Raw genomic sequence first — 55,855 nt, 5'->3', positions numbered from 1 at the left:
GTCGGCGAAAACGACCATAATTGATTACAACAGTTTCAGTGTCCAACCCTAGGACAGGGCTGTCAAGGTCCTGACGCGACGATGAGGTTGACCGCACCGACTGCGGTGAGGACGACCACGGTCCACTCGAAGGTGCGCAACGACAGACGGGGCAGGACCATGCGTCCGAGCCACCCTCCGGCCAGCACGACGGGCGCCAGTGCGACGAGCACGACCCACGAGCCGGCACCGACCAGGCCGAGGCCGACAGCGAGCGGCAGCTTCACCAGGTTGACGACGAAGAAGAACCAGGCCCCGGTCCCGAGGAACCCGAGCACCCCCACGTCCGCACGCAGCAGGTAGATGCTCATGAACGACCCCCCGGCGTTGGCGACCATGCTCGTGAAGCCGGCCAGCGCACCGAGCAGCGGAGCCTGCAGGCGCGACTGGGGGGGCCCCGACCGCGGCAGCCTCAATCGCGAGACCCCCTGCCACGCCAGGAGGGCGAGGAGCACCCAGCCGATCGTGCGCCCCACCGTGGCGTCGCTCGCGCGGGCGAGGTAGCAGGTGCCGCCGAGGATGCCGGCCGCCACCGGCACGACCAGGCGTCGCAGCACCTTCCAGTCGGCGTGCCGGCGGTAGGTGCGCACCGCGTAGAGGTCGCCGACCAGGATCAGCACCAGCAGGGTGCCGGTGGAGCTGCGCACCGGCAGCACCGACGCGAACAGCACCACGCTCACCAGTGACACGCCGTTCACCGCGGTCTTGGAGAAGCCGATCAGCGCCGCGCCGAGGGCGAGTGCGGCCCAGGCGCCGGCGTCGAGCCCCGGGCCGCTCATGGCGGTCGACCTGTTCAGTCGTCCACGGGCACGGACGTGCCGAGGGTGCTGCTGCGCTGGCAGGCCTCGGCCACCCGGGACACCAGGGCCGCCTCGCGCGCCGTGCAGCCGAGGAACGGCCCGCCGTCCGCCACGGAGCGCACGAAGGAGCGCGTCTCCTCCGCGAAGGCGTCCGCGAACCGCTCGGCGAACGTCAGCGGCGGATCCTGGGCCAGGAGCGAGGGATCCTCGACGGCCACGATCGGCGTACGACGACTCAGGCCCGCCGCGGCGGCGAGCTGCGAGCCGAAGACCTCCCAGCGCACGTCCTGGCCGATGGGGTCATGGCGCAGGCCGTGCATGGTCACGGTGAGGCCGTCCTCGAGGTGCGCCACGATGGTCGCGACGTCGGCGTCTCCGTGTTCGGCGTAGGCCTGGGAGACCCGGCTGCTCCCGACCGCATAGACCGACTGCACCCGTTGGCCGGTGAGCCACATCGCCGTCTCGATGTCGTGCACGAACAGGTCGTGGTGGATGCCTGCGCTCGCCGCGATGAACGCCGCGTGACCCGGCGTGTGGTCCATCGACGCCGAGCGCATCAGGTAGAGGCGTCCCGCCGACCCGGAGTCGATCGCGGACTTCAGCGCGACGAAGCCGTCGTCGAAGCGGCGCTGGAACCCGACGATCACTGGCACCCCCACCGCCTCCGCGGACGCCACGAGGGCCTCGCTCTCCTCGACCGTGGAACCCAAGGGCTTCTCGATGAGCACCGGGACGCCGAGCCGGAGCGCGAGCTCGAGGTCGGCCCGGTGCCGAGCGGTGGCGCTGGTGACGAAGACAGCGTCCGGGGACTCCGAACCGGCGGCATCCAGGGAGATCCCGACTCCTCCGAACTCCTCGCCGAGACCCACGGCGCGCGACTCGTCGCGGGTCGCGAAGACCAGGTCGACCCCGTCCATCTCGCGCAGTGCGGCGGCCCGGATGGCCGCCATCCGCCCGCTGCCCAGGATGAGGGCCCTCATGACCGGTCCGACCCCGCGTCCATCTCGATGTTGCGGAACTCGTAGCCGGCAGTGAGCGCTCCGTCCACGACCAGGTCGACACCGCTGATGCCCCTGGCCTCCTCGCTCAGGAGGAAGGCGACGACCCGTGAGACGTCAGCGGGGTCCGTGATGGCGCCCAGCGGCTGCCTGCCGACACGGGTCGCCAGGAGTGCCTCCGGGTCGGGGCTGCTGTAGAGGTGCTTGTAGAACATCTCAGTGGTCATCGGCCCCGGGCTGACCATCGTGCAGCGGATGCCTGAGCGGCCGAAGTCCAGAGCACTGGCGCGCACGACCTGCCGCAAGGCGCCCTTGGAGGCGCAGTAGGCGACCAGCGCCTCCTCGCCGTAGGTGGCATCGACGCTCCCGACGAACACCATCGGACCGCCCTCGCGACGCGCCATCTCGGGCTGGAGGTGCTTGATTGCCAGGCCCGGCCCAACGACGTTGACGTCGAAAGCGCGGCGCCACTCCGGCACGGAGATCTCGGTCGCGCTTCCCTGCACGAGGGTCGCGGCGACCGATGCCAGGCCGAGAGAACCGTCAGGCAGGTCGGCAAGGGCCGACGTCACGGCCTCCCACGTCGCCTCGGAGTCCACGCTGCCAGACACCGGCACGAAGGTGGGGTGAGCAGTCAGCTCCTCGGGCGCCGGCACCACGTCGACGCCGATGACGGCGCAGCCGTCCTCGAGGAGGGAGCCTGCGAGGTGCCTGCCGAGCCCGGAGGACGCCCCCGTCAGGACCACTGTCTGCGGAAGGTTGATCTTCATGACACTCACTCCCTCAGCTGCGAACGGCTGCCGCGAGCGGCGATGGCATCGACGACCACGGCCAGGAGCAGCACCATGCTGGTGATGATGAACTTCGCCGCGGACGGCAGTGCGAGGAGGTCCATCCCGTTGGAGATGGAGCCGATGATCAGGATCCCGACGAGAGCCGAGTAGACGGACCCGCGACCGCCGAACAGGCTCGTGCCGCCGATGACCGCGGCGGCGATCGCGTTGATGAGCGTGTCTCCTGCTCCCGACTGCGTCGTGGCGGCGATCAGTCGCGAGGCCGCGAGGACCCCTCCGAAAGCTGCCAGTCCGGAGCCGATGGCGAACGCAGCGATGCGGATGCGCTGCACCGGGATGCCGGCGCGTCGTGCGGCCTCGGCGTTGCCGCCGATCGCGAGCAGCCGGACGCCGAACCGCGTCTGGCGTACGACGTAGTCCATCACCACCACGATGCCGACGAAGATGAAGACGGCGAGGGGGACGCCGCGGTCGCGGTTGAAGACCGCCACCGCGCCGCCGAGGCCCACGGCGATCCCGACCAGCTTGAGCACCTGCGTGCGCAGGTCACTGTGCTCGAGGCCGGCCGCCTTCAGCCGGGCGCGCTCCGCGAGGGTGAAGTAGGCGAGGGCAGCGGTGGCGCCGATCGCGATCAACCATCCGGCAAGCGGTGAGAGGAACGTGGCGGTGAGCTTGGCGACGTCACCGTCGTAGTCGAAGTTGATGGCTGTGCGGTCTCCGAAGAGGGCCAGCGTCCATCCCTGCAGGCCGATCAGACCGGCCAGGGTGATCACGAAGGCAGGGACCCGGAAGTAGGTCACGACCGTGCCCTGGAAGGTGCCGATCGCGATGCCCACCGACACTGCGACCACGATCGAGAGCCACGCGTTCCACCCCAGCTGGACGTTCAGCACGCCCAGCACGGCCCCACAGAAGCCGCTGATGGCGGCGACCGAAAGGTCGATCTCGCCGAGCAGCAGGATGACGACGACACCGACGGCGATCACGCCGACCGAGGCGACCTGGAGCGAGAGGTTGGTGAGGTTCCACGGCGTGAGGAAGTTGCTGTTGGCGGTCTGGAAGCCGACGCACACGACGACGAGGCCCAGCAGCACGGGGGCGAGGTTGATCCCGCTCGGACGGCGCGCGAAGAGCGCCCGGATCCAGGCTCCTCCGCTCCGCCCGGCGCGGGGCCCGTCGGTGGTCGGCACCGGGGTCCCGCCCGGTTTCCTGGTGACGGCTGACTGCACGCTCATCGGGACAGCTCCTGCTCGGTAGTGGTGGGCTCTTCTGCGAGGCTCGGCAGACCGGCGCCCCACTCGGCACCGGTGATGGCGGCGACGACCTCCTGCTGGGAGGAGCTGCGTACGTCGAAGCGGCCGGCGACCTGCCCGAGCCTCAGGACGGTCACGACGTCGGACACGGCGAAGACGTCGGCGAGGTTGTGGCTCACGATCACCACGGCCAGTCCCTGGTCGCGCAGCCGGCGCACGAGGTTGAGCACCTCGTGGGTCTGGGCGACCGAGAGGGCCGCCGTGGGCTCGTCGAGGAGCATCACCTCGGGCTTGCCGAGGAGGGCTCGGGCGATGGCCACCGACTGGCGCTGGCCGCCGGAGAGACCCTCCACGGGCGTGCGCACCTTCTGGAGGTTGACCGAGAGCGACCGCAGCAGGTCGAGGGTCTCCTGCTCCATCGCCGTCCGGTCAACGCGGCGCAGCAAGGAGCCGAGGGGACCCGAGTGCCGCGACTCCCGGCCCAGGAAGACGTTGTCGGCGACGCTCAGGTTCCCGCACACGGCCAGGTCCTGGTAGACGACCGAGATCCCGCGCCGGGCCGCGTCGCGCGGGCCGGCGAACGACATCGGCTCGCCGCGCCAGAGGATCTGTCCGCCGTCGTGTGGCTGGACCCCGGTGATGGTCTTGATGAGGGTGGACTTGCCGGCGCCGTTGTCGCCGACGAGGGCATGTACCTCTCCCGGCCGCAGCTGCAGGGACACGCCCCGCAGTGCGTTGACCGGGCCGTACGACTTGCGGATGTCGACCAGCTCCAGCACCGGGTCCGACTGCAGGGCGTTCATGGCAGCTGCTTTCTTGTGGGGGGTCGCGGTGGGGGCTGGTGGAGCCGGGGCGCGGGCACGTGCGTCGTCATGCCCGCGCCCCGGGGCTGGGTGGGACCTACTGGATGCCGGCCTCGGCGCAGGCGTCGGCGTAGGGCCCGGTGCACAGGTCAGCGACCTTGATGAAGCCGCTCTTGATGACCGTGTCGGCGATGTTGTCCTTCGTCACCACGACCGGCGGCAGGAGCGTCGCGGGGATGTCGTCCCCGGACCCGTTGTCGACCGACTGCTCGCCCGCGGGGTCCTCCTTGTTGGCCAGCTGCAACGCGACCTTGGCCGCCTCCTTGGCCAGCGCGAAGGTGTCCTTCCATACGGTCATGTACTGCTCACCGACGAGGATGCGCTGGATCGCGGCGGTGTCGCCGTCCTGGCCGGTCACCGGCACCTGCGACAGGTCGACGCCGGCTCCCTTCAGGGAGGCCACGATGCCGGCGGCCATCGAGTCGTTCATGCTGTAGACGCCCCCGATGTTGTCCTTGCCGATCTTGGTGATCGCCTGGTCCATCTCGCGCTGCGCGTTCTCCGCCGACCACGCCGGGGTGTTCGTCTCGAAGCAGATGTCCAGGCCGGCGTCCTGGATGACCGGCTCGGAGCCGGACCAGAAGACGGACGCGTTGTTGTCCTTCGCGTCTCCCTTGATGACGACCAGGCACTTGTCCGTCGTGCCCAGCGCCTTCATCTGGTCCACCAGCGAGGTGGCGATCTGCTGGCCGACGACCACGTTGTCGAAGGACACGTAGTAGTCCAGCGGGACGTCCTGGATGAGGGCGTCGTAGGAGATCACCGGGATGCCCTTCTGCCGCGCGTTGTTGACCACGCCCGCGAGCGCCTGTCCGTCGACCGGGTCGACGACCATCGCGTCGACGCCCTGGCCGATGGCCGCGTCCATCTGCCGCTGCTCGTTGCCCGCGTCGCCCTCGGCGTTCTGCAGGATCACGCCGCACTCGGGGCAGCTCGCGTTCACCGCCTTCTCGAACTCGGGCGCGTCGATCGTCTTGAACCGCACCGCCTCGGTGTGGGGCAGGAACTGGGCGACCGTGGTCTTCGCGTCCCCCGAGCCGGAGCCGGAGCCGGAGCCGTCGGAGCCGTCCGACGAACAGGCACCGAGCGCCAGCAGGAGGACGCCGAGGCCCACCGCGGGGACTCGCATCGGACGATTCCCTGACAAACCAATCACTGTCGTGCTCCTTCGTGGTGGGCGCTCACGCGCCTGCAGATACAGAATGACGAAACTGGTACCGGTGGCGGCGGGCCACTGGGCATGCTCATTCCCGAGCTCAGGACCGCTGGTGCGAGGTCGTGCTGCGCGGGACCCGGTGTGGGGTCGCGCACGACTCCGGTGCAGTGCACCGGGGACTCGACGTGACCGTCAGGTGAGGACCGGGAACCGGTGGGTTCATGGCCGCCTCCTGCGATCAGGCCACGGCTCCTGCCGCGACCGGTGTGTGGATCACCAGCTCATATCCCCCATAATCATTAGCCGTGACTAAACCAGCGGTCCCGGCCGACTGTCAAGAGAAACGCGCACATTTGTTGGACCGGTCCAACACCTGCGAGCCGCTGCGCCGAGGTCCCCCCGCGGCGGCACTGGTCAAGACCCCCGGGTGCGGCCGGTCTCGCATATGGAATATGCTGGATTGGTGATCACTGCCATCAGGACCTCGTCCCCCAGCCGCGCGCACGAGGCTGCTGACCACCTGGAGGCGCAGTTCCGCGACATGGCGCCCAACGAACGGATCGGCACCAAGTCCGAGCTGCAGAAGATGCTCGGCGTGGCCGCGGGGACGCTGAACGAGGCGTTGCGCCTGCTCCAGGAGCGCGGGCTGGTCGAGGTCAAGCCGGGCCCGCGCGGCGGCGTGTTCACGACTGTCCCGGACCCGGTCGTCCAGCTGGGCCAGACCTTCCTCTCCGTCCGTGGCCAGCCCGAGTCGGTGGGCCACGCCGTCGCGGTCCGCGACGCGCTGGAGTCGCTCGTCGTGATGGAGGCGCTGCGCAACCGGAGTGCGGCGTCCGTGCGCGGCCTGCGCGGGCGCATCGCCCGGGTCGCGGAGTCGATCGACGACGACGAGCAGTTCCTGCGCCAGATCTGGTGCCTGCACGAGGACATCGCCAACATGGGCTCCAACCAGATCCTCACCAGCATGTACCTCGGGATCCTCAAGCTGGTCGAGGACGCGACCCTCGGCGTGGTCCCGCAGTCCAAGAGCGTCGACTACAAGCGCGAGCGCCTCGAGGTGCACGAGCTGATCGTGGACGCCATCGACAAGAAGGACGTCGCGGCCGCCGAGCGCGCCATCGCCCGGCACCGACTCGCCACGTCCTGACCCGGGGCCCCGGCGCGGGCGTCCGGCGACACCCGCGCGCGTCCGGCTAGGCCACCGGTGCAGCGTCTGCCAGCGCGAACTGCGCACGTGCAGCAGCGACCGCGTCACGCACGACCTCCTCCATCGGCCTGGCCCGCTGGGCGCGGGAGATCACCTCGATGCCCCATGGGCCGTCGTAGCCGGTGGCACGGACCGCGCGGACGAAGCCCACGACGTCGAACACGCCGTCACCCGGCATCAGCCGCTCGTTGATCGTGTCCTCCAGCAGCGTGCCCACGACCTCCTCCGCCGCGTCGTCGAGCTCGGTGGACACGATGGACTCGACCGGGACGTCTCTGACCACGTCGACAGGAAGGCCCAGCCGGCCCAGGTGCCACACGTCGAGCACGACGCCGCCGGACGGGTGTCCGGCTGCCTCGACCAGCTGCATCCCGTCCGCGGGAGTCCGGATGTCGGCGAAGGCGATCGGTTCGATCCCGACGCGGATCCCGACGCCCTCGGCCTGCTCGCACAGGGCGCGGAACTCTGCGGCCCGCGTCTCGAACGGCCAGGGGCTCCCCGAGAAGTCGCCACCCGCCTTGAGGTGGCGTACGGGGAGGTGACGCGCTGCCTCGAGGAGGTCGCTGCGGACCCGGTCGGAGGCCTCGCGCGCGGCACCGTCGGCGAACCAGTCGACCAGCATCTCCAGCTCGAGGTACTTGATCGAGGAGTCCGCGAGCAGCTGTGCGAACCCGGCGTAGCCCATGGAGTCACGCACGGTGACCAGGTCCGCGTGCAGCAGTCCGAACCCGGTGAAGCCGGCTTCGCCCGCCACCCGCACCCGGTCCTCGATCCGCTCCGGGCTGCGTTCGTCGGCGCTCAGCGGCATGGCCGCTCCCGCCGTGAGCCAGCAGGTCGCGATCAGCTCGGGTCCTGTCGTCGTGGTCATGGTGTGCTCTCTCTCGTCGAAGGTGCGTGGTGCCCGTGGCCGGGCGGGGACGCCGGGCTCACGTGCCGCGTCGCTGGTCGACCAGCGCGGCATCGGACTCCGCCCTGGCCACGACCACGGCGGGTGACTCGCTGACCTCGGGGATGCCCACCTGCCAGTAGGAGCCACCCGGCGTCCAGTCGGACTCGGCGACGTCGACGACGATCACGCTCGTGCGGTCGTGCGTCCGCGCAGCGGCCAGCGCCTCGCGCAGCTCGTCGAGGCCGCTCACGTGCACCGACCGGGCGCCCATCGCCGCTGCGTGCGCGGCGAAGTCGACCCTCTCGTGCGAGCCGCTCCCGCGGGCGTCGCGCAGCATGTTGTTGTAGGACTCCCCGCCCTTGCCGCGCTGGAGGCGCTCGATCACGGCGAAGCCCGCGTTGTCGCACACCACCAGCACGAACTTCTTGCCGGAGAGCACCGAGGCATAGATGTCGCTGTTCAGCATGAGGTAGGACCCGTCACCGACGAGGGCGAAGACCTCACCCCGGTCGCGCGCGAAGGCCGCCCCCCAGGCACCGGAGATCTCGTAGCCCATGCACGAGAAGCCGTACTCGCAGTCGAAGGTCGCGACGCCCTTGCTGGACCAGTTGATGTTGAGCTCTCCGGGGAGACCACCGGCGGCGGTGAGGACGTAGTCCTCCTCGGTCGCCTCGTCGTGCACCGCGCCCACCACCTGCGCATAGCTCAGGACGGACGACTCCTCCGCGCCGGTGCGGGCCGCCACCAGACGATCCAGGTCGGCGCGAGCCGCGGTCGCCCGCTCGTTCCACTCGACCGAGCAGGTCCACCCCGCGAGCAGCGCGTCCAGCTCCTCGAGGCACTCGCGCGCGTCACCGACGACGGGTGCCGAGAAGTGCTTGCCCGCGTCGAAGCGTGCGGCGTTGACGGTGACGACCTGCGCCTGGGGCGCGAACAGCGTCCACGACCCCGTGGTGAAGTCCTGGAGCCGGGTCCCGACGGCGATGACGAGGTCGGCCTCCTCGACCAGCGCGTTCGTCGCGTCGGCGCCGGTCACCCCCAGCGGCCCGACGTAGTGCGGGTGCGAGCCGAGCAGCGACGACTTGCCGGCCACGGTCTCGACGACCGGGACCCGGTGGGCGCGCACGAAGCGGTCGAGCCCGTCCTCGGCCAGCGAGTAGTGGACCCCGCCCCCCGCGACCAGCACCGGGCGCCGAGCGGCGCGGATCAGCCGCGCAGCGCGCGCCAGCTCCTCGCGGTCCGGACGGGGACGCGGCCAGTGGTGCACCCGCGGCTCGAAGAACGCCGCGGGATAGTCGTACGCCTCCGCGGCCACGTCCTGCGGGAGGCCGATGAAGGCGGGGCCGCACTCCGCGGGATCCATCATCGTGCGTACGGCACCGGGGATCGAGGCGAGGACCTGAGCGGGGTGGGTCAGCCGGTCCCAGAAGCGCACCACCGGGCGGAACGCGTCGTTGACGGTGACCGAGGGCGTGCCGAAGTGCTCGACCTGCTGCAGCACCGGGTCAGGGAGCCTGGAGTTGAAGGTGTCGCCCGCGACGAAGAGCACCGGCAAGCGGTTGGCCATCGCCACTCCGGCTGCGGTCACCATGTTCGTCGCACCGGGGCCGATCGAGGAGGTGCACACCATGATCTGGCGGCGCCTCGTGGCCTTGGCGAAGGCCGCGGCGGCGAGCCCCATGCCTTCCTCGCTCTGCCCGCGCCAGACCGGCATTTGGTCTCGGTGGGCCTCCAGTGACTGTCCCAGGCTCGTGACGTTGCCGTGACCGAAGATCGCCAGCGTGCCGGGAAACAGGGGCACCTCGACCCCGTCGACCACCGTCCGCTGGGCGATGAGGAAGCGCACCAAGGCGTCGGCCGTCGTCGTACGGATCGTGCTCACGGGTTGCTCCTCAGGTCGGACACGCGCTGCCACGAACGCGATGCCCAGGAGTCGATCAGCGCCTGCTGGACCCCCACCACCGCAACGGCCTCGTCGAAGCCGGGAGAGAACTGCTCACCGGTCGCGAGGGACTCCAGGAAGCTGTGGTCCTGGATGGTCACCAGGTCCTCGAACCCGATGCTGTTGGCCTTGCCCGGCACGAACGCGCCGTGGAAGGGGAACCGGTCGCCACCGAAGATCGTGGTGTAGCCGGAGTTGGTCGGGTCCGAGCCGGAGTAGTAGCGCAGCTCGTTGATCCGCTCGTGGTCCCAGCTGAGGGAGCCGCGCGTGCCGTAGACCTCGAAGGCGTTGCGGCTCTCCGGCCCGACGATGGTGCGACTCGCCTCGAAGGTGCCCGTCGCCCCGTTGTCGAAGGAGCACAGCATCGACGCGAAGTCCTCGTTCTCCACCTCGCCGACCGGGTCGGACGGCGACCCGGTGCCGTAGTGACTCGCGTTGCCGCTGGGCAGCGGCCGCTGCGGGATCGTCGTGCGGGCCATCCCCACGACCTCGGAGACCTCACCGATGAGGAACTGCGCCAGCGCGACGGAGTGGCTCAGGATGTCGCTCGAGACGCCGTAGCCGGCCTGGTCCATCATGAAGCGCCACGTCAGCAGCCCGAGAGGGTCGCTGCCGTACATCGACAGGAAGCATCCCTTGTAGTGCACGATCTCGCCGAGGGCACCGCTCTGGATCAGGTGACGGGCGTGGAGCACCAGGGGGGACCACAGGTAGCAGTACCCCACCCCGGTGGGGACCCCGGCCTCCTGAGCCATCCGCCAGGCGCGGAGGGCGTGGTCTGGGGTGCCACCGATCGGCTTCTCGCTGAACACCGCCTTGCCGGCCGCGCACGCGGCCTCGATCATCGGCAGGTGCAGCATGTTGGGCGCCGTAACGAACACCACGTCGACGTCGTCGGCCGTGACGGCGGAACGCCAGTCGTCCGTCACCCGGCTGAAGCCGAAGTCGTCGCTCGCAGCGGCTCGCCGACCCGGGTCGGGATCGGCGCACACGACGAGCCGGGGGTCGTAGGACCGGTCGGGGAAGTGCATGGGGATCCGGCGCGCCGACCTGCTGTGGGCCTGCCCCATCCATCCCAGCCCGAGCACGGCGATGCCGAGGGGCCGCTTCATCGGGCCACCCGTCCGCTGGCCGAGGTCACCGGGCACCGTGGATCCTGGTCCTGCGAGTCCCAGGACTCGCGGATCCAGGCATGGGTCGGGTCGTCGCAGAAGCCCATGGTCCGCTCGTCGTCCGGCCCGGCCAGGACGTTGAGGAAGTAGAGCGGGTACTGCGGCGGGGCGGTGGAGGGCCCGTGGTAGCCCTCGGGCACCAGGTAGACGTCTTGGTCGTGGACGGTGACGGTCTCGTCGACCCCGCCGTCCACGGTGTAGACCCGGAACTGTGCCTGCCCGCGGGCGTCGCCGTGCGGCGAGTCCAGGCACCCGGTGCGGAAGTAGTAGATCTCCTCGTTGCGCACCGGGCAGCCGTCGATCCCGTCGTGGCGGTGCGGCGGCCAGGAGGAGAAGTTGCCGGCCGGGGTGATCACCTCGCAGACGTTGATGCGGTCCGCGCCGGTGAAGGAGTCCGGCGTGGCGATGTCGGTGACCTGGCGGGTCGCGGGGCCCGCGCCGCGCACCTGGACCGGCACGTCGACGGCCTGCGTCACCACCACGTCGTACGTCGTGGTCGCTCGCGCGGTGCACAGGGCGACCTCGCCACGAGGTGCCGAGAACACCACCGTGCTCCCGAGCGGGAGGTAGATCCAGTCGGACACCGCGGCGAAGACGCCGTCACGGCCACGCAGCGTGTGGAGCTCACCGTCCACCCTCACCTCGACCTCGCGGGCGGACAGGGGGACGAGCACCCCCTCGGTCGAGGCCATCGTGCGGGTGACGGACCCGGCGACGCCGAGGTCGAGGACCTCCAGCCCGCAGTACTCCCAGCCGGCGGCCTCGGGCGTCACCCGCGCGACGACGCCGTCGGCGCCCACCTCTCCTGCCCTGCGCAGCCACGTCATGGTCACCACTTCCTTTCGACAGAGCCATGGACGAGCTGCGCCGCACGATCGACGGCGGCGCGCGCGGACATGGTGGACGGATAGAGCAGCGCCCGGCCGGGGACCAGGCCGCGGACGTTGGGCACGGCCAGTGCCTCCGCCCAGCTGCTGAACACCGCCTCCCAGGAGCTCCCGGGATCTCCGCCGAGCAACAGGATCGGGCAGGTCGTCGCGGCGGCGACGAGACCGGGGTTCGCCGTGGCCGGGATCTTCAGCCACGTGTGGGCCGACGACGAGCCCAGGCCGGACGCGATCCCGACCACACGCGCCAGAGCAGCCTCGGACGGGTCCAGGAACGCGCGCCCGTCGGCGTCCTTGAGGTAGGGCAGCGGCTCGACCATCGCCATGAGCGACTGCTCGGCGAGCTGCGTCACGAGCCGGCCGGCCATCTCGATGGTCCGCGCGACCCCGGGGTCCGTCGGCTCGAGGCGGAGCAGCATCTTGCCGCCGTCGAGCCCGCTCGCGGCCACGTGCTCGGCGTCGTAGGCGGTGACCCGGTCGTCGAGCTCCCACGACGCGCCGATGATGCCGCCACGGTTCATGGTGCCGATCGCCAGCCGATGGTCGAGCGCACCCAACAGCGCGAGCTCCTCGAGGATGTCGGCGCTCGCCATCACCCCGTCGACGCGCGGGTCCTCCAGCCCGGTGAGCAGGCGCTCGAGGAGGTCACGACGGTTCGCGACCGCGAGGGGCTCGGAGCCGACCGCCACCATCCCCCGAGCGGTATGGTCCGCCGCCAGGATCATCAGCCGCTGGTCGTCGCCGAGCAGGGGCCGGCGCGGGCGCTTGGCGAGGGCGTCCGGCAGGGCCCGCGGCTCACTGAGGCGAGCGCCCAGGATGCGGTCGTAGTCGTGGTCGCTCAGCACGCCCGTGGTCACCGGACCTCCAGCCGGGGAGCCACCACGTCGCGCAGGTAGTCCATCGACGAGGCGACCGAACGCACGGGACCGTCGCCCGGGGGCGGGACCTCGCCAACGACGGCGGTGTCCTGCTCGATGACGTACCAGCCGTCGTAGCCGGCGGCCTCCAGGGTCCAGATCACCTCGGCGATCGCCACGTCACCCTGGCCGAGCGGGGTGAACAGGCCGGCGTGCACCGACTGCAGGATCGACGAGCGGCGCTCCATCAGCGCCGGCACGTGGCTGAGGTCGACGTCCTTCAGGTGGACGTGGCCGACGCGGTCCGCGGCCTCGCGGGCGAACGCGACGGGATCCTTCCCGCCGATGGCCAGGTGCCCGGTGTCCAGGCACCATGCGACGTCGCAGGCCTCGAGCAGCCGGTCGACGTCGGTGGCCGTCTCGATGATCGTCTGCACGTGCGGGTGCAGCACCTGGGCCAGCCCGAACTCGTCGCACACCTCGTCGACCCGGGCCAGCATCTCCACCAGGTGGCGGTGCTCGGAGCTGTCCAGCACCTCCGGCGGGCTCCACGCCGCGTCCGCCACCGCGGCGGTGATGAACGTCGTCGCGCCGGCGCGGGCGAGGGCAGCTGCGGTGTCGCGCGCCGACTTCAGTGCCTCGTCGCGCGCCGAGCGCTCGTGCAGCACAAGGGGTGTGAACCCGCCGATGAGGGCCAGGCCGTGTCGGGCCAGGTCGTCCCTCACTGCGTCCGGGTCGGCCGGGAGGAAGCCCGGCGCGCCGAGCTCCGTGGCCGGGAGGCCGAGCCCGGCCATCTCGCCCAGGACACGGTCGGTCGGGAGCATCGCGCCCCATCCGGGCACCTCGCAGATGCCCCACGAGATGGGTGCGGATGCGATCCGCGACATGAAGTCCGTCATCTATTTTCTCCGTGACTGTTGGACCGGTCCAACAGATCGTGCCACTCTACGGAGGACGGGTGCAAGCACCTGGTCCAGATCGGTCGGCAAGGGAGTGAGGCGTGGACTACTGGATGAGCCGGCACGACGCCGACCCGCGAGACCTCGCGACGGTGGTCCGCGAGCCGACGCAGGCGACCGACCACCCCCACTGGTCCGACGTGCGCAGCGGCATCGTCGTCTACGACGCCACGTCGCTCCCCGGCGCGGCAGACCCGGTCGCCCGCCGCGCGGTGATGGCGGAGGTGGGCCGGGCCCTGATGGACGGACCGGGCGTCGTGGTGTTCGCCGGCGCCTACCCGGACCACGCGCTGGTCGACGCGGTGAGCGCGGTCTACACCGAGATCATCCGCGAGGAGAAGGGAGCCGGCGGGGCGAGCGGCGACCACTTCGGTGTGCCCGGGGTCAACGACCGGCTCTGGGACTCACTGGAGAAGCTGGCGCTGCGCGACGCGGACCTGTTCGTGCGCTACTTCGGCAACGACGTCATCGCGCTGGCCTCCGAGGCCTGGCTCGGCCCGGGATACCAGGTGACCTCGCAGGTGAACCTGGTCCGCCCCGGGGGCCGGGCACAGGTGCCGCACCGCGACTACCACCTCGGCTTCCTCCCCGTTGCCAGCCTGGAGGCCTATCCGCAGCACGTCCACCGCCTCTCCCCCCTCCTGACCCTCCAGGGTGCGGTCGCCCACTGCGACATGCCGCTGGAGAGCGGCCCGACGGTCTTCGTGCCGCACAGCCAGAAGTACGTCGCCGGCTACTTCGCGCGCGACGACGAGGCCTTCGCGCGGGTCGTCGCCGACCACGCCGTGCAGGTCCCGCTGCGCAAGGGCGACGTCGTCTTCTTCAACCCGGCGGTCATCCACGGGGCCGGCGACAACGACTCGCGGGACATCGAGCGGATGGCCAACCTCATCCAGGTCTCCTCGGCCTTCGGTCGCTCCACCGAGGTCGTGGACCGCACCCGCGTCGTCGAGGCCGTCTACCCGGCCCTCGCCTCTGCCCTGGCCGCGGGTGTGCCCCGTGCACTCGTGGACAACGCCCTCGCCGCCGCGGCGGAGGGCTACGCCTTCCCGACGAACCTCGATCGGGACCCACCCATCGACGGGCTGGCACCGCCGGCCCAGGCCGCGCTCGTCCGAACCGGCCTGGAGGAGGGGCATCCCCTCGACGTCATCAGCACCACGTTGGCCGCGCACGCGGCAAGGAGGAAGACATGAGCACGAACACGCCGTTGCGCATCGGTCTGGTCGGAGTGGGACGGATCGGGCGGATGCACGCCGAGATCATCGCGCGAGACGTGCCCGGGGCAGAGCTCACGATGGTCCACGACGTCGTCCCGGAGCTCGCGCACCAAGTCGCCGCGCGCCTGGGTGTCGAGGCCGCGGGGAGCCCCGCCGAGCTGGTGGCCTCCGAGAGGGTGGACGCGATCGGGATCTGCTCGTCCACCGACACCCACGTCGAGATCATCGAGCTCGCCGCCGCGGCCGGGAAGGCCGTGATGTGCGAGAAGCCCCTGAGCAGGTCGCTCGCGGAGGTCGATCGCGCCGTGGAGCTCGTGGAGTCCTCGGGGATCGCCTTCATGACGGGCTTCAACCGTCGCTTCGACCCGGGGCACCAGGCAGTCCACGACGCGATCCGCGACGGCAGCATCGGCGCGGTGCACCTGACCCGGATCTCCAGCCGCGACCCCGAGCTGCCGTCGCTGGACTACCTGAGGGTCAGTGGTGGGCTCTTCGTGGACATGGCCATCCACGACTTCGACATGGCGCGCTACATCGCCGGGCCCGTGGTGCAGGTCTACGCGCAGGGAGAGGTCCTCATCGACTCCGCGATCGGGGACGCCGGGGACATCGACACGGCCGTGACCGTCCTGACCCATGCCAACAGGTCCGTGACGGTGATCGACAACAGTCGTCTGGCGACCTATGGCTACGATCAGCGGGTGGAGGCATTCGGTTCCCGGGGCATGGCCTCGTCGGACAACCGCCGTCTCCACAACGCCGAGGTGACCGACGCCTCCGGCACCCGCCAGCAGCCGCTGATGCGATTCTTCATCGACCGCTACGCCGAGGCCTACCGACGCGAGTGGTTCGCCTTCGTCGACTACGTCCGGGGCGGAGGGCCCTCTCCCGTCACCGTGCGCGACGGGCGTGCGCCGGTCGTCATCGCCGGGGCAGCGTCGGAGTCCATGCGCCGTGGAGCGCCGGTCGAGGTGGACGTTGCCCTCGGGTGAGCCCACGATCCGCGACGTCGCCGCCAAGGCCGGGGTGTCCAAGTCGCTGGTCTCGCTCGCACTCCAGGGCTCCTCGCGGGTCGCGCCCGAGACCCGTCGCTCGATCCAGCGCGCTGCGGACGAGCTCGGCTACCGCCCGAACGCGATCGCCCGCAGCCTCGGCGCGCACCGCTCGCGCACCATCGGGGTCTACGTGCTCGATCTGCACAACCCCATCTACGTCGACATCCTCGACGGCGTGCAGGCCGAGGCGCACCGTCTCGACTACCGCACCATCGTCGTGATGGGCAGCTCGGACCGCCGCATCGAGCGTGCCGAGCTCGACAAGCTGATGGAGTTCCGCGTCGAGGGGCTGATCACCATGGGTCACCGACTCCCCGTCGGTGCACGCGACGCGATCTCGGACTCCTGCCCTGCCGTCCTGGTCGGTGCCGAACCACGGCTCACGCCGCACCTGCTCTCGGTGTGCACCGACGACACCCGCGGCACCGCGCTGGCGGTCGACCACCTCGTGGGCCTCGGGCACTCGGCCATCGCGCACGTCACCGGAGGCACCAACAGCGTGGCGCGCAAGCGCGAGCGCGGCTACGTCCAGGCCATGGAGCGGCACGGCCTGCACGAGCACATCCGCTGCATCCCGGGCGGGTTCACCGACGAGGACGGCTACCACGGCACGATCGAGGCGCTGGACGCCGCCGTGCGCCCCACCGCGCTCTTCGTCGCCAACGACTTCGCCGCGATCGGCGCGCTGGCAGCGGCCGCCGACCGCGGCCTCGACGTGCCGGGGGACATCTCGATCGTCGGCTACGACGGCACCCGGCTCAGCGGGCTCCGGTCGATCGGCCTGACGACCGTGGCGCAACCCCTCACCGACATGGGCGTCGCGGCGTCCCGCGAGCTGTGCTCCCGGCTCGACGACGGGCCCGGTGCGACGCGACGGGTGCGCATGTCCCCGGACATGATGATCAGGACCAGCACCGCGCCGCCACGGAAGTCCTAGCCGAAGACGGTCACCTCGGAGCCGGGCGGGATGTGGTCGTGGTCGCTCGGGGCACCGGCCTCGCGGAAGATCTCGTACGCGATCTCCTTGGCGATCCTGCCGTCGCGCATCTCGAAGACGTGGGCCAGTCGCAGGCTGACCCTCGTCCCGGCCGGGAAGGGGAAGTTGGTCATGTGGTCCGCGACGTATGTCGCCTCGTAGATGCAGTCGTCGAAGACGAAGTCCTCCGTCGCGAACCGCCGCAGGTGGGTGTGCTTGTGGATGACCAGCGAGCTGAAGATGTCGTGGTAGCCCGCCAGCGCGTCGTCCGCGTTGTCGAGGACGAGGCCGCGGGCCGGGCCCTCCCACAAGATGTCGTCGGCGTAGAGCGCGACGGCGTCCTGGATCGTTTCGGGCGTCTCGTTGTGGAAGTGCGCCTCCACGACTTGCAGGTTGCGCTCGATGACTTCCTCACGCGTCAGCGTCTGCTCGGACACCCGGTCCTCCTCGGCTCGGCGCTCACCGGGGCACTGCCGGGGACACCGCAGCGCCCCCTAAAACGCGCAATGATTATGTGGGGAAGACAGTAACCGCGGCCCGGTCCCTCGGTCAACGGCTCAGCGGCGTACGGCGACCACGCCCAGGTCGAGTCCCAGGTCAGCCGGCACAGGAAAGCCCTCGGAGCAGCCCGGCTGCATCACGGTGTGCGCGGCGGCCCGCATCGCCAGGTCGAGGGCGTCCTCCCACGCCATGCCCGCCAGGCGTGCCGCCACGAGCGCGCCGGTGGTCGAGTCCCCGCCGCCGACCGTGCACACCGGCTCCAGGGCGACTGCCGCGACGTCGACCACCTCCTCACCGCCCTCGAACAAGAGGGCTCCGCGCGGTCCACGCTTGAGGATGGTGGACGGCGCAGGGAAGGTGCGCGCCAGGTCACGCACCTGGGCCGGCGATGCATCAGGGCCCGCACCCAGCAGCGCCGCGAACTCCTCCTCCGTCCCGATGACCAGGTCGGCGCCGTCCAGCGCCGGGACGGTGGTGCGCCCGTAGTCAGCCGGGTCCCGCCACGTGCTGGGACGCAGGTCGAGGTCCCACCACACCGGGATCGCACGGTCCCGGGCGTACGCCGCCACGCGGGCCACGGCCTGGGGCGTCGTGCCCGCGGCGAGCGAGTCCGCGGACAGCACGACCACCTCGATCGCCTCCCACGGCAGGTCGTCGACGGCTGCGGGGTCGACCAGCGTGTCGGCGGCCTCGCGCCGGTAGAACACCCGCTCGCCGTGGTCGGCGGAGAGGGTGGCGAGGAAGGCGGTCGAGGTGAGCGCGCCTTCGACCCGCTGCACCGCCGCGACACTGACCCCGGTGGACGCCAGCCGGGAGATCGCCAGGTCCCCGACCGGGTCGGCCGCGACGGCGGTCAGCACGATCGAGGGGACCCCGAGGCGACGAGCTGCGATGGCGGTGTTCGTCGGGCTACCCCCCACCGACGGACGGAAGCACGTCGCACCGACCAACCCGGTGCCGTGGGAGTCGGCGAACAGGTCGAGGTTGATCCGTCCCACCGTCAACAACCGGGGCGCGTCGGACAGGGGCGTGGGGTCAGCGGTCACGTCGGTCTCTTCTCTCGGCGATCAGCACGCGACCAGCTGGTCGACATGCCACTCGCGGCGACGCATCCGCGGAGACGAGGGTGGCACCTCCCGGGGCGCGAAGGCAAGGACCGCACGTGCGCCGCGACGACCGCGTCAGGACCGGTTCCGGCTCCATGCCGCGGCGTCGGCGGCGTAGCGGACGAGGTGACGCGCGAAGTCCTCCCGCTCCGACGGGCGCCAGCCGGCCGTGATGTCCTCGAAGGCCTCGCGCTGCAGGCGCGCCAGGCGGCGCGCCTCCGCCCGGCCCTCGTCCGTCAGCTCGAGCACCGTCTTGCGTCCGTCGTCGGCCGCGGCCTGCCGCCGCACGAGCCCGGTCGCGACGCAGTCGGCCACCACACGACTGGCCGCCGGTTGGGCGACCCCCATCTCGACCGACAGCCCGCCCACCGTCAGACGCGGCTGGTCCGCCAGCACGAACAGCACGACGTTGCGCAGCACGTCACCGCTGGTGGCGGCCTGCGTGCGTCTCCTCATCCGCGCCAACGCGGGCCCGACCTGGTCGAGCAGCGACTCCTGGTCGTCGTCCATCACGCCTCCACCCCTCATGTTCCGTGCGGACTGTACGCGGACACTTCTATAACGTATGTTATGCATATATCAATAGAGATGCACCAACGAGGAGCGGCCATGTCCACGGTCATCACAGGCGCACAGGTCTTCGACGGCGAACGCTCGCTCGGGAGCCTCGACGTCATCGTCAGCGGCGGCGTCATCGCGTCGATCGGCGGTGACCCCCCGTCCGGGGTGGACGTCGTGGACGGGCGCGGCTGCACGCTGGTGCCCGGCTTGATCGACGCCCACGTGCACACCTCACCGGAGGCGCTGCGTCTCGCGCTCCGCTTCGGGGTGACGACCGAGCTCGAGATGCAGGGGATGCACACGCGCGAGCACCGGCGCGACATCGAGGACGACGACACGTCCGCGGACGTCCGGTCGTCCGGACTGGCCATCACTCCGCCGGGGGGTCACCCGAGCGAGCTGTTCCCCGACGACTTCGACCCCAGCGGTGGGCGAGCGCGGTCCGACGACGAGCACGCAGGGTCCGGACGGCCGGCGGAACGACCCTTCCAGCCGTTCACCAGCACGCCCGCCGAGGCGGTGGCCCACGTCGGGATCCTCGTTGAGTCCGGGTCGGACTACATCAAGTTCATCGTCGACGACGGATCCGTGGAGGGGACGCCGGTGCCGATGCTGGACCAGGCCACCCTCGACGCCGGCGTCGCCGAGGCACAGCGCCTCGGGATGCTGACCGTGGCCCACGCACTGACGCGAGACGCGACCCGCATGTGCCTCGAGGCAGGCGTCGACGGCCTCGTCCACCTCTTCATGGACGGGCCCCACGACGACGACCTCCTCGCCCGGATCGCCGGGAGCGGCACGTTCGTCGTGCCGTGCGTCGTCCTCAACGCCTCGATGATGGGCCTCAACGGCGCCGCCCTGGCGGACGACCACCGCGTCGCCTCACGGCTCGACGCGGCGTGGGACCGGACGCTCAGGTCGAGCTTCGACCGCTACCCGCAGGGCAGCATCGACCATGTCCTGGATTCCGTGCGCGCCCTCCACGAGGCCGGCGTACGACTGCTCGCCGGGACCGACTCCTCCGCACCGTTCCCGTTCCTCGGCGGGCTGGCCCACGGCGCCAGCGTGCACCACGAGATGCAGTACCTCGTCCGGGCCGGGCTCTCCCCGTCCGCCGCACTCCGCGCAGCCACCTCCGAGGCAGCCGAGGCCTTCGGGTTGTCCGACCGCGGCCGCATCGCGCCCGGCCTCCGAGCCGACCTCCTGCTCGTCGAGGGGGACCCGACCACGGACATCGCGGCGACGCTCGACATCCGTGCGGTCTGGCGCCACGGGACGCGTCTCGACAGCGACGGCCCGCCGGCGCGATGACATCTCCCCCGGGAGAGAACGACGAAGGCCCCGGACACTGTCCGGGGCCTTCGTGGTGTGGTGCGCGAGGGGGGATTTGAACCCCCACGCCCTTTCGGACACTGCGACCTGAACGCAGCGCGTCTGCCGTTCCGCCACTCGCGCTTGAAGCGGGCTCAGGCTACCCCACGCGTGACGAGCGGTCCCAATCGGTGCCCCTCGGCGCTGGGGCTCGTGTCGCGATCCCCGGGTACCCGGGGAAACGTGAGGTTCCAGTGCGAAGTTTCGGGGGTGAGGCTCCAGTTTCCCCGGATATCCGGGGAAACTGCGCGAGGCAGGACCGCACGACGGGGCGGCACCCGCGCGCCCGGGTGGACGGCCGGTACGCTCGGCCGCACCGATCGGGCGGTGTGTGAAGCCTGCCCAGCACGAACCCATCACGACGATGCGACGCGAGCGCGAGGAGAGGAGGCACGGGGTGAACGCCCTCCAACGCTTCGAGCAGCGGCTCGAGCAGGTGATCTCCGGTGTCTTCGCCCGCGCCTTCCGCAGCGCCGTGCAGCCGGTCGAGATCGCGGCGGCGCTGCAGCGCGAGTGCGACAACAACGCCCAGGTGCTGAGCCGTCAGCGCCGGCTCGTGCCCAACGACTTCCACGTCGAGCTCTCCGGCGTCGACCTCGACCGGATGCTCGGCCTGGGTCGTGCGCTCGAGCAGGACCTCGTCGACCAGCTCCAGGACCACGCCGACGCGCAGGGCTACGTCTTCACCGGTCCGGTCTCGGTGGCCTTCGAGTCCGCCGACGACCTGACGACCGGCCGCTTCCGGATCCGGAGCAAGGCGCAGGCGAGCGTCACCGACAACGACCAGCGCACCCGTACGCGCTCCTCCCACGCCACCCTCGAGGTCAACGGCACCCGGCACCCGCTGCGACCCCCGGGCCTGGTCATCGGCCGCGGCACCGAGGCCGACCTGCGCATCAACGACCCCGGCGTCAGCCGCCGCCACCTCGAGCTCGAGGTCAGCATCGACGGTGTCGAGGCGGTCGACCTGGGCTCGACCAACGGCATCCTCGTCGACGGCAGCAAGGTCACGCGGGCCCGGCTGCGCGACGGCTCGACGATCAAGATCGGGCACACCGAGATGACGGTCCGCATCGACGGCGGGCGCGACGAGGCCGGGGGCTGGAATGTCTGAGCTGACCCTCTTCCTGATCCGCATGGCCTTCCTGGCCATCCTCTGGATCTTCGTCCTGTCCGCCATCTCCGTGATCCGCTCGGACATGTTCGGTGCCCGGGTCCCCGAGACCGCGCGCGGCGGCGCGCCGGCGCCGGCGGGCCGCAAGGCCAGCGGCAAGCCCCGCAAGCCGCGACGTGGTGCGCCCACCCACCTGCTGGTGGTCGAGGGGGCCGAGGCCGGCGCCCGCGCCGAGCTGGCCGACGCGCCCCTGCTCATCGGTCGTGGCAGCGACGCCGCGATCAAGCTCGACGACGACTACGTCTCGACCCGCCACGCCCGGGTGGCGGCCAGCGGCGACGAGTGGTTCGTCGAGGACCTCGGCTCCACCAACGGCACCTACGTCGGCCCGGTGCGCATCACGCAGCCCACGACGATCGGCCTCGGCGTGCAGGTGCGCGTCGGCAAGACGATCCTGGAGCTGCGGAAGTGATGTACCTCCACTACTCCGCGATCTCCGACGTCGGGCGCGTACGCCGGGAGAACCAGGACAGCGGCTATGCCGGGCCCTGGCTCCTGACGGTGTGCGACGGCGTCGGCGGCGCCGTGCGCGGTGACCTGGCCTCCAGCACCGCCGTGCAGGCGCTGCGCAAGCTCGACCAGGAGCCCGACGCCGACATCCTCGGCCAGCTCGCCGGCGCCGTGCACCGCGCCGACGACCGGATCGCCGAGCTCGTCGAGGAGGACCCCGACCTCAACGGCACCTCCACCACCGCGACCGTCGCGCTGTTCGACGGCACCCGCTTCGGCATCGGCCACATCGGCGACAGCCGCGCCTACCTCTACCGCCGTGGCCAGCTGCGCCAGCTCACCCACGACCACACCTTCGTGCAGTCGCTCATCGACGAGGGGCGCATCACCGAGGAGCAGTCGCGGACCCACCCGCACCGCAACCTCATCCTCAAGGCCCTCGACGGCATCCGCCACGAGGAGCCCGACCTCTTCGAGTTCCCCGCCGAGCCGGGCGACCGCATCTTCGTGTGCAGCGACGGCGCCTGCGGCACGCTGACCGACGACCGGATGGCCGACATCCTGTCGACCGGCACGCCCGACTTCGCCGCCGTCGAGCTCGTACGCGCCAGCCTCGAGGCCGGCAGCACCGACAACGTCACCTGCATCGTCGCCGACGTCGCCGAGGAGCCGCCGCCTGCCGACCTGGCGCCGCTGCTCGTCGGTGCCGCGGCAGACCTGCCCCGCCGGATGCCGCTGGGCGGCGCGGTCAGCGGTGCCGTCGGCGGGCTCTTCCGGGGGCACCGCTCCGGTGACACCGGGGAGATCGCCCCCGTGCCGGCCGACGTCCCCGAGGGCGCCTACGTCGCGGACCCCATCGACCGCGAGGCCGCTCGCTACGCCCCGCGCGACCCTGGCCGCCACCGCTGGCTGCGCCGCCTGATGCTCGCCCTGGTGCTGCTCGGCCTGGCGTGGGTGGTCGTGGCCGCCGGCTGGTCGTGGAGCCAGCAGCAGTTCTACGTCGCCGAGCAGGACGGCAAGGTCGCGATCTTCCGCGGCATCGACGCCGACCTCCCCGGTGTCTCGCTGTCCCACGCCTACGAGCTCACCGACGTCGACCTCGACCGCCTCAGCGACATCGACGCCGAGCAGGTGCGCGAGGGCATCGAGGCCGACGGCCTCGACGGGGCCCGGCTCACCGTGGACAACTACGCCGCGCGCCAGGACGTCAACGCAGGGTGACGGCGATGAGTCAGAACGGGACCCTCATGGGCTTCGTGCACCGGCGGCGCCGGGGTGCGGAGCTGTTCCTGCTGGTCCTCGCCCTCGCGGTCGGCATCGGCGCCTACGCCGCGGTCGGCCTCGGCGTCGAGGGCTCCGTGCCGGCGGACCTGGTGGCCTACGGCGGCTGGTTGACGGCACTGATCGTCGCCTCGCACGTCACGGTCCGCCTCGTCGCGCCGTACGCCGACCCGGTGCTGCTGCCGCTCGTCGCCGCGCTCAACGGGCTGGGCCTGGCGGTCCTGCACCGCCTCGACCTGACCTACGAGGCGATCGGCAACGACCAGCACACCTTCGCGCGCCAGCAGCTGATCTGGATGACGCTCGGCGTGGTGCTCTTCGTCGCCACGATGTTCCTGCTGCGCGACCACCGCTCGCTGCAGCGCCTGACCTACACGTCCGGCCTGGCCGGCATCGTGCTCCTGGTCCTTCCCTTCCTCCCGGTCATCGGCAGCGCCAAGAACGGCGCCAAGATCTGGATCTACATCGCCGGCTTCAGCTTCCAGCCCGGCGAGGTCGCCAAGGTCCTGCTGGTGATCGCGTTCTCCGGCTACCTCGTGCTGCACCGTGACGCGCTGGCGCTCGCCGGGCGCCGCGTGGTCTTCGTCGACCTGCCGCGCGGGCGCGACCTGGGCCCGATCCTGGCGATGTTCGGGATCTCGATGATGATCCTCGTCCTGCAGAACGACCTCGGGTCGTCGCTGCTGTTCTTCGGGCTGTTCCTGGTGATGCTCTACGTCGCCACCGAGCGGCCCGGGTGGCTCGTCGTGGGCGGCCTGCTGTTCGCGGCCGGCGCGCTGGCGGCGTACACCTTCGTGGGCAACGTGCAGAACCGCTTCAACTTCTGGCTGCACCCGCTCGACTACTACGACCAGACCCCCGGCAGCGGCCAGCTCGTCGAGGCGATGTTCGGCATGGGGTGGGGTGGGCTGATCGGGCGCGGCCTCGGCAACGGCTTCCCCGAACGCGTGCCGTTCGCCTACTCCGACTTCATCCTCTCCACCATCGGCGAGGAGCTCGGCCTGACCGCGGTCATGGCCATCGTGCTCTGCTACGGCCTGATCGTGGAGCGCGCGCTGCGCATCGCGCTGATCTCGCGCGACGGCTTCGGCAAGCTGATGGCCGTCGGCCTCGCCGCGATCTTCGCGCTGCAGGTGTTCGTGGTCATCGGCGGCGTCACCGGCCTGATCCCGCTGACCGGGCTCACCACCCCGTTCCTGTCCTACGGCGGCTCCTCGCTCGTGGCCAACTGGGTGGTCATCGCGCTGCTGCTGCGCATCTCCGACCAGGCCCGCCGGCCGGCGCCGCGCCTCGACCCGGTGGACGACGGTGCCGCCGACAGTGAGCACACCCAGGTGGTGAAGCTGAGGTGAACAAGCCGATCCGCGTCGTGTCCGTGTTCTGCCTGCTGCTCTTCCTGGCGCTGCTGCTCAACGCGACCTACCTGATGTACGTCCGCGCCGACGACCTCTCGAAGGACCCGCGCAACCGCCGCATCATCACCGCGACGTACTCCCGTGAGCGCGGGGCGATCCTGGTGGGCAAGGACGCGATCGCGCGCAGCGTGCCCTCGGACGACAAGTACAAGTTCCAGCGCACCTACTCCGAGCCCTTCAAGTACGCCCCCGTCACGGGCTACTTCGCCTTCTTCAGCCAGACCGGCGTGGAGCGCTCGCAGAACTCGGTGCTCTCCGGCGACGACTCGCGGCTCTTCGTCACCCGCCTCGTCGACATGCTGAGCAACGGCGACCCCAAGGGCGGCAACGTCCAGCTCACGCTCGACGCCGCCGCGCAGACCGCCGCCTGGGACGGCCTGCAGGCCCTGCCGGGCGACGCCGAGGGCGCGGTCGTGGCGCTCGAGCCGACCACGGGGCGGGTGCTGGCGATGGCCTCCACGCCGACCTTCGACCCCAACAAGCTCGCCTCCCACGACTTCACCGCGGTCGCGGGCCTGAGCAAGGACCTCAACGACGACCCGCGCGACCCGCTGATCAACCGCACCATCGGCACGACGCTGCCGCCCGGCTCGACGTTCAAGCTCGTCACCGCCGCGGCCGCGATCGAGTCCGGCGACTACGACGCCGACTCCCAGGTGCCCGGCGGCTACCGCTTCAAGCTGCCGCAGTCGTCGGACACCATCGGCAACTACGACGGTGGCAACTGCGGCGGTGCGCGGATCACCCTGACCCAGGCCCTGCAGGTGTCGTGCAACGTCACCTTCCTCACCCTCGCCAACGAGCTCGGCAACGACGCGATGGCCGAGCAGGCGGAGAAGTTCGGCTTCAACGACACCTCGCTCGAGGACCTCGGCGGCCAGGCGACCTCGCTCTACCCGCGAGACATGGACGCACCCCAGACCGCGATGTCGGGCATCGGCCAGTCCAGCGTGACCGCCACCCCCCTGCAGATGGCGATGGTCGCCGCCGCGATCGCCAACGACGGCGACGTGATGCGTCCCTACGTCGTCGACGAGGTCCGCGCGCCCAACCTGTCGGTGCTCGACCAGACCGACACCCAGAGCATCAGCAAGGCGATCTCCAGCACCACGGCGGACGAGCTGACCAAGATGATGGTCGCGACGGTCGCCGACGGCACCGCGAGCCCCGCACAGATCCCCGGGGTCGACGTCGCCGGCAAGACCGGCACCGCGCAGTCCTCCGGCGACCGCCCGCCCTACGCCTGGTTCGTCTCCTTCGCGCCGGCCGACGACCCCCAGGTCGCGGTCGCCGTCCTGGTGGAGTCCAGCGACACCTCGCCCGACGAGATCGGCGGCGGCGTCCTCGGCGGCCCGATCGCGAAGTCGGTCATGGAGGCGGTGATCAACCAGTGACCACCCTCGCTCCGGGCGGTCACGTCGACGACGCCCGTCGCTACGTCCTCGAGTCCCGCATCGCCACCGGCGGCATGGGCGAGGTGTGGTCGGCGCGCGACACCGTGCTCGACCGCCCCGTCGCGGTGAAGGTGCTCAAGACGGAGTACGCCGACGACCCGCTGTTCCGCGCTCGCTTCGAGACCGAGGCCCGCCACGCGGCTGCGCTGCACCACCCGGGCATCGCCTCGGTCTTCGACTACGGCGCGAGCTCCCTCGACGACGGCTCGGCGACGCCGCGGCCCTACCTCGTCATGGAGCTCGTGGAGGGCCAGCCCCTCTCCGCCCTCCTGCGCCCGGACGCGCCGCTCGACGCGGCGGTCGCCCAGCAGCTGCTCGCGCAGGCCGCCGAGGCGCTGGGCGTCGCGCACGCCGCTGGCATCGTGCACCGCGACGTCAAGCCCGCCAACCTCCTCGTCACCCCCGACCGGCGGGTGAAGGTCACCGACTTCGGCATCGCGCGCGCCGCCGAGGGCATGGCGCTCACCAAGACCGGCGAGGTGATGGGCACCCCCGCCTACATCTCCCCCGAGCAGGCCGAGGGCGGCACCGCCACCGCGGCCTCCGACGTCTACTCCCTCGGCGTGGTGGCCTTCGAGTGCCTGGCCGGGCGCAAGCCGTTCACCGCCGACAGCGCGGTGGCCACCGCCCTGGCCCACCTGCGCAACCCCGTGCCCGAGCTGCCCGACCACGTGCCGGGCGCGCTCGCAGCTGTCGTACGCCGCGCGCTGGCCAAGTCGCCCGCCGAGCGCTACCCCGACGGCGCGGCGTTCGCCCGGGCGCTGCGCGCGCCGACCGCCGAGGAAGCGGCGACAGTGGTCGCGCCCGTCGTGCCCCCCGCCTCGTCGAGCACCCAGGTGCTGCCGACTGCTGTCGCTGACCCCGCCGCCCCTGCCGCCGCCGCTGCCGCGCGGCCCGCACCCACGCCGACGTCCGCGCGACGCCGTACGTCGGTGCCGTGGCCGCTCGTGATCGGGATCGCCGCGGTGCTGGCCGCGGTGCTGCTCGCGGTCTGGCTCGGCACCCGCGACGACACCGACCCCACTGATCAGCCGTCGCAGACGCCCCGCCAGTCGCAGAGCCCCAGCCCGAGCCCGAGCCAGTCGCCGTCGCAGACGCCGACGGAGTCGCCGAGCCAGACCCCCACCGAGACGCCGGAGCCGACGACGGTCGAGGTCGACCCCGCCTCCTACGTCGGTCGCAAGGCCAAGGACGTCGAGAAGGAGCTGCGCGACCTCGGCCTGGTGCCGCAGCTGGTGGAGGTGGAGAACACCGCTGACGCCGCGCCCGACACGGTCTCGGACGTGTCCCCCAGTGGCACCCTCGAGGAGGGCACGCCGGTGACCGTCAGCTACTACGGCAAGGCCCCCAAGCCCACCCCGCCCGGGAAGGACAAGAAGCGATGACCCAGCCGGAGCCGACGCTGATCGGCGGCCGCTACGAGCTCGGCGAGCTGCTGGGCCGCGGAGGCATGGCCGAGGTCCGCAAGGGCAAGGACCGTCGCCTGGGGCGCACCGTCGCGGTGAAGCGGCTGCGCACCGACCTGGCCAGCGACGCGACCTTCCAGGCGCGCTTCCGGCGCGAGGCCCAGTCGTCGGCCTCCCTCAACCACCCGGCGATCGTGTCGACCTACGACACCGGCGAGGAGATGGCCACCGACGGCTCGGGGGTCGCCCAGCCCTACATCGTCATGGAGTGCGTCGACGGACGCACGCTGCGCGACATCCTGCGCGAGGGTCGCAAGATCCTCCCCGAGCGGGCGCTCGAGATCACCGCGGGCGTCCTGTCGGCGCTCGACTACAGCCACCGCGCGGGCATCATCCACCGCGACATCAAGCCCGGCAACGTGATGCTCACGCCGTCGGGCGACGTGAAGGTGATGGACTTCGGCATCGCCCGCGCGATCTCCGACGCCTCCTCGACGATGACCCAGACCGCGGCCGTGGTCGGCACCGCCCAGTACCTCTCCCCCGAGCAGGCGCGCGGGGAGACCGTCGACTCGAGGTCCGACGTCTACTCCACCGGGTGCATGCTCTACGAGCTGCTCACCGGCCGTCCGCCGTTCATCGGCGACAGCCCGGTGGCGGTCGCCTACCAGCACGTCCGCGAGCCCGCGGCGCCGCCGTCGGACCTCGACGACCAGCTCGACCCCGAGATCGACGCGATCGTGATGAAGTCGCTCGCCAAGCGCGTCGAGGACCGCTACCAGAGCGCCGCGGCGATGAAGGCCGACATCGAGCGCTACCTCTCCGGGCACCCCATCCAGGCGCCGGCCGTGCTGCCGCTCGCCGCGGAGACCCAGCAGGTCGCCGCCGTCCCGCCCGCGCACGCCACCACCACGATGGCTCCGCCCCCGCCGCCCCAGCAGGAGGGCCCGTCCCGCAGCCGTACGGCGTGGTGGGTGCTCGCGGGCTTCCTCGCCGTCCTCCTGCTCGGTCTGGGCGCCTGGGCGCTCAACAACATGCTCTTCGACGACGCCCCCCAGCGGGAGGCCGTCCCCAACGTCGTCGGACTCACCGAGCAGCAGGCGCGCCTCGCGATCGCCGACGCCGGGCTCCGGGTCGGGCAGGTCGGCCGTGACACCTCCGACACCGTCGAGGCCGACAAGGTCATCTCCCAGGACCCCAACCGCGACGTCTTCGTCGACCCCGGCACCTCGGTCGACTTCGTGCTGTCGGTCGGCAAGCCCGAGGTCGAGGTGCCCTACGTCGTGGGCACGCTGCGCAAGGACGCCCGCGAGGCGATGCTCGCGCAGGACCTCAAGGTGCGCTTCCAGGAGGAGGACTCCGACGAGCCGCGCTTCCAGGTCCTCAGCACCACGCCGCCGGCCGGCACGCCGGTCGGTGAGGGCACCACGATCACGATCGTGTTCTCCGACGGCCCCGAGAAGGTCCCGGACGTGCGCGGGCTGAAGCAGGGTGCGGCGGAGCGGGCCATCCGCGAGGCCGGCTTCGTCCCCGACGTGCGCACCGACGCCACCTCGACCGAGCCCAAGGGCACGGTCGTCGACCAGATCCCCGTGGGGGGCACGGCCGACCAGGGCAGCACCGTCACGATCTTCGTCTCCGCCTACGAGGAGCCGGTGCCCACCGAGACGCCGACCGAGACCCCGACCACGCCGGCCCCGACCGAGACCCCGACCACGCCGGTGCCGACGGAGACCCCGACCACGACCCCACGGCGGTCCTGACGCCCCACCCGGGGCGACCGGTCCTGCTCAGCCGTCGGCCATCGGGGTGGCGTAGGTGAGGTCGAGCAGGCCCGTGTAGGCCGGCGCCGTCGCCGCGTCGAGCTCGGTCATGTCCCACGCGACCCCACCGCCGGGGATGAGCGTGTAGTCGCGGTAGGTCGCGAGGATCGGGTCGGTGGTGAGCTCGGAGAACAGCCGGGCCGTGTCGCCGATCCCCACGATCACGTAGGGCGGCGAGTAGGGGATGCCGTGCAGGGTCACCTGGTTGCCCTCGCACTTGATGCCGGTCGTCGAGATCAGCCGCTGGCCCTGGATGGTGACCGCGACGGCCCCGGCGTTCCACATCGCGTTGGCCACGGCCTGGATGTCCTGCTGGTGCACGACCAGGTCGTTGGGATCGCCCTCATAGGCCAGCCGCGCCTCCGGGGAGGCGTCGTCGAGGGTGACCTGCACGGCCGGTCCGGTCTTCTCGGTGAGCCCGGCCGGGTCGACGAGGGTGGCGACCTCGTCCTGCACGCGCGCCACGGAGCGGTCGCCGAGCCGGGCGCTGAGCGCCTCGACCTCGGCGTTGAGCTCGGAGGCCTGCGCGGTCAGGTCGCCCGCCTCGTCGCGCTCGGCGCGCACCACCGAGGCGAGGTCGGTGAGCCGTCCGCCGCGCAGGTCGAGGCCGTCGCTCTGCCTCGCGCTCACCGCGAAGAGCGCCCCGCTCAGCAGCAGCACCACCACCGGGGTCGCCACACGCCAGGCGCGGTGACGCGCGGGGCGTGCGTGTGGGTGGGGCGGCATGGCGACTACGCTAACCCCCCACCGGGTGGTTCGCCGCCCCGCAGCGGCGTCGTCGTACGCCCTGAGCCGCATCAGCTACCCACAGGAGCAGCAGTGTCGAAGTCCACGACGGTCATTGAGTCGGAGAAGAGCAAGCTCTTCACCGTCAGGTTCGTGATCAGTCTGCTCCTGGTCGTGGCCGGCATCGCCTGGCTGGTCTTCTACTACACCCAGGCACGTGGCAACCCGCTGGCGTTCCCGCCCACCAAGGGCTCGCCGAAGGCCGTCGCCGACCTGGGCGACTGGAACTACGCCATCGGCTTCGGCCTGCTGATGCTCGGCCTGGTCGTCTCGGCGCACCCCTCCACCCCGCTCGGGCGCGGTCGCGGCGTCGTGGTCGGCATGCTGGCGTGCTTCCTCGTCGGCCTGCTGTGGATCTGCACCTTCTACGTCTTCTCCAACGATCTCTCCAGCATCTGGATCTTCAACGACCTCGGCCAGTGGAACCTGGTCGTCGGCATCGCCTTCATGGCGGTCGGCTTCAGCTTCGCGACCAAGTGGGAGTAGGTTCTCCCTCGGCCTGACATCCTGCGTGGTGATCAGGCCCCGCGCCTCGAGCGGTGAGTGAGGCGCCTTCCTGGGGAAGGGAAGGCGTCTCTCTCACCGCTCGAGTCGATTTCGGGGACGGACGGAGCGAGCAGCCGTTCGATTTCCACACTGTGGAGAACATCTGTGGATGAATTACACCGGTGTAGTTGTCCACAGCTGTGTGCACACCTGTGGGTAACGCAGCGGCCCCCGCCCCGGTCGTACGACGGGAAGCGGGGGCCGGCGGCCGGGGGCGGGGCTCAGCCGAGCGCGGAGGCCCGCACCACGGCCAGGACCAGCAGCACGGCCGCGAGGGCGCCGAGCCCCACCCACTGCACCACGGTGCGCCTCGACCGCGGCGCGTAGGCGATGATCGCCGCCGCCAGTGCCCCGCCGACGAAGCCGCCGAGGTGGCCCTGCCAGGAGATCGACTGCCAGCCCACGACGGTGATGACGGCGCCGAGGACGAGGTTCTGCACGAGCCACTGCGAGTTGAGCCGCGCCTTGCGGGCGGTGACGAGCAGCGCACCGAGCAGGCCGAAGAGCGCACCGGAGGCGCCCACCGTGCTCGAGTCGGGAGCGGCGAGGTAGAGCACCAGCACCGACGAGGCGAGCGCGCCGGCGACGTAGACGGCGAGGAAGCGGGCCCGGCCCACGATGCCCTCGAGGGCGGGCCCGAAGATGAACAGGGCGAACATGTTCATCGCGACGTGCCAGATCTCGACGTGGGTGAACGCACTGGTGAGCAGCTGCCACCAGGCCCCGTCGGCCACGCCCGGGTGCCACACGCCGTCACCCTGGGTCAGGCTCTGGCAGACGCCCGACTGGTTGATGCCGGGGTAGTACTGGTTGGGCGAGGACGCCGAGTGGCAGCTGCCCGTGGGCGCCAGGGCGAACAGGTCGGCCACCTTGGACAGCCGCCCGCCGGTGGCGGTGATCGCGAGCCAGACGAGGGCGTTGATGCCGATCAGGACGTACGTCGTCAGCCGCGGGTCGGCGCTGCGCTCACCGCCGTACATCGCCTTGTTCTGGCGCGATCCCTTGCTGGCCTCCTTGACGCAGTCGGGGCACTGGAAGCCCACGGCGGCGTCGCGCATGCAGTCGGGACAGATCGGGCGCTCGCAGCGCTGGCAGCGGATCCAGGTCTCGCGACCGGGGTGCCGGTAGCAGGTGGGCACCCCGGTCGCGGCCGGGTCCTCGGACGGTTGCGTCATCGTCGGGAGGCTCGTGTGGAGGTGGTGCGGGTCTCAGCGCTCGACGGTGACCGTCTCGATGACGACGGGCTCGGCCGGGCGGTCCATCGCGCCGGTGGGCGTGGTGGCGATGGCGTCGACGACGTCGCGGCTGGCCTGGTCGGCCACCTCGCCGAAGATGGTGTGCTTGCGGTTGAGCCACGGGGTGGCGCCGACGGTGATGAAGAACTGCGAGCCGTTGGTGCCGGGGCCGGCGTTGGCCATCGCGAGCAGGTAGGGCTTGTCGAAGACGAGCTCGGGGTGGATCTCGTCCTTGAACGTGTAGCCCGGGCCGCCGGTGCCGGTGCCGAGCGGGCAGCCGCCCTGGATCATGAAGCCCTCGATCACGCGGTGGAAGCCGAGGCCGTCGTAGTACTTCTCCCCCGAGCGGCCCGCGTCGTCGCGGTAGTCCTTGGTGCCCTCGGCGAGGCCGACGAAGTTCTCGACGGTCTCGGGGGCGTGGTTCGGGAACAGGTTGATGACGATGTCGCCCCGGTTGGTCTTCAGGGTCGCCTTCAGGTCGGCCATGGGATGTGCCTCTCAGCTGTCTGTGGGGTGGGCCCGTCGGGCCCGCGTGCGCCTCGATCCTGCCACGCACCGCCCACGCCCGGCCCACGCAGGGCGGCGCCGGGGCCCCCACCCGGACGGGGCTGGTCGCCTCAGGGTGGGCATGGTGAGATGGAGCCACAACTGACAGAGGAGGTCACGCATGCCTTTCCGCCGCAAGAAGTCCCTCATGGACCGGGCACACGACTACGTCGAGCAGGTCTCGGAGACCGTTCTGCCCCACCTGGAGTCCGCGTGGGAGCAGGCCGTGGACAAGGCCGGGCCGGTCATCACCGACGCCCGTGACAAGACCCAGCCCCTGCTGGCCGAGGCGCGCGCCACCGCCGCCGAGAAGGCCGCCGTCGGTGCGGCCCTGGCGAGCGAGAAGGCCGCCGAGGCGCGGGAGAAGGCCGCACCGCTGCTGGCCGAGGCTCGTGCCACCGCGAGCGAGAAGGCGTCCGTCGCCGCCGCGCTCGCTGCCGAGAAGGCCGCGTCGAGCCGCGACGTGGCCGCCGCGAGAGTCAACGAGCTCCGCGGGGTGGAGCCCGAGCCCCAGGGCGGTCGGCTCAAGAAGCTGCTCGTGCTGACCGGGCTGCTCGCCCTCGGTGGCGTGGTCTTCAGCAAGCTGCGCTCCAAGCAGGACGCGGAGGCCAACTGGCAGTCCAGCTACGTCCCGCCGGCTCCCCCGGCCGCGCCCGCGTCGACGCCGTCGTCGCCGGCCGCCCCACCTGCAGCTGCGCCCGTCACGCCGGCCACCACCTCCGGTGACCCGCTGACCGACCCGCTGCCGGAGGAGATCACCGCGGACGACGTCGTCACCGCCGAGCCCCCGGCCGCGCAGGACATCGGTGGCGGCGACCCGGGCGAGGCGATCAGCGACTCGGTCGAGGAGGCCCACCCGGCCACCACGCCCGACGCGCCCGCCGAGGTCATCGACATCGACGACGTACCGCCGAAGAAGTAGCACCTGCTCCATCGCCACGGGCGGTGTGTGAGGAGGGTTCTCCAGCTCGCGAACCCGCCTCACGCACCGCCCGTTCGCGTGCCCGGACGTGGGCGGTGCGTGAAGCGGGATCCTGGTCGCGAAAACCCGCCTCACACACCGCTCAGGCCTCGGCCGGTCGGTTCTCCTCGATCCAGTCGTCCACGCGCTCCCACCAGCCGTAGAGCCACTCGATGCGCGCCTCGCGGTCCTCGGGGATCTCGGCGCGCGAGACCTGCCACCACCGCATGGTGATCTGCTTGTCCATCGGCAGCTCGCGCCACAGGTCGCTGACCGTGACGAGGTGGTCGAGCCCGGTGTGCGCCACCATCAGCACGTCGGCGTCGGGCGCGGCCTCGAGCGCGGCCAGTACGCCGCCGGGGCGCGGCGCCAGCACGTGGGTCATCTCCTCGGCGCGCACCGCCATCCGCTCCAGGCCCAGCCTGCGCAGCCGGGTGATCGCGCGGGCGCGGCGCTCGGGGGTGAAGTTGCCGCCCTCGGGGAAGATCACGAACGCGTCGTTGTCGTCGAGCCCGGTCGCCAGCGCCGCGATCTGCGACTCGAGGTCCTCCCCGGCCGCGGGGTTCGGGGAGATGAAGCGCGCCGGGATGCGACGCAGCACCACGTCGATCGCCGGGTCCCACGCGAGGGTGTTCTTCAGCACCACGCGCGGCTCGCGGTGGTACCAGTGCAGCAGGGCGTACATCAGGATGAACGAGTCGCCCGGGCCGGCGTGGCGGCACATCACGAGCACGGGGCCGTCCGGGTGCCGCGAGGGGTGCGGGCCGTCGGTGACGATGCGCAGCGCCAGCACCCGGCGGGCCTCGCGGAAGAAGACGATGAGCGTGCCCTGCACGAGGTCGTAGTGGATGCCCGCGAAGTACGGCGAGCGGATCCGCCACCCGAAGCCGCTGGCGAGCCACAGGCCCAGCATCACCGCGAGCAGCAGGGTCTCGAAGCTCAGGTAGACCACGACCAGCCACAGCAGCCGCAGGGCGCGCCACCGGCCGGGCAGCACGGGCGACAGGGCGGCTGCCACGAGGAGCCACGCCGGCAGCGTCACCCACAGCACCACGGCCAGGGCGACCACGGCAGGGGCGACGACCAGCCGGCGCAGCGCCCAGACCGCGGGGTGCGTCACGACCGCGGTCCGTCCCACGGTCCGAGGACCTCGTCGAGGTGCGCCCGCGAGGCGGCGTACGTCGCCTCGATGCGGGCCTCGACCCCACCGAAGTCCCGGTGGGCGAGCAGGGAGTCGTCGCGTGCCGACGTGCCTCCTGCCGGCAGGACGTGGGCCTCCACGCCCTCGGGGATCGTGGCCATGTCGCGCATGAAGCGGTGCCGACGGGCGACCTCGAAGCTCACCCGGGCGACCTCCCACGGACGGCTCGGCACCGAGAGCGGCCGGTCGATCCGGCCCACCTGGAGCACGAAGACGCGCGTGGCGCCGAGCTCGACGGCCCGGCTGACCGGGATGGAGTTGACCAGGCCGCCGTCGAGGAAGTGCTCGCCGTCGACCTCCGCGGGCGGGAGCAGGCCCGGCACCGCGGCGCTGGCCAGGATCGCAGGCACCAGCGGGCCGCTGGTGAACCAGTGCTCCGCCGCGCGCTCGATGCTGGCCGCGCACACCTCGAGGCGCACCGGGAGGTCCTCGAAGCGGGCGTCGCCGAGCTCGTCCTCGAGCCTGCGCCGCAGCGGCGCCGAGGAGTAGATGTGGGTGCCGGTGGACACCGCCCGCCGCACAGTGCGCAGCGGCTTGTCACCGTAGACCTCACGCCCCCGGGCGGTGGCCACCCAGAGCTCGGTGAGGCGCTGCACGACCGTGAGGTCGGGCTGCCGGGCGACGAGCGCCCCGTTGAGCGCACCCACGCTCGTGCCGACGACCAGGTCGGGCACGATGTCGCGCTCCAGGAGCGCACGCAGCATGCCCACCTCGACGGCGCCGAGCACGCCGCCCCCGCCGAGCACGAACGCTGTCGTCACGGCACTAGTCGACCACGACGCAGGAGTGGGCGACGTGTGCCGGGAGGTTGAGCAAGCCCGCGACCGAGCCTGCGAGGTCGCGACGGCGCGTCGAAACCCGCGTCATACCAGCTCGGGGTGCTCGGCCCGCACGCGCTTCGTCGCGCGGTGCTCGGCCCAGAACGACAGCAGCGGAACGGTGCCGCAGACGAGCGTGACCAGCGTGAACGGCAGGTCCCAGCGGGCGCGACGCGAGAGCAGGAACGCGCTGAGCAGGAAGATCATGTAGAGCCAGCCGTGGGCCACACCGAGGTAGGTCGTGATGACCTCACCGAGGTTGTTGAGGTCGGAGCCGGCCGTCACCCAGGCGGGGGTGCTGTCGAAGACCCCCCACATCGGCGAGCCGTCGAAGTTGGCCAGCGGGACGCCGATGAGGCAGAGCACCACGAGCAGGACACCGACGATCGTGGCCATGACGCGGTAGGCGGTGAGGTTGCGGGACACGGCGACCAAGGTAGCGGGCAGGCCCTACCCGGCTGCCGGGCGGTCGAGGTCGCCGACCTCGGGAGCGGTCGCGTCCCTGCGCCAGCGCCACCAGATGAAGGCCGCGAAGCCGCCGAAGATCCACCACTCGAAGGCGTAGAGCAGGTTGCGGACGCCGGTGAACCGGCTCGGGCTGGGCAGCGCCTCGAGCTCGGCGGCCTGCAGGCCGGGCGCCGGCTCCTGGGCGACGAGGTAGGCGGAGTAGAGGTCGACGTCCACGCGCTGGATCGCGTCCGCGACGCGGATCTCGGGGAAGACGTCGTCGTCGGGGTCGTCGTCGGTGGCCAGGCTGCCGTCCGGGGCCTGCAGCCACCCGGTCAGCGCGGTCTCGCCGCGCGCCGCCAGCAGCGCCGCCTCCGGCTCGGGCGCCCACCCGCGTACGACGAGCACGGCGGCGTCGCCGACCTGCAGCGGGTCCACGGCCCAGTAGCCGTCGCGTCCGTCGAGCTCGCGGTCGGCGACCCAGAAGCCGCCCTCCAGCCACTCGCCGCGCACCTCGACCGGACGCCCGAGGTCGGGGGCGGGGAAGGGGTCGTCGGCACCCATCACGTCGTCGAGCGGCACCGGCGTGACGCCGGAGAGGTCCCGGGCCTCGGCCTCGCGGTGCGCCTGCCACGCGTCGTACTGCCACCTGCCCAGCGCGCCCGCGATGCCCACCAGCACCAGCGTGAGGACCACGGCGCCGAGGTCGGTCAGCAGGCCGGGTCGGCGGGGTGAGCTCACGGGCTCGATTGTCCCAGTCGCCCGGTGAGGGTCGTCAGGCGGTCGGAGCGCTCAGGCTCGGTCGTGCGCTGCCCGGACGGAGGTGAGGAGCTCGTCGAGGCCGCGTCCCGGGCCCCCCACCACGACGGGGATGCCGGACTCGCGGAGCGACGCGGTGGCACGACGTACGGCGGCCTCGACCTGGCTGTTGGTGACCGACAGGACGGCGACGTCGATGTCGTGGCTGAGGCAGAACCCGACGATGTCGTCGGGGGGCATGTTGGCGCCGAGGTGCTCGACGCGCCAGTTGTCGTCGCGGAGTGCGGCGGCGGCCATCGCGGTGGGCAAGGCGTGCAGGTCGCCGGTGACGGCCGCGACCATCACCGTGCCGCGCCTGCGCCCGCGCGGCGAGGGAGTGAGCTCTCCCAGGACCCGCTCGACGACCGCCGAGGCGCGGTGCTCCACCCAGATCGGGACCTCGCCGTCGTGCCAGGACTGACCGATCCGCCGCAGCGGAGGGCTGAGGACGTGCGTGATGAGCTCCTGGACCGACGTCCCCTCCTCCACGAGGCGGCGTGCGACCTTCCGGGCGGCGGCGTCGTCTCCGGAGACCAGCGCGTCGTGCATGCGGTCGGCCTGGCCCTCCAGGCGTCGCGGGCCGGGGGCGGGGACCGGCCGGGGGCGTGTCCGGCGTTCCGCCAGCTCCTCGACGTCGGCGCGGCTGACGGCGTACTTCCCAGCGACCATGGTGGCGGGGAGCTGTCCACTGCGGACCCACCGGTAGGCGGTCTGGTAGTGCACGCCGAGCTCGGCTGCCGCGTCGCGCAGCTCGATCAGGGGCGGCTCCGTCATCCCTCCATCGTAGAGCGGACGACATATTTGCGCTGATCATTGTTAATTCGGGCTAAGCGATGCTAATTTCGCAGCACCTAATCACGAGCGCCACTCGGGAGCCTCTCCTACAAGGAGCAAGCCATGGGCCTCACCCTGAGTGCGGGTCAGTACGACCTGGTCTACAACTCGTTCTCCTTCGTCATCGCAGCCATGGGCGCGTCCCTGCTGTTCTTCGTGCTCGTCCGGGGCTCGGTGGCGCCCCGTCACCGCCTGGCGATCACGCTGTCGACGGTCGTGGTGGGCATCGCGCTCTACCACTACGTGCGCATCTTCAACTCCTGGGTCGACGCCTTCACCTACACCGGCGGCGCCTACGTCCAGGACGGCATCCCGTTCAACGAGGCCTACCGCTACGTCGACTGGTTGTTGACGGTGCCGCTGCTGCTGGCCGAGCTCGTCGTGGTGCTGAAGCTGGACCGTGGCAAGACCCGCAGCCTCCTCGTACGACTGACGATCGCCGCGCTCGCGATGATCATCTCCGGCTACCCCGGTGAGCTCGCCGCCGCCGACAGCACCGCGAAGATCGTCTGGGGGGTCGTGGGCACCCTGCCGTTCCTCTACATCGTGTACGTCCTGTTCGTCGAGCTCGGCAACTCCCTGGGCCGGCAGGCTCCGGGCGTCATCCGGCTCCTCAGCGGCCTGCGCTGGATCCTCGTCGTGACCTGGACCGTCTACCCTGTCGCCTACTTCCTGCCCGTCCTGGTCGACGACCCGGTCACCGCCGAGATCGCCCGTCAGGTGGGCTACTCGGTGGCGGACGTGCTCGCCAAGCCGCTCTTCGGCCTCCTGGTCCTTGCGATCGCGCTCGCCAAGTCGCGCGACGAGGGCTACGTCGAGTCGGGCGACAGCGGACTCGCCGGATCCGAGCCCGCGGCTCCGTCTCCGCTGCGCACCCGCTCCTGACCACCCGAGCCCCGGTCCCGGCGTCGTCGCGCAGGGACCGGGGCGACCCGACCCAGAGGCAGAAGACCATGGACCGTCCCACCACTCCCACCACCGCGTTCGCCGGCGCTGTGCCCCGCGGCTTCGAGGACCAGCCGTTCTACACCGAGACCGTCACGCTGCTGGACTCCGTGCGCGACCACGACCTCGCCACGCTCTCGGACCTGTGCGACGACGACTTCGGCATCGTCGACATCGACGTCTCCGGCCATGCCCGCCCGATCAGGACCCGCACGGAGTGGCTGACCTGGTTCCGGGACCTGTTCGCCACCCTGGACGCCATGGGAGCGTGGACCGAGTCGACCGTCCTGGGCTACCAGGCCGTCCGGCACGAGACGATGGGCTTCTCGGCGCTCGACTTCCGCCAGACGCTGGCGGTCGGCCCGCACGTGGCGACCTTCGACTGCGTCGCGACCATCGTGTGGAAGCTGACCGCAGAGGGCTGGCGCGAGGCCCGGTGGCACGCGTCGGTCATCTCCTCCGACGTGCCGGCCGAGCTCGTCCCCGCCGCCTGACCAGTCAGGCGGAGGCGAGCGCCAGCTTGACCGCGAAGCCGACGAAGACCGCGCCCACCGCGGACGTCGCCCCCGCCGAGAGCGCCTTGCGGCGCCGGAAGGCGTCGGCGAGGCGGGTGCCGGCGAAGATCAGCACCGTCAGGTACGCCGCGCTGGCCAGCGTCGCGAGCGTGCCGAGCGCGAGGAACGAGATCGCCGGGTGGGCGTAGGCCGGGTCGACGAACTGCACGAAGAAGGCGACGAAGAACAGGATCGCCTTGGGGTTGAGCAGGCTGATCACCAGGGCGCGACGGTAGGGACGCTCGCCGCGGGTGGGTGCCTCGAGCCCGGCCTCCACGGTGGCGTCGGCGAGCTGCTCGGCCATCGATCGGCGCGAGCGCCACATGCCCCAGGCAGCGCGGATCATGCCGACGGCCAGCCACAGCAGGTAGGACGCCCCCACCCACTTCACGACCGCGAACGCCGTCTCGTTGGCCTGGAGCAGCGACGCGATCCCGGCGGCCGACAGCGTCATCAGCACCGCGTCGCCGGTCCACACGCCGGCCGCACCGGCGTACCCGCTGCGCACCCCGCGCCGCGCCGCGACCGAGAGCACGTAGAGCGAGTTCGGCCCGGGCAGCAGGATGATCAGGATCAGCCCGACGAGGTAGGTCGGGAGGTCGGTGATGCCCAGCATGCCTCCAGTGTGGGGCTGGGTCTTGGTCAGCACCCCTGCATTTCGAGGGGTGGGCCGGACACGGGACCTTCGCCTCTCCGTCGCGCCCGGTGGCTCCGTCACACTGGTGGTGTCGTCGCGACCGCTTCGGACTGTGGGAGGCAAGATGTCGTTCAACGTCGCGCTGGTGGGCGTCCTCGCCGCAGCCCTCGTCGGAGTGCCGGTCGCACCGCGCGCCGGCGTTCAGCCCGGTGCCGATCGCGCGCCGCGGTCATACACCGTGCGCGCCAGCGTGGCGAGCCATCGTGTCGTCGAGGACTCGGGGTTCGTCGAGGTGTCGGGTCGGGTCCTGCCCCGGTTCGCCCACGAGCCGGTGATCCTGCAGCAGCGAGTGGCCGGCAGCTCGCGGTGGAAGAGGACCGACCGTGGCGCGACCACCAGAGGCGGCAAGTTCTACCTGCTCGACATGCCCAGCACGCCGGGCCTGCGGCACTACCGGGTGGTCAAGCCCGGCTCGCACGGGCTCCGCGCGGGGACCAGCAAGCCGATGCGGGTCGTCGTCCTCGACTACGAGTGGGCCTCGCTCCTTGGACGACACGTCGCCCTGCAGAACGTCAGCACGCAACCGGTCGACGTGGCGGGCACTCCTCGCGACGGGGGCATCACCCTCGTCGACCCCAGCCAGCTGGGGTACGCCGAGTTCGACCTGGCCGGTCGCTGCGAGCTCGTCGAGGTCGGCACCGGCATGGCGAAGACATCCGCTCCGGGATCCGTGGGCTGGGCGTACGTGCACCGGGACGACGTCGAGGACGTCACTGAGGTCTACCGCAGCGACTACAGCGGTGACGGGCCGTCGCTGTACGGCGGGCTGCCCGTCGCGGGCGCCGGGCGCGTCAGGATCGAGCTCGGTGCCAACCCAACGCCGCCCGGCTACCCGTCCGTGTTCAAGCTGCGGGCATTCTGCGCGCCCTGATCAGCTGCGGTCGTGATCGTGGTGGAGCCTAGGGGACTCGAACCCCTAACCCCCTGCTTGCAAAGCAGGTGCGCTACCAATTGCGCCAAGGCCCCGTGAGGTGGGCGGGTCAGGCCTTCTCGACGGAGTCGGTGGCCTCGGCCCAGAGAGCCTGCTCGTGCTTGCCCTCGTCCATCTTCTTCTTCGCGAGGACCGCACCAGCGGCGGCGAGGACGACCAGCAGGATCTTCTTCACGCCGTGCTCCTCGGTGTCGAGATGGAGTGGGCCTAGGAGGACTTGAACCTCCGACCTCTTCCTTATCAGGGAAGCGCTCTAACCGTCTGAGCTATAGGCCCGCACTCGCCGCCATGCGGCGACGCCGAAGATTACCTGACCCTGGTCGGGCGGTGCCAATCGAGGTCAGGAACCGACGGGATCAGCTCACTTCTCGTCCTCGGCGAGGGTGACCTCGATGCCGCCGAGCAGGGCGGCCGCGAGGTTGTAGAGGAACGCGGTGAGCGTGGAGATCGCGGTCAGGAGCACGACGTCGAGCACTGAGACGAGCAGCGTGAAGCCCAGCACGCGCGACATCCCGACGTAGTCGGTGACGTCGAAGGTCGAGTTGCCGCTGTCGCCCTCGACGATGCTCGCGACGGCCGAGTTGATGGAGTCCCACACGCCGGCCGCGCCGAGCACGGACCACACCATGAAGATGGCGACGAACGTGACCACGCCGAAGGCGACGGACAGCAGGAACGACGTCTTCATCACCGACCACGGGTCGATGCGGGTCAGCCGCAGGCGGGCGCGGCGCGGCTGACGCCCGGGCGTACGCCGTACGCGGCTGCCGCGCGGAGCCGACGAGCCGGCATTGGCCCGGTGCTCCTCGGCGGCGTTGGAGAGCGTGTCCTGGAGACGGCTGGTCAGCGACCTGCGGGCAGGCTCGTCACCAGGCGTTCGACGGGCTGCCTCACGACTGGGGGGCGCGGTGCGGTCCGACATGGATCACTCCTCGGTGTCAGCGTCGGGGGAGGTCGACTCGGCCTCGGTGGCCGGCGATCCGGCGGGCGCCTCGGAAGCGTCCTGGTCCTCGATTGTTGCACCGTCGACCGCGGCGGGCGATTCGTCGCCCGCCTCGTCGGCGGTCGCGGGGGCCGCCTCCTCGACGATCTTGGCCTCCACCGAGCGGGCCACCACCGCGACCGTGTCGCCCGACTTGGGCGTCACGAACTTCACGCCCATGGTCGAGCGACCGGTGGGCCGGAAGTTCTCGTCGATGGGGCTGCGCACGACCTGGCCGCCGCTGGTGATCGAGAGCACCTCGTCGTCCTCCTCGACGATGAAGGCGCCCACGAGACCGCCGCGGTCCTCGTTGGCCAGCGACATCGCCTTGATGCCGATGCCGCCGCGGGACTGGAGGCGGTAGTCGGTGATCCGGCTGCGCTTGGCGAAGCCGCCGTCGGTGATGGTGAAGACGTACTGCTCCTTGACCTCGTCGGACTCCGCCGCGTCGCCCTCGACGGCCTCCTCGGCCGCGACCTGCGCGGCGCGGATGACCGACATCGACAGCAACGAGTCGCCGTCGCGGAACTTCATCCCGCGCACGCCCCCGGTGGCGCGACCCATCGGGCGCAGCTGCTCGTCGTCGGCCTTGAAGCGGATCGACTGGCCCTTGCGGGAGACGAGCAGGATGTCGTCGTCGCCGTTGACCAGCTCGGCGCCGATGAGCTCGTCGTCGTCCTCGCGGAAGTTGATCGCGATGACGCCGGCCTGGCGTGGGCTGTTGTAGTCACCCAGCTTGGTCTTCTTCACCAGGCCGGTGCGCGTGGCGAGCACGAGGTAGGGGGCCTGCTCGTAGTCGCGGATCGCGAGCACCTGCGCGATGTCCTCGTCGGGCTGGAACGACAGCAGGCCGGCGACGTGGCCGCCCTTGGCGTCGCGTGCGGCCTCGGGGAGGTTGTAGGCCTTGGTGCGGTAGACCCGGCCCGCGGTGGTGAAGAACAGCAGCCAGTGGTGGTTGGTGGTCGCGATGAAGTGCTGGACCACGTCGTCACCACGCAGCGTGGCGCCACGCACGCCCTTGCCGCCACGCTTCTGCAGGCGGTACTGATCGGCGCGGGTGCGCTTGGCGTAGCCGCCGCGGGTGATGGAGACGACGAGGTCCTCGTCGGGGATCAGGTCCTCCATCGACAGGTCGCCGTCGGCGGCGATGATCTGCGTGCGCCGGTCGTTGCCGTACTTGTCGGTGATCTCGCGCAGCTCGTCGGCCACGATCTGCCGCTGGCGGGGCTCGTTGGCCAGGATGTCCTCGAGGTCGGCGATCACGCGCTCGAGCTCGGCGAGGCGGTCCATGATCTTCTGCCGCTCGAGGGCCGCGAGGCGGCGCAGCTGCATCTCGAGGATGGCGTTGGCCTGGACCTCGTCGATGTCGAGCAGCGCGATGAGGCCGCTGCGGGCCTCCTCGACGTCGGGGCTGCGCCGGATGAGGGCGATGACCTCGTCGAGCGCGTCGAGCGCCTTGGCGAGACCGCGGTAGATGTGGGCCTGGCGCTCGGCCTCAGCGAGGCGGAAGCGCGTACGCCGCTGGATGACCTCGATCTGGTGGGTGACCCAGTTGGAGATGAACTGGTCGATGGGCAGCGTGCGCGGCACGCCGTCGACCAGGGCCAGCATGTTGGCCGAGAAGTTGGTCTGCAGCTCGGTGTGCTTGAACAGGTTGTTGAGCACCACGCGCGCGACGGCGTCGCGCTTGAGGATGATCACCAGGCGCTGGCCGGTGCGCGAGCTGGTGTCGTCGCGCACGTCGGCGATGCCCTGGATGCGGCCGGTGTCGGCGAGCTCGGCGATCTTGAGCGCGAGGTTGTCGGGGTTGACCATGTAGGGCAGCTCGCTGATGACCAGCATCGTGCGGCCCTTGGCGTCCTCGTCGATCTCGACGACGGCGCGCTGCGAGATCGAGCCGCGACCGGTGCGGTAGGCCTGCTCGATGCCCTGGCGGCCCACGATGAGCGCGCCGTTGGGGAAGTCGGGGCCCTTGACCCGCTCGATGATCGCGTCCTGCAGCTCCTCCTTGGTGGCGTCGGGGTGCTCGAGCGCCCACGTCGCGGCCTCGGAGACCTCGCGGAGGTTGTGCGGGGGGATGTTGGTCGCCATGCCGACCGCGATGCCCGCCGAGCCGTTGACCAGCAGGTTGGGGAAGCGGGAGGGCAGGATGGTCGGCTCCTGCGAGCGACCGTCGTAGTTGGGGCGGAAGTCGACGGTGTCCTCGTCGATGTCGCGCACCATCTCCATCGCCAGCGGCGCCATGCGGCACTCGGTGTACCGCATGGCGGCGGCGGAGTCGTTGCCCGGCGAGCCGAAGTTGCCCTGCCCGTTGATCAGCGGCGCGCGCAGCACCCACGGCTGCGCGAGGCGGACCATGGTGTCGTAGATCGCGGTGTCACCGTGCGGGTGGTACTGACCCATCACGTCACCGACGACGCGCGAGCATTTGGAGAACCCGCGGTCGGGGCGGTAGCCGCCGTCGTACATCGCGTAGAGGATGCGGCGGTGCACCGGCTTCAGCCCGTCGCGTACGTCGGGCAGCGCGCGGCCGACGATGACGGTCATCGCGTAGTCGATGTAGGACTGCTGCATCAGCGTCTGCAGCTCGATCGGCTGGATGCGCTCGTCGCCGAATCCGAAGCCGTCGCCGCCGCCGGCGTTGTCGGTGGGGATCTCAGTCATTCTGGTGCCCTCTTGTCGTGTCTAAGACTGTGTCTAGATTCCGGGATACATCTGCATCGGGTCTCGTGACGGGCGCGGACGCCCTCCTCGACCACCGAGGGCTAGATGTCCAGGAACCGGACGTCCTTGGCGTTGCGCTGGATGAAGGAGCGGCGCTGCTCGACGTCCTCACCCATGAGGATCGAGAAGATCTCGTCGGCCTGGGCGGCGTCCTCGAGCGTCACCTGCTTCATCAGGCGGGCGTCGGGGTCCATCGTGGTCTCCCACAGCTCGTCGGCGTTCATCTCACCGAGACCCTTGTAGCGCTGGACCGGGTTCTCCTTGGGCAGCTTCTTGCCCTGGGCCTGGCCGTCGGCGAGCAGCGCGTCGCGCTCGGCGTCGGAGTAGACGAACTCGTGCTCGGCCGGCTTGTTCCACCGCAGGCGGTAGAGCGGCGGCTGGGCCATGTAGACGTAGCCGTGCTCGATCAGCGGCTTCATGAACCGGAAGAGCAGGGTCAGCAGCAGGGTGTTGATGTGGTGGCCGTCGACATCGGCGTCGGCCATCATCACGACCTTGTGGTAGCGCAGCTTCTCGAGGTTGAACTCCTCGTGGATGCCGGTGCCGAGCGCGGAGATGATGGCCTGCACCTCGGAGTTGGCGAGCACCTTGTCGATGCGGGCCTTCTCGACGTTGAGGATCTTGCCGCGGATCGGGAGGATCGCCTGGATGCGGGGGTCGCGGCCCTGGCGCGCGGAGCCGCCGGCCGAGTCGCCCTCGACGATGAAGACCTCGCACTCCTCCGGGTTCGTCGACTGGCAGTCGCTCAGCTTGCCCGGGAGACCACCACCGCCGAGCAGCCCCTTGCGCCCGCGCGCGAGCTCGCGCGCCTTGCGGGCGGCGATGCGCGCGTTGGCCGCGGCCTGCGACTTGCGCACGATCTCCTTGCCCTCGGCCGGGTTCTGCTCGAGCCAGGCGCCGAGCTGGTCGTTCATGATGCGCTGGGTGAAGCCCTTGGCCTCGGTGTTGCCGAGCTTGGTCTTGGTCTGGCCCTCGAACTGCGGCTCGCCGAGCTTGATCGAGATGATGGCGGTCAGGCCCTCGCGGATGTCGTCACCCGAGACCCGGTCCTCCTTCTTCTTGATCAGGCCCCACTCCTCGCCCCAGCTGTTGACCAGCGAGGTGAGCGAGGCGCGGAAGCCCTCCTCGTGGGTGCCGCCCTCGTGGGTGTTGATGTTGTTGGCGAAGGTGTGGACCGACTCGGTGTAGGTGGTGTTCCACTGCATCGCGACCTCGAGGCTCATGTGCTGCCCCGACGCCCCCTCGGCGGTCTCGGCCTCGAAGGAGATCACGGTCGGGTTGGCCACGGTCTTGCGGCGGTTGAGGTGCTCGACGTAGTCGACCAGGCCGCGGTCGTACTTGAAGACCTGCTCGAGGCCGCCGGACTCGGCGCGCTTGATCGCGTCGTGGCCGGCGTTGTCGACGTCGTTGTCGATCGTGTCGTCCTGGACGGCGTCGACGCGCGACTCCGCGTCGGCCCGCTCGTCGCGCACGACGAACTCGACGCCCTTGTTGAGGAAGGCCATCTCGCGCAGGCGCGAGGTGATCGTCTCGAGGCTGTAGGTGGTGTGCTCGAAGATGTCGTCGGAGGCATACCAGGTCACGGTGGTGCCGGTGCCCTCGCCGGGCTCGAGCGCGCGCACCTGAGCGAGGTCGGCGTCCGGGACACCGAGCTGGAAGGACTGGCGCCACAGGTGGCCGCGGTTCTTCACCTCGGCGACGAGGCGCGAGGAGAGCGCGTTGACCACCGAGACGCCGACGCCGTGCAGGCCGCCGGAGACCTTGTAGCCCCCACCGCCGAACTTGCCGCCCGCGTGGAGCATCGTCAGCGCCATCGTGAGCGCCGGCATGTCCTGGCCGGGGGCGGTGTCGGTGGGGATGCCACGACCGTTGTCCTCGACCCGCACGCCGCCGTCGGCCTGCAACGTCAGCACGATGCGGGTCGCGTAGCCGGCGAGCGCCTCGTCGACGCCGTTGTCCACGATCTCCCAGATCAGGTGGTGCAGGCCGCGCTCACCGGTGGAGCCGATGTACATGCCGGGGCGCTTGCGCACGGCCTCGAGGCCCTCGAGGACCTGGATCGCGGAGGCGTCGTACTCCACCGAGGTGTCGACCGCGGAGATGGAGCGCTTCTCCTCGGCGGGAGCGGCGGGCGGTGCGGGGGGCGAGGCGGTGGTCGGATCGGTGGTGGTCTCGACGTGGTCTTCGCTCAAGGCACAGCCTTCTTCTCGTCGCCCGCGAGGGCGTTCGACATGAGTCGAGTCGCTGCAGATGCCACGGCAGGCACGCGTGCGACTCGTACGTCGATACTACCTCTCTGACGGCCTCCACCGAAGCACCGACGGCCCAGAGGGGGGTGATCGGTGGAAAAATAGGCCCTCAGGGGCCTCATGGGGCCCGTTCACAGCGCCTTGCAGGGGGGTCGGTGGGTCCCCCTACCGCCGGGAGGCCCGCAGATCGCCAGTTCGGTCGTCAGCTCGCCCGGGCGGCTCAGCCGTAGGTGTCGCGGGGGCCGCGACCGTCGCGGCTGGAGAGCCGGCCCTTCTTCCACGTCGGCAGGTGGGGGCCGAGCACCTCGATCACCGTGACGGTGCCGTGGCCGAGCTCGGTGTTGAGGCGGCGTACGACCGAGGGGGCGAGCAGCTTGAGCTGCGTGGCCCACGCGGTGGAGTCGGTGCGCACCACCAGCCGGCCGTCGCCGAACGACTCGGGCGTGCAGTGGTCGGCCACCTCGGAGCCGACCAGCTCGGCCCAGCGCCCGAACACGCCCTGCACCTTGAGGTCGAGCTCCCAGCCGTGGTTGGCGACGAGCCGGCCGAGCGCCTGGTCGAGCAGCTGGGGGTCGCGGTCGTCGGGCCGGGCACCGGAGGACTGGGTGGTCGTACGCCGCCGGAAGGGCGCCGACTTCCGTCGGGCCTGCGGCGTTCCGGGGCTCGCGGCCGCGGCCCGGGCGGCGGCACGGGCGAGGTCGAGGCCGTCGGGCCGGTGCTCGGGAACCTCGGGTGCGTCCTCGGGCGTCATGGGATCGGCGGGTGCGGACCCGCGATCCTCATGACGTCCGTCGTCGCCGTCAGTCGTCACGGGTCACCTGCCCGTCGGCCACGACGAAGCGCACCCCCTGCAGCGAGGCCGGGACGTCGGCCGCGACGGCTGCGGTCACGAGCACCTGCTCGGCACCCGCCACCAGCTGGGCGAGCTGGCCGCGGCGCTCGGCGTCGAGCTCGGCGAAGACGTCGTCGAGCACCAGGATCGGGTCGTCGCCGTCGGCGCGCAGCAGGTCGTACGACGCGAGCCGCAGCGCCAGGGCGTAGGACCACGACTCCCCGTGGGAGGCGTAGCCCTTGACCGGCAGCCGCAGGTCGTCGGGGCCCGACCCCGTGCCGAGCGTGAGGAGCAGGTCGTCGCGGTGCGGGCCCACCAGCGAGACACCGCGGTCGAGCTCCTCCTTGCGCCGCGACGCGACGGCGTCGAGGAGCGCCTGCTGCAGCGACTCCTGCGTCGCGGCGGGCGGCACCTCGATGCTGGCGCGGTAGTCGAGGTCGGCGTCGTCACGGCTGGCCCCGCGGGCCACCGCCTCGTAGGCCTTGCCGAGGTAGGGGCGCAGGTCCTCGACCAGGCGCAGCCGGGCGGCGAGCAGCTCCGCGCCGACCCGCGCCAGGTTGTCGTCCCAGATCTCGAGGGTCGCCATGGCGGCGTCGCGCGAGGAGCCGCGGGCGATGCCGGCGGTCTTGAGCAGGCTGTTGCGCTGCTTGAGGATCCGGTCGTAGTCGGTGCGCACCCCGGCGAGCCGCGGCGCGCGCAGCACCAGCAGGTCGTCGAGCATCTTGCGGCGCTCCGACGGGTCGCCCTTGACCAGGGTCAGGTCGTCAGGGGCGAAGACCACCGTGCGGACCAGGCCGATGATCTCGCGCGGGCGCGGCAGGGGCGAGCGGTTGATGCGCGCGCGGTTGGCGCGCCCGGGGTTGAGCTCGACCTCTAGCAGGGCCGTACGCCCCTCCTTGACCACCGACGCCCGCACGATCGCCTGGTCGGCACCCGCGCGCACGAGCGGGGCGTCGGTCGCGACGCGGTGCGAGGAGAGCCGGGACAGGTAGTCGATGGCCTCGACGAGGTTGGTCTTGCCCTGGCCGTTGCGCCCGATGAAGGCGGTCGCCCCGGGCTCCAGCGCGACGTCGACGTCGGCGTAGGAGCGGAAGTCGTGCAGGGTCAGGTGGGCGACGTGCACAGGGACCTAGCTCTCGCCCGGCTCCTGGCCGCTGCCGGCACCGGCCCGCTCCGACGTCTGCGACTGCTCGGCGCCGGTCGCGCCCTCGGCGTCGCCGCCCTTGGGGGCCGTGGCCCGCACGGCGTGGCCGCCGAACTGGTTGCGCATCGCGGCGACGGCCTTCATGGTCGGGGAGTCGTCCTGGCGCGAGACGAAGCGCGCGTAGAGGGCCGCGGTGATCGCGGGGGTGGCGACGGCGTTCTCGATGCCGGCCTCCACGGTCCACCGGCCCTCGCCGGAGTCCTCGGCATAGCCCGCGACCTGGCTGAGGCCGGGGTCGGCGTCGAGCGCGTTGACCATGAGGTCGAGCAGCCACGAGCGGATGACCGTGCCCTCGCGCCAGGAGCGGAAGACCTCGGTGACGTTGTCGGTGAGCTCGGCCTTCTCGAGCAGCTCCCAGCCCTCGGCGTAGGCCTGCATGATGGCGTACTCGATGCCGTTGTGGACCATCTTGGAGAAGTGCCCGGCACCGACCTTGCCCGCGTGGACCGAGCCGAAGTCGCCCTCGGGCTTGAGGGCGTCGAAGGCGTCCTGGACCTTGGCGATGTCGTCGGCCTCGCCGCCGTACATCAGGGCGTAGCCGTTCTCCAGGCCCCAGACACCGCCGGAGACGCCACAGTCGACGTAACCGATCTTCTTCTCGGCGAGCAGCTCGGCGTTGGCGATGTCGTCGGTCCAGCGGGAGTTGCCGCCGTCGACCACCACGTCGCCCTCGCCCAGCAGCTCACCGAGCTCCTTGACCGTGGCGCGGGTGGCGTCACCTGCCGGCACCATCACCCACACGACCTTCGGGCTGGGGAGTGCCTCCACGAGCGCCTCGAGCGAGTCGACGTCGCTCACGTCGGGGTTGCGGTCGTAGCCGACGACCGTGAGTCCCGCGCGGCGCATGCGCTCGCGCATGTTGCCGCCCATCTTGCCCAGGCCGATGAGTCCGATGTCCATGGCGGTGAGCCTAGTCCCCGGTCCCTGCGGAGCCGACGGGATCAGCTCAGCAGGCGGCGCGGCATCAGCAGGTAGCGGAAGGACCCGGTGTCGTCGGCGTCGGTGCCGGAGATGACGACCGGCTTGGTCGCCTGCGTGAACGCGAGGTCGACGAACTCCCCGTCGATGGCGGTGAGGCCGTCGAGCAGGAACTGCGGGTTGAAGCCGGTGGTCAGCTCGTCGCCGGTGATGTCGGCGTCGACCGCCTCGGTCGCCATGGCCTCGTCACCGGAGCCGGCGTCGAGCACGATCTGGTGCTCGCCGAACTTCATCTGCACCGCGGTGTTGCGCTCGGCGACCAGCGCGACGCGCTTGACGGTCTCGATCAGCTCGGCCTTGTTGACCTTGGCGACGGTGAGGTGCTCGGCCGGGAAGAGCGAGCGGACCTTGGGGAACTCGCCGTCGAGCAGGCGGGTGGTGGTGCGGCGTACGCCGCCCAGGCCGGTGCCCTCGAAGCCGATCAGGCCCTCGCCGGCACCTCCGGAGCTCAGCGCGATCGTCACCTCGGCGCCCGAGGTGAGCGACTTCGCGGTGTCGCCGAGCACCTTGGCCGGCACGAGCGCCGCGACCGACTCGTCGGGCGACTGCGGGTTCCAGGTGAGCTCGCGGTGCGAGAGGCGGAAGCGGTCGGTGGCCAGGAGCGCCATCGTGGAGCCGTCGATCTCGATCCGTACGCCGGTGAGCACCGGGAGCATGTCGTCGCGACCGGCCGCGGTCACGGCCTGCGCCACCGCATGCGCGAAGTCGGCGCTGGAGACCGTGCCGGTGGCCGACGGCATCTCGGGCAGCGTGGGGTAGTCGGAGACGGGCATCGTCTGGAGGCTGAAGCGTGCCGATCCGCACGTCAGCGAGACACGCGGGCCCTCGAGGGTGAGCTCGACCGGCTTCGCCGGCAGGCTGCGGCAGATGTCGGCGAGGAGCCGACCGCTCACGAGGGCGCGACCCTCGTCGTTGACCTCGGCCGAGAGGGTCGCGCGGGCGGAGGTCTCGTAGTCGAAGGTGGACAGCACCAGCCCGGCGTCGCTGGCCTCGATCAGCAGGCCCGCCAGGACGGGCGAGCTGGGGCGGACCGGGAGGCTGCGGGCAGCCCAGGCAACGGCGTCGGCGAAGACGTCGCGTTCGACGCGGAACTTCACAAGGGTCTCCTGGATGAGAGATCGAGCGGGGTGATGACAGGTTCGAGTGCCACGAGCGCGGCGCGTGGGAAGAGCATCCTGTCACGCGCAGTGGCGCCTGCGTCAGGGGTTCTCCCCAGAGGAGCGCGTGTTCGTCGTTGGTGGGAGAGGGGAGATGTCTAGGGGTTCATAGGAGTCATAGGGTCCGTGGAAACTGTGGACAACTCGCGTTCGTGCTGGTCAGGTGCCCCTGAGCATGTGGACGAGGGGTGGGGACAGGCCCCGGTGAACTCGCGTCCACGTGTGGACGCGGCGCGGGATTCGTGTGGTTCGTCCCGTACGTCCACAGGGCTGGGGACGAAGCGCCGGAGCCGAACCACAACTTCTCCACACATGGAGGTCTCCGACCGCGGCGTGCCGCCTCAGGCCTGGCGGGCCTGCATCTTGACCCGGTTGGTGAGCTCGCTGACCTGGTTGAAGACCGCACGGCGCTCGGCGAGCAGCTGGCGGATCTTGCGGTCGGCGTACATCACGGTCGTGTGGTCGCGTCCGCCGAACTCGCGGCCGATCTGGGGCAGCGACATGCTGGTCAGCTCGCGGCACAGGTACATCCCGATCTGGCGGGCCATCACGAGGTGGCGCCCGCGCGACGGTCCGGTGAGGTCCTCGAGCGAGACCCCGAAGTAGGCGGCCGTCTGGGCGATGATCAACGCGTGGGTGATCTCGGGCTCGCCGCCCTCGGGGATCAGGTCCTTGAGGACGATCTCGGCCAGGGTCATGTCGACCTCCTGGCGGTTGAGGTTGGCGAAGGCCGTGACCCGGATCAGCGCGCCCTCGAGCTCGCGGATGTTGGTCTGGATCTTCGAGGCGATGAACTCCAGCACGTCCGGCGGCGCGGTGAGCCGGTCCATCGCGGCCTTCTTGCGCAGGATCGCGATGCGGGTCTCGAGGTCGGGCGGCTGCACGTCGGTGATCAGGCCCCACTCGAACCGGTTGCGCAGGCGGTCCTCGAGCGCCTCGAGCCGCTTGGGAGCGCGGTCGGAGGTCAGCACGATCTGCTTGTTGGCGTTGTGGAGGGTGTTGAACGTGTGGAAGAACTCCTCCTGCGTCTGCGTCTTGCCCTCGAGGAACTGGATGTCGTCGATCAGCAGCACGTCGACGTCGCGGTAGCGCCGCTTGAAGCGGTCCTGGCGGTCGTCGCGGATCGCGTTGATGAACTCGTTGGTGAACTCCTCCGACGAGACGTAGCGCACCTTGGCGTTGCTGTAGAGGCTGCGCACGTAGTGGCCGATCGCGTGGAGCAGGTGCGTCTTGCCCAGGCCGGACTCGCCGTAGACCAGCAGCGGGTTGTACGCCTTGCCCGGCGCCTCGGCCACCGCCACCGCGGCGGCGTGGGGGAAGCGGTTGGACGAGCCGATGACGAAGGTCTCGAAGGTGTACTTCGGGTTGAGCCGCGTCTCGAGCGCGGACGGCCGGCGCTCCGCGGATCCGGTCGTGGGCTCGAGGTGCTCGGCCGGCGCAACCGGTGCCGGGTCGTACGGCGCGTCGTACTGCGCGTCATTTGTCGACAAAGAGACAGATCGATCTATCGATTCGTCGACGTGGTTGGTGGGCGCGTCCTCGAGGGCGGGGTTCACCGTGACCAGCATCCGGATCTCGCGGCCGAAGCCCTCGGTGAGGGCGTCCTCGATGTGGTTGCGCAGCCGGCCCTCGAGCTGGTTGCGGGTGAAGTCGTTGGGCACCGCGATGATCGCGGTGTTCTCGTGCAGCGTCACCGGCACGCTCGGGCGCAGCCAGGCGCGCTGGTTGGGCTGGAGGTCCTCGACGATCTGCTGCCACGCCGTCCCGAGATCTACCTGCTGGTCGTCCACCGGACCGCCTTTGCTTCTCACCGTTGTCTGAAGGCTCGTGTGCGAGCACCCGGCGAACCTTGGTCCACAGAGTTGTCCACAAGCTGTGAACTGCTTGGACCGAGCTGCGGGTCCAGGCTCCCCGACGTCGTCGCCATCGTGATCCTGTCAGCGTTTCCGCAGGTCAGGCCCTGTTTGACAACCTGTGTGACCCGGGTCACACGCGGTGTGCGACCCTGTGGGGACCGGGGTGGCGAGCACCCTCGGAGACAGGGAACGTAACAACCCGGTGACCCCGCGAGCAAGACGTCATCCACAGGCCGGCCCGCGGGGCGACGTCGTGGGTTTGACCCCCTCTTTCCCCACCGCGTACCGTTGGCCGGTCGCTCCGTGTCGACGGGCGCCGCATGTCCACGTTCCGCCTCATGGCGGCCACGTGGGTGGGCGGTGCCGGCCGAATGTCATCCGGGCCAGCACCGATCATCGCTGTGGAGTGGACATCCCTCGAAACCTTCGGAGAAATAGCCGTGAGCAAGCGTACCTACCAGCCGAACAACCGTCGCCGTCACAAGGTGCACGGCTTCCGTCTGCGCATGCGGACCCGCGCCGGTCGCTCGATCCTGTCCAGCCGTCGCCGCAAGGGCCGCAAGAGCCTGGCAGTCTGACGGCCTGCGGCTCACGGCCACCCGCCGTGCTCCCCGCTGCCCACCGTCTCAGCGACAGTGACGCCTTCCGTCACACCGTACGTCGCGGACGGCGCGCCGGCTGCTCGACCATGGTGGTCCACCTCTGGGTGGACCGCGACGCAGCGCCCGGCCCCGTGCAGGTGGGGTTCACGGTCAGCAAGGCCGTGGGCAACGCCGCCACACGCAACCGCGTGAAGAGACGACTGCGCCACCTGACCCGGGAGCTCCTTCCTTCACTGGAAGGGCTTCCGGGTCGTGCTGCTCTCGTGGTCCGCGCTCTGCCGCCGGCTGCCGAGGCGTCCTACGACGCGCTCGGTGCCGACCTGGGCCGTAGCCTCAGCAGGGTGAGCAGCGCATGAAGCACCTCCTCGTCGGCTTCATCCGCGCGTGGCGCTTCGCGATCAGCCCGCTCTACGGCCAGGTCTGCCGCTACCACCCCAGCTGCTCGGCGTACGCCCTCGAGGCGGTCACCGTCCACGGGGCCGGTCGCGGCACCTGGCTCTCCGTACGCCGCATCGGCCGCTGCCACCCGTGGGCCGCCGGAGGCTACGACCCCGTCCCGCCCCGCGCCACCCCGGCTGCGGAGTCACCCTCAACACGAGGAGCTTGAGTGCTCTCCTTCATCGGCGACATCGGCCACGCGATCATGGTGCCGCTCTACTACGCGGTGTCCTTCGTGCTGGTCGGCTTCCACAAGGGGCTGTCCAGCCTCGGGATGGACCCCGCGGGCGGTCTCACGTGGGTGCTGTCGATCATCGGTCTGACGCTGACGATCCGCGCGGCGCTGATCCCGCTGTTCGTCAAGCAGATCAAGTCCAGCCGCAACATGCAGCTCATCCAGCCCAAGGTGCGCGAGCTGCAGAAGAAGTACGGCCACGACCGGGAGCGTCTCGCGCAGGAGACGATGAAGCTCTACAAGGACACCGGGACCAACCCGTTCGCGTCCTGCCTGCCGATCCTGCTGCAGATGCCGATCTTCCTCGCCCTGTTCCGGATGCTCGACCAGGCGTCGAAGAAGGACAAGGCGCACGGCTTCCTCGACGAGACGCTGGCCAAGCAGTTCGGCGACTCGAAGATCCTCGACGTGATCCCCGTGTCCGGCACGTTCCTGAAGAACGGCGGGGTCACCGAGGTCATGGTGCTGGCCGCAGTGCTGGTGGTGGGCATGACCGCCACCACGTTCCTCACCCAGCGCCAGCTGATGAGCAAGAACATGCCGACCGACGCGCTCAGCGGCCCCTACGCCCAGCAGCAGAAGCTGCTCCTCTACGTGCTCCCCGTCGTGTTCGCCGTCGGTGGCATCGCGTTCCCGATCGGTGTGCTCGTCTACTGGACCGTGTCGAACCTCTGGACGATGTGCCAGCAGTTCTATGTCATCCGCAACAACCCCGCGCCGGGCACGCCCGCCTTCAAGGCGAAGGAGGAGCGGGACCGGGCCAACGGCAAGGTGCCGGCGACCCAGGCAGCGGCCGAGCAGGTGACCCTCGTCGAGGAGCCGAAGGCTCCGCGTCAGCAGCCGCAGCGCCAGACCAAGGCCCAGCGCACGAACAACCAGCGCACCAACAAGAAGAAGAAGCGCTGACCCCACGATTTTCTGCGGGGCCCAGGGGGCTCTCGCACCCCGAAAGAAGCAGGAGACACACGTGAGTGAGCAGATGACGAACGACGAGGCCGCACAGGCCGACGCCGCGACCGAGGCCGCGGCCGGGGCCGACGACGCCGGCGAGACCGGCGCCGCTCGCCCCTCGAAGGTCGAGCGGCTCGAGCACGAGGGCGACATCGCGGCGGACTACCTCGAGGAGCTGCTCGACATCGCTGACCTCGACGGCGACCTCGACATGGACGTCGAGGGCGATCGGGCGAGCGTCCAGATCGGCGGCGCCGACCTGAGCCTGCTCGTGGGCCGCAACGGCGAGGTGTTGGAGGCGCTGCAGGAGCTGACCCGGCTCGCGGTCTTCCGCGAGACCGGCGAGCGTTCGCGGCTGATGCTCGACGTGGGCGGCCACCGTGCCGAGCAGCGGACCCGCTTGGTGGCGCTCGCTGAGAAGTCGATCGCCCAGGTCAAGGAGTCGGGCGAGTCGCTGTCCCTCGAGCCGATGAGTGCCTTCGAGCGCAAGGTCGTGCACGACGCTGTCGCCGCCGCGGGCCTCACCTCGGAGTCCGACGGCGCGGAGCCCAAGCGCCACGTGGTGATCCTTCCCGCGTGAGCGACGACGTTTCACGTGAAACAGCACCCTCTGTGCCGCCGCTGGCACGGAGGGTGTTCACGTCCGAGCGCCTGCCGCTTGCGGTGCGCTACACCGAGCTGCTCGCGACCGAGGGTGTGGTGCGCGGCCTCATCGGCCCGCGCGAGGCTCCGCGGCTGT

The 55,855-nt window shown here is 70.9% G+C and carries 56 protein-coding genes and 3 tRNA genes (1 of these 59 only partly in view); 23 read left to right on the top strand and 36 right to left on the bottom strand.

All coding sequences use genetic code 11. The annotated features are described in order from the left end of the window. Positions 1-62: 62 nt before the first annotated feature. The 6 genes from ASG76_RS13160 to ASG76_RS13135 all read right to left on the bottom strand — a co-directional run bounded on the left by ASG76_RS13160 (position 63) and on the right by ASG76_RS13135 (position 5,876). On the bottom strand, positions 63-818 hold the full coding sequence (locus tag ASG76_RS13160) for a sulfite exporter TauE/SafE family protein (protein ID WP_056603902.1): 756 nt from the start codon (positions 816-818) through the stop codon (positions 63-65). A 14-nt stretch (positions 819-832) separates the two neighbouring features. Beyond that, the gene (locus tag ASG76_RS13155) at positions 833-1,819 is read right to left on the bottom strand and encodes a Gfo/Idh/MocA family oxidoreductase (protein ID WP_082587503.1); all 987 of its coding nucleotides are present in this window, start codon (positions 1,817-1,819) and stop codon (positions 833-835) included. After that, on the bottom strand, positions 1,816-2,607 hold the full coding sequence (locus ASG76_RS13150; protein ID WP_056603897.1) for an SDR family NAD(P)-dependent oxidoreductase: 792 nt from the start codon (positions 2,605-2,607) through the stop codon (positions 1,816-1,818). The genes ASG76_RS13155 and ASG76_RS13150 overlap by 4 nt, the downstream gene beginning before the upstream one ends. Before the next feature lie 5 nt (positions 2,608-2,612). After that, positions 2,613-3,866 (bottom strand): sugar ABC transporter permease, encoded by a 1,254-nt coding sequence (locus ASG76_RS13145; RefSeq protein WP_082587502.1) that lies wholly within the window; start codon positions 3,864-3,866, stop codon positions 2,613-2,615. Then, positions 3,863-4,687 carry an ATP-binding cassette domain-containing protein gene (locus ASG76_RS13140; protein WP_082587501.1) on the bottom strand — a complete coding sequence of 275 codons (825 nt, stop codon included), beginning with the start codon at positions 4,685-4,687 and terminating at the stop codon, positions 3,863-3,865. The genes ASG76_RS13145 and ASG76_RS13140 overlap by 4 nt, the downstream gene beginning before the upstream one ends. Before the next feature lie 97 nt (positions 4,688-4,784). Beyond that, positions 4,785-5,876, bottom strand: a complete 1,092-nt coding sequence (locus ASG76_RS13135; RefSeq protein ID WP_056603894.1) for a sugar ABC transporter substrate-binding protein — start codon at positions 5,874-5,876, stop codon at positions 4,785-4,787. A gap of 490 nt (positions 5,877-6,366) precedes the next feature. On the opposite strand from ASG76_RS13135, the gene ASG76_RS13130 reads away from it, so the two are divergent. Next, the gene (locus ASG76_RS13130) at positions 6,367-7,050 is read left to right on the top strand and encodes a FadR/GntR family transcriptional regulator (protein WP_056603891.1); all 684 of its coding nucleotides are present in this window, start codon (positions 6,367-6,369) and stop codon (positions 7,048-7,050) included. Between the two features lie 46 nt (positions 7,051-7,096). On the opposite strand, the gene ASG76_RS13125 is transcribed toward ASG76_RS13130, so the two are convergent. The 6 genes from ASG76_RS13125 to ASG76_RS13100 are packed head-to-tail and all read right to left on the bottom strand — an operon-like array spanning position 7,097 to position 13,744. After that, complete coding sequence (locus ASG76_RS13125; RefSeq protein ID WP_162254112.1) at positions 7,097-7,978, bottom strand: sugar phosphate isomerase/epimerase family protein; 882 nt, start codon at positions 7,976-7,978, stop codon at positions 7,097-7,099. A gap of 58 nt (positions 7,979-8,036) precedes the next feature. Further along, complete coding sequence (gene iolD, locus ASG76_RS13120; RefSeq protein WP_056603886.1) at positions 8,037-9,881, bottom strand: 3D-(3,5/4)-trihydroxycyclohexane-1,2-dione acylhydrolase (decyclizing); 1,845 nt, start codon at positions 9,879-9,881, stop codon at positions 8,037-8,039. Beyond that, the gene (locus tag ASG76_RS13115) at positions 9,878-11,053 is read right to left on the bottom strand and encodes a Gfo/Idh/MocA family protein (RefSeq protein ID WP_157559105.1); all 1,176 of its coding nucleotides are present in this window, start codon (positions 11,051-11,053) and stop codon (positions 9,878-9,880) included. Before ASG76_RS13115 ends, iolD begins: the two co-directional genes overlap by 4 nt. Further along, positions 11,050-11,940, bottom strand: coding sequence for a 5-deoxy-glucuronate isomerase (iolB, locus tag ASG76_RS13110; RefSeq protein ID WP_056603880.1), 891 nt, complete (start codon positions 11,938-11,940; stop codon positions 11,050-11,052). The genes ASG76_RS13115 and iolB overlap by 4 nt, the downstream gene beginning before the upstream one ends. A 2-nt stretch (positions 11,941-11,942) precedes the next feature. Next, positions 11,943-12,857, bottom strand: coding sequence for a deoxyribose-phosphate aldolase (locus ASG76_RS13105; protein ID WP_235529591.1), 915 nt, complete (start codon positions 12,855-12,857; stop codon positions 11,943-11,945). Then, a complete protein-coding gene (locus tag ASG76_RS13100) occupies positions 12,854-13,744 on the bottom strand; it encodes a TIM barrel protein (protein WP_235529590.1) in 891 nt (296 codons plus the stop codon). The genes ASG76_RS13105 and ASG76_RS13100 overlap by 4 nt, the downstream gene beginning before the upstream one ends. 113 nt (positions 13,745-13,857) lie before the next feature. Here ASG76_RS13100 and ASG76_RS13095 point away from each other — a divergent pair, with 113 nt between their 5' ends. Genes ASG76_RS13095 through ASG76_RS13085 form a run of 3 tightly spaced genes read left to right on the top strand, consistent with a single transcriptional unit; the run spans position 13,858 to position 17,028 of the window. Further along, the gene (locus tag ASG76_RS13095) at positions 13,858-15,012 is read left to right on the top strand and encodes a phytanoyl-CoA dioxygenase family protein (RefSeq protein ID WP_200948169.1); all 1,155 of its coding nucleotides are present in this window, start codon (positions 13,858-13,860) and stop codon (positions 15,010-15,012) included. After that, entirely contained in the window at positions 15,009-16,028 is a 1,020-nt protein-coding gene (iolG, locus tag ASG76_RS13090) for an inositol 2-dehydrogenase (protein WP_056603874.1), read from the top strand. The genes ASG76_RS13095 and iolG overlap by 4 nt, the downstream gene beginning before the upstream one ends. Continuing rightward, a complete protein-coding gene (locus ASG76_RS13085) occupies positions 16,015-17,028 on the top strand; it encodes a LacI family DNA-binding transcriptional regulator (RefSeq protein ID WP_056603871.1) in 1,014 nt (337 codons plus the stop codon). Before iolG ends, ASG76_RS13085 begins: the two co-directional genes overlap by 14 nt. Here ASG76_RS13085 and ASG76_RS13080 read toward each other — a convergent pair. From ASG76_RS13080 to ASG76_RS13070, 3 genes are all read right to left on the bottom strand, one after another. Beyond that, entirely contained in the window at positions 17,025-17,504 is a 480-nt protein-coding gene (locus ASG76_RS13080; protein ID WP_056603868.1) for a nuclear transport factor 2 family protein, read from the bottom strand. The genes ASG76_RS13085 and ASG76_RS13080 overlap by 4 nt on opposite strands. 120 nt (positions 17,505-17,624) lie before the next feature. Beyond that, entirely contained in the window at positions 17,625-18,614 is a 990-nt protein-coding gene (locus tag ASG76_RS13075) for a carbohydrate kinase family protein (RefSeq protein ID WP_082587498.1), read from the bottom strand. Between the two features lie 135 nt (positions 18,615-18,749). Next, positions 18,750-19,184 carry a MarR family winged helix-turn-helix transcriptional regulator gene (locus tag ASG76_RS13070; RefSeq protein ID WP_157559121.1) on the bottom strand — a complete coding sequence of 145 codons (435 nt, stop codon included), beginning with the start codon at positions 19,182-19,184 and terminating at the stop codon, positions 18,750-18,752. A gap of 99 nt (positions 19,185-19,283) precedes the next feature. On the opposite strand from ASG76_RS13070, the gene ASG76_RS13065 reads away from it, so the two are divergent. After that, a complete protein-coding gene (locus tag ASG76_RS13065; protein WP_056603859.1) occupies positions 19,284-20,546 on the top strand; it encodes an amidohydrolase family protein in 1,263 nt (420 codons plus the stop codon). Positions 20,547-20,604: 58 nt separating this feature from the next. Here ASG76_RS13065 and ASG76_RS13060 read toward each other — a convergent pair. Further along, positions 20,605-20,690 (bottom strand) — tRNA-Leu (locus ASG76_RS13060). Positions 20,691-21,003: 313 nt separating this feature from the next. Here ASG76_RS13060 and ASG76_RS13055 point away from each other — a divergent pair. From ASG76_RS13055 to pknB, 7 genes are read left to right on the top strand one after another with little or no spacing between them, the layout of a single operon-like run. Next, complete coding sequence (locus tag ASG76_RS13055) at positions 21,004-21,720, top strand: FhaA domain-containing protein (protein ID WP_157559104.1); 717 nt, start codon at positions 21,004-21,006, stop codon at positions 21,718-21,720. Next, on the top strand, positions 21,713-22,192 hold the full coding sequence (locus ASG76_RS13050; RefSeq protein WP_056603853.1) for an FHA domain-containing protein: 480 nt from the start codon (positions 21,713-21,715) through the stop codon (positions 22,190-22,192). The genes ASG76_RS13055 and ASG76_RS13050 overlap by 8 nt, the downstream gene beginning before the upstream one ends. After that, positions 22,192-23,451, top strand: a complete 1,260-nt coding sequence (locus ASG76_RS13045) for a PP2C family protein-serine/threonine phosphatase (RefSeq protein WP_056603850.1) — start codon at positions 22,192-22,194, stop codon at positions 23,449-23,451. The genes ASG76_RS13050 and ASG76_RS13045 overlap by 1 nt, the downstream gene beginning before the upstream one ends. Positions 23,452-23,456: 5 nt before the next feature. Further along, the gene (locus ASG76_RS13040; RefSeq protein WP_056604465.1) at positions 23,457-24,863 is read left to right on the top strand and encodes an FtsW/RodA/SpoVE family cell cycle protein; all 1,407 of its coding nucleotides are present in this window, start codon (positions 23,457-23,459) and stop codon (positions 24,861-24,863) included. Continuing rightward, a complete protein-coding gene (locus ASG76_RS13035) occupies positions 24,860-26,320 on the top strand; it encodes a peptidoglycan D,D-transpeptidase FtsI family protein (RefSeq protein WP_056603847.1) in 1,461 nt (486 codons plus the stop codon). Before ASG76_RS13040 ends, ASG76_RS13035 begins: the two co-directional genes overlap by 4 nt. Beyond that, positions 26,317-27,765, top strand: coding sequence for a serine/threonine protein kinase (locus ASG76_RS19130; RefSeq protein ID WP_056603844.1), 1,449 nt, complete (start codon positions 26,317-26,319; stop codon positions 27,763-27,765). The genes ASG76_RS13035 and ASG76_RS19130 overlap by 4 nt, the downstream gene beginning before the upstream one ends. Continuing rightward, positions 27,762-29,549, top strand: coding sequence for a Stk1 family PASTA domain-containing Ser/Thr kinase (pknB, locus tag ASG76_RS13025; RefSeq protein WP_056603840.1), 1,788 nt, complete (start codon positions 27,762-27,764; stop codon positions 29,547-29,549). Before ASG76_RS19130 ends, pknB begins: the two co-directional genes overlap by 4 nt. A 27-nt stretch (positions 29,550-29,576) precedes the next feature. On the opposite strand, the gene ASG76_RS13020 is transcribed toward pknB, so the two are convergent. Further along, positions 29,577-30,335 (bottom strand): DUF881 domain-containing protein, encoded by a 759-nt coding sequence (locus ASG76_RS13020; protein WP_157559103.1) that lies wholly within the window; start codon positions 30,333-30,335, stop codon positions 29,577-29,579. Between the two features lie 93 nt (positions 30,336-30,428). Between ASG76_RS13020 and ASG76_RS13015 the strand changes: the two genes are divergently transcribed. Next, complete coding sequence (locus ASG76_RS13015; protein WP_056603835.1) at positions 30,429-30,881, top strand: cell division protein CrgA; 453 nt, start codon at positions 30,429-30,431, stop codon at positions 30,879-30,881. Between the two features lie 281 nt (positions 30,882-31,162). Here the strand turns inward: ASG76_RS13015 and ASG76_RS13010 are convergent, their stop codons facing one another. Beyond that, on the bottom strand, positions 31,163-32,116 hold the full coding sequence (locus ASG76_RS13010; RefSeq protein ID WP_056603832.1) for a rhomboid family intramembrane serine protease: 954 nt from the start codon (positions 32,114-32,116) through the stop codon (positions 31,163-31,165). 33 nt (positions 32,117-32,149) lie between these two features. Then, positions 32,150-32,662, bottom strand: coding sequence for a peptidylprolyl isomerase (locus tag ASG76_RS13005; RefSeq protein ID WP_056603828.1), 513 nt, complete (start codon positions 32,660-32,662; stop codon positions 32,150-32,152). Between the two features lie 181 nt (positions 32,663-32,843). On the opposite strand from ASG76_RS13005, the gene ASG76_RS13000 reads away from it, so the two are divergent. Next, positions 32,844-33,644 carry a hypothetical protein gene (locus ASG76_RS13000; RefSeq protein ID WP_157559102.1) on the top strand — a complete coding sequence of 267 codons (801 nt, stop codon included), beginning with the start codon at positions 32,844-32,846 and terminating at the stop codon, positions 33,642-33,644. Positions 33,645-33,786: 142 nt separating this feature from the next. Here the strand turns inward: ASG76_RS13000 and ASG76_RS12995 are convergent, their stop codons facing one another. The 5 genes from ASG76_RS12995 to ASG76_RS12975 all read right to left on the bottom strand — a co-directional run bounded on the left by ASG76_RS12995 (position 33,787) and on the right by ASG76_RS12975 (position 37,721). Continuing rightward, the gene (locus tag ASG76_RS12995; RefSeq protein WP_056604463.1) at positions 33,787-34,803 is read right to left on the bottom strand and encodes a lysophospholipid acyltransferase family protein; all 1,017 of its coding nucleotides are present in this window, start codon (positions 34,801-34,803) and stop codon (positions 33,787-33,789) included. Next, entirely contained in the window at positions 34,800-35,645 is an 846-nt protein-coding gene (locus ASG76_RS12990) for a patatin-like phospholipase family protein (RefSeq protein ID WP_056603822.1), read from the bottom strand. The genes ASG76_RS12995 and ASG76_RS12990 overlap by 4 nt, the downstream gene beginning before the upstream one ends. A 102-nt stretch (positions 35,646-35,747) precedes the next feature. Beyond that, entirely contained in the window at positions 35,748-36,128 is a 381-nt protein-coding gene (locus ASG76_RS12985) for a DUF3817 domain-containing protein (RefSeq protein ID WP_157559101.1), read from the bottom strand. A gap of 24 nt (positions 36,129-36,152) precedes the next feature. Further along, complete coding sequence (locus ASG76_RS12980; RefSeq protein WP_056603815.1) at positions 36,153-36,890, bottom strand: SURF1 family protein; 738 nt, start codon at positions 36,888-36,890, stop codon at positions 36,153-36,155. A 51-nt stretch (positions 36,891-36,941) separates the two neighbouring features. After that, a complete protein-coding gene (locus tag ASG76_RS12975) occupies positions 36,942-37,721 on the bottom strand; it encodes a cobalamin-dependent protein (RefSeq protein ID WP_056603812.1) in 780 nt (259 codons plus the stop codon). Between the two features lie 123 nt (positions 37,722-37,844). On the opposite strand from ASG76_RS12975, the gene ASG76_RS12970 reads away from it, so the two are divergent. After that, a complete protein-coding gene (locus ASG76_RS12970; protein WP_056603809.1) occupies positions 37,845-38,666 on the top strand; it encodes a bacteriorhodopsin-like in 822 nt (273 codons plus the stop codon). A 68-nt stretch (positions 38,667-38,734) separates the two neighbouring features. Then, positions 38,735-39,220, top strand: coding sequence for a nuclear transport factor 2 family protein (locus ASG76_RS12965; RefSeq protein WP_056603806.1), 486 nt, complete (start codon positions 38,735-38,737; stop codon positions 39,218-39,220). Between the two features lie 4 nt (positions 39,221-39,224). Here the strand turns inward: ASG76_RS12965 and leuE are convergent, their stop codons facing one another. Further along, positions 39,225-39,896: a leucine efflux protein LeuE gene (leuE, locus tag ASG76_RS12960; protein WP_056604460.1), complete on the bottom strand. Its 672-nt coding sequence runs from the start codon at positions 39,894-39,896 to the stop codon at positions 39,225-39,227. 145 nt (positions 39,897-40,041) lie between these two features. Here leuE and ASG76_RS12955 point away from each other — a divergent pair, with 145 nt between their 5' ends. Next, positions 40,042-40,848 carry a hypothetical protein gene (locus tag ASG76_RS12955; protein ID WP_056603803.1) on the top strand — a complete coding sequence of 269 codons (807 nt, stop codon included), beginning with the start codon at positions 40,042-40,044 and terminating at the stop codon, positions 40,846-40,848. Between the two features lie 19 nt (positions 40,849-40,867). Here ASG76_RS12955 and ASG76_RS12950 read toward each other — a convergent pair. The 11 genes from ASG76_RS12950 to dnaA all read right to left on the bottom strand — a co-directional run bounded on the left by ASG76_RS12950 (position 40,868) and on the right by dnaA (position 52,845). Then, positions 40,868-40,943: transfer RNA gene (locus ASG76_RS12950), tRNA-Ala, on the bottom strand. A gap of 14 nt (positions 40,944-40,957) precedes the next feature. Continuing rightward, positions 40,958-41,083, bottom strand: coding sequence for a DLW-39 family protein (locus tag ASG76_RS19615; protein WP_235529589.1), 126 nt, complete (start codon positions 41,081-41,083; stop codon positions 40,958-40,960). Positions 41,084-41,110: 27 nt separating this feature from the next. Beyond that, positions 41,111-41,184, bottom strand: a tRNA-Ile gene (locus tag ASG76_RS12945). Positions 41,185-41,269: 85 nt separating this feature from the next. Further along, positions 41,270-41,830: a DUF3566 domain-containing protein gene (locus tag ASG76_RS12940; protein WP_056603800.1), complete on the bottom strand. Its 561-nt coding sequence runs from the start codon at positions 41,828-41,830 to the stop codon at positions 41,270-41,272. Positions 41,831-41,833: 3 nt separating this feature from the next. Then, positions 41,834-44,554 carry a DNA gyrase subunit A gene (gyrA, locus tag ASG76_RS12935; protein ID WP_082587496.1) on the bottom strand — a complete coding sequence of 907 codons (2,721 nt, stop codon included), beginning with the start codon at positions 44,552-44,554 and terminating at the stop codon, positions 41,834-41,836. Between the two features lie 101 nt (positions 44,555-44,655). Next, the gene (gene gyrB / locus ASG76_RS12930) at positions 44,656-46,806 is read right to left on the bottom strand and encodes a DNA topoisomerase (ATP-hydrolyzing) subunit B (protein ID WP_082587495.1); all 2,151 of its coding nucleotides are present in this window, start codon (positions 46,804-46,806) and stop codon (positions 44,656-44,658) included. A gap of 277 nt (positions 46,807-47,083) precedes the next feature. Further along, positions 47,084-47,614, bottom strand: coding sequence for a DUF721 domain-containing protein (locus ASG76_RS12925; protein ID WP_056603797.1), 531 nt, complete (start codon positions 47,612-47,614; stop codon positions 47,084-47,086). 49 nt (positions 47,615-47,663) lie between these two features. Beyond that, positions 47,664-48,818, bottom strand: coding sequence for a DNA replication/repair protein RecF (recF, locus tag ASG76_RS12920; protein WP_056603794.1), 1,155 nt, complete (start codon positions 48,816-48,818; stop codon positions 47,664-47,666). A 6-nt stretch (positions 48,819-48,824) separates the two neighbouring features. After that, positions 48,825-49,841: a phosphogluconate dehydrogenase (NAD(+)-dependent, decarboxylating) gene (gene gnd / locus ASG76_RS12915; protein ID WP_268788367.1), complete on the bottom strand. Its 1,017-nt coding sequence runs from the start codon at positions 49,839-49,841 to the stop codon at positions 48,825-48,827. Continuing rightward, positions 49,841-50,974, bottom strand: coding sequence for a DNA polymerase III subunit beta (dnaN, locus tag ASG76_RS12910; RefSeq protein ID WP_056603792.1), 1,134 nt, complete (start codon positions 50,972-50,974; stop codon positions 49,841-49,843). Before dnaN ends, gnd begins: the two co-directional genes overlap by 1 nt. Positions 50,975-51,375: 401 nt before the next feature. Then, on the bottom strand, positions 51,376-52,845 hold the full coding sequence (dnaA, locus tag ASG76_RS12905; protein WP_056603789.1) for a chromosomal replication initiator protein DnaA: 1,470 nt from the start codon (positions 52,843-52,845) through the stop codon (positions 51,376-51,378). Between the two features lie 479 nt (positions 52,846-53,324). On the opposite strand from dnaA, the gene rpmH reads away from it, so the two are divergent. The 6 genes from rpmH to rsmG form a co-directional block, all read left to right on the top strand. After that, the gene (gene rpmH, locus ASG76_RS12900; protein WP_183079636.1) at positions 53,325-53,468 is read left to right on the top strand and encodes a 50S ribosomal protein L34; all 144 of its coding nucleotides are present in this window, start codon (positions 53,325-53,327) and stop codon (positions 53,466-53,468) included. 26 nt (positions 53,469-53,494) lie between these two features. Next, positions 53,495-53,848 (top strand): ribonuclease P protein component, encoded by a 354-nt coding sequence (gene rnpA, locus ASG76_RS18825; protein WP_082587493.1) that lies wholly within the window; start codon positions 53,495-53,497, stop codon positions 53,846-53,848. After that, positions 53,845-54,099: a membrane protein insertion efficiency factor YidD gene (yidD, locus tag ASG76_RS12895; protein ID WP_056603786.1), complete on the top strand. Its 255-nt coding sequence runs from the start codon at positions 53,845-53,847 to the stop codon at positions 54,097-54,099. The genes rnpA and yidD overlap by 4 nt, the downstream gene beginning before the upstream one ends. Continuing rightward, on the top strand, positions 54,100-55,071 hold the full coding sequence (yidC, locus tag ASG76_RS12890) for a membrane protein insertase YidC (RefSeq protein WP_082587492.1): 972 nt from the start codon (positions 54,100-54,102) through the stop codon (positions 55,069-55,071). A 73-nt stretch (positions 55,072-55,144) separates the two neighbouring features. Further along, complete coding sequence (locus ASG76_RS12885) at positions 55,145-55,696, top strand: R3H domain-containing nucleic acid-binding protein (protein ID WP_082587491.1); 552 nt, start codon at positions 55,145-55,147, stop codon at positions 55,694-55,696. A 53-nt stretch (positions 55,697-55,749) separates the two neighbouring features. Further along, on the top strand, positions 55,750-55,855 hold the 5' end (the start) of the coding sequence (gene rsmG / locus ASG76_RS12880; protein ID WP_235529588.1) for a 16S rRNA (guanine(527)-N(7))-methyltransferase RsmG. The gene runs 566 nt beyond the window's last position; the window shows 106 of its 672 coding nt (coding positions 1-106); it begins with the start codon at positions 55,750-55,752; the stop codon falls past the right edge of the window.

This window comes from Nocardioides sp. Soil774 (assembly GCF_001428125.1).
Taxonomy (GTDB): Bacteria; Actinomycetota; Actinomycetes; order Propionibacteriales; family Nocardioidaceae; genus Nocardioides.
This window is presented reverse-complemented; position numbering and strand designations above follow the sequence as displayed.

What these genes read in the sequence shown, in the direction of transcription:
- ASG76_RS13160 (WP_056603902.1), bottom strand. Translation starts at nt 818, where the DNA reads ATGAGCGGCCCGGGGCTCGACGCCGGCGCCTGGGCCGCACTCGCCCTC.
- ASG76_RS13155 (WP_082587503.1), bottom strand. Translation starts at nt 1,819, where the DNA reads ATGAGGGCCCTCATCCTGGGCAGCGGGCGGATGGCGGCCATCCGGGCC.
- ASG76_RS13150 (WP_056603897.1), bottom strand. Translation starts at nt 2,607, where the DNA reads ATGAAGATCAACCTTCCGCAGACAGTGGTCCTGACGGGGGCGTCCTCC.
- ASG76_RS13145 (WP_082587502.1), bottom strand. Translation starts at nt 3,866, where the DNA reads ATGAGCGTGCAGTCAGCCGTCACCAGGAAACCGGGCGGGACCCCGGTG.
- ASG76_RS13140 (WP_082587501.1), bottom strand. Translation starts at nt 4,687, where the DNA reads ATGAACGCCCTGCAGTCGGACCCGGTGCTGGAGCTGGTCGACATCCGC.
- ASG76_RS13135 (WP_056603894.1), bottom strand. Translation starts at nt 5,876, where the DNA reads ATGCGAGTCCCCGCGGTGGGCCTCGGCGTCCTCCTGCTGGCGCTCGGT.
- ASG76_RS13125 (WP_162254112.1), bottom strand. Translation starts at nt 7,978, where the DNA reads ATGACCACGACGACAGGACCCGAGCTGATCGCGACCTGCTGGCTCACG.
- ASG76_RS13115 (WP_157559105.1), bottom strand. Translation starts at nt 11,053, where the DNA reads ATGAAGCGGCCCCTCGGCATCGCCGTGCTCGGGCTGGGATGGATGGGG.
- iolB (WP_056603880.1), bottom strand. Translation starts at nt 11,940, where the DNA reads ATGACGTGGCTGCGCAGGGCAGGAGAGGTGGGCGCCGACGGCGTCGTC.
- ASG76_RS13100 (WP_235529590.1), bottom strand. Translation starts at nt 13,744, where the DNA reads ATGTCGCGGATCGCATCCGCACCCATCTCGTGGGGCATCTGCGAGGTG.
- iolG (WP_056603874.1), top strand. Translation starts at nt 15,009, where the DNA reads ATGAGCACGAACACGCCGTTGCGCATCGGTCTGGTCGGAGTGGGACGG.
- ASG76_RS13070 (WP_157559121.1), bottom strand. Translation starts at nt 19,184, where the DNA reads ATGGACGACGACCAGGAGTCGCTGCTCGACCAGGTCGGGCCCGCGTTG.
- ASG76_RS13065 (WP_056603859.1), top strand. Translation starts at nt 19,284, where the DNA reads ATGTCCACGGTCATCACAGGCGCACAGGTCTTCGACGGCGAACGCTCG.
- ASG76_RS13050 (WP_056603853.1), top strand. Translation starts at nt 21,713, where the DNA reads ATGTCTGAGCTGACCCTCTTCCTGATCCGCATGGCCTTCCTGGCCATC.
- ASG76_RS13045 (WP_056603850.1), top strand. Translation starts at nt 22,192, where the DNA reads ATGTACCTCCACTACTCCGCGATCTCCGACGTCGGGCGCGTACGCCGG.
- ASG76_RS13040 (WP_056604465.1), top strand. Translation starts at nt 23,457, where the DNA reads ATGAGTCAGAACGGGACCCTCATGGGCTTCGTGCACCGGCGGCGCCGG.
- pknB (WP_056603840.1), top strand. Translation starts at nt 27,762, where the DNA reads ATGACCCAGCCGGAGCCGACGCTGATCGGCGGCCGCTACGAGCTCGGC.
- ASG76_RS13020 (WP_157559103.1), bottom strand. Translation starts at nt 30,335, where the DNA reads ATGCCGCCCCACCCACACGCACGCCCCGCGCGTCACCGCGCCTGGCGT.
- ASG76_RS13010 (WP_056603832.1), bottom strand. Translation starts at nt 32,116, where the DNA reads ATGACGCAACCGTCCGAGGACCCGGCCGCGACCGGGGTGCCCACCTGC.
- ASG76_RS13005 (WP_056603828.1), bottom strand. Translation starts at nt 32,662, where the DNA reads ATGGCCGACCTGAAGGCGACCCTGAAGACCAACCGGGGCGACATCGTC.
- ASG76_RS13000 (WP_157559102.1), top strand. Translation starts at nt 32,844, where the DNA reads ATGCCTTTCCGCCGCAAGAAGTCCCTCATGGACCGGGCACACGACTAC.
- ASG76_RS12975 (WP_056603812.1), bottom strand. Translation starts at nt 37,721, where the DNA reads ATGACGGAGCCGCCCCTGATCGAGCTGCGCGACGCGGCAGCCGAGCTC.
- ASG76_RS12970 (WP_056603809.1), top strand. Translation starts at nt 37,845, where the DNA reads ATGGGCCTCACCCTGAGTGCGGGTCAGTACGACCTGGTCTACAACTCG.
- ASG76_RS12965 (WP_056603806.1), top strand. Translation starts at nt 38,735, where the DNA reads ATGGACCGTCCCACCACTCCCACCACCGCGTTCGCCGGCGCTGTGCCC.
- leuE (WP_056604460.1), bottom strand. Translation starts at nt 39,896, where the DNA reads ATGCTGGGCATCACCGACCTCCCGACCTACCTCGTCGGGCTGATCCTG.
- ASG76_RS12955 (WP_056603803.1), top strand. Translation starts at nt 40,042, where the DNA reads ATGTCGTTCAACGTCGCGCTGGTGGGCGTCCTCGCCGCAGCCCTCGTC.
- ASG76_RS12940 (WP_056603800.1), bottom strand. Translation starts at nt 41,830, where the DNA reads ATGTCGGACCGCACCGCGCCCCCCAGTCGTGAGGCAGCCCGTCGAACG.
- gyrA (WP_082587496.1), bottom strand. Translation starts at nt 44,554, where the DNA reads ATGACTGAGATCCCCACCGACAACGCCGGCGGCGGCGACGGCTTCGGA.
- ASG76_RS12925 (WP_056603797.1), bottom strand. Translation starts at nt 47,614, where the DNA reads ATGACGCCCGAGGACGCACCCGAGGTTCCCGAGCACCGGCCCGACGGC.
- yidD (WP_056603786.1), top strand. Translation starts at nt 53,845, where the DNA reads ATGAAGCACCTCCTCGTCGGCTTCATCCGCGCGTGGCGCTTCGCGATC.
- ASG76_RS12885 (WP_082587491.1), top strand. Translation starts at nt 55,145, where the DNA reads ATGACGAACGACGAGGCCGCACAGGCCGACGCCGCGACCGAGGCCGCG.